The following is a 56,032-nucleotide window of genomic DNA, read 5'->3' as shown; positions in this document are numbered from 1 at the left end:
GTGGGCAACCTCGCGCTGCCGAAGAAGCTGCTCGACGCGGGCGTGCGCGACATGGTCCGTATCTCCGACGCCCGGATGTCCGGGACCGCCTTCGGTACCTGTGTGCTGCATGTGGCGCCCGAGGCCGCCGTCGGCGGGCCGCTCGCGCTCGTACGGACCGGCGACCAGGTGTGCCTCGATGTCCCGGGCCGTCGTCTCGACGTCCTGGTGGACGACGCCGAGCTGGAGCGGCGCAGGAGAGGGTGGGAGGCGCCGAGGCCGCCGGCCGAGCGCGGCTGGACGTATCTCTACACCCAGCATGTGACACAGGCCGACACCGGCGTCGACCTGGACTTCCTGGTCGGCTCGACCGACTCCGCCCCGCCGCGCCGGGCCTTCTGAGGAGCTGAGCCGTCACCATGACCGATACACCCATGACCGGCACACCCGTGACCGGCACACCCGTGAACACCGGGGCCAAGGACACCGAGGCGCTGGTCCGCGGTGTCTCGCCCGTGCTCGAAGTCCCCTTCCACGACAACGGCGATCTGGACCCGGACGGCTTCACGACCGTCGTCGACCGGGTGCTGGCCACCGGGGTCAGCTCGGTGATGTTCCCCGGATTCGCGAGCGAGTTCCACAAACTCGACGGCCCGGAGCGGGAGTTGCTGACCGGGCTGCTGCTCGACCGCACCCGCGGGGAGTCCGGTGTCGCCGCCGTCGTGTCCGTACCCGACCACGCCACCCGGCACGCGGTCGCCCAGGCCGAGGCGGCGGCCGAGCGCGGCGCCGACGCGCTCAATGTGCTGCCGCCGCACTTCCTCGGCCCGTCACGCGAAGCCGTACTGGCGCACGTACGGGCCGTGCTCGCCGCGGTGGACCCGCTGCCCGTCGTCCTGCAGTACGCCCCCGCGCAGACCGGTACCGCGCTGGACGCCCCCACGCTGCACCAGCTCGCCGCCGAGCACCCCAACCTGCGCTGGGTGAAGGTCGAATCGGCGCCGCCGGGCCGGCTCATCGCGGCGCTCGCCGCGGGGCGACGTCCGCTGCCTGCGCTGGTGGGCTACGCCGGGCTCCAGCTGCCCGACGCGCTGCGGCGCGGTGCGGTCGGGGTGCAGCCCGGGTGTTCCTTCACCGAGCTGTACGTCGAGCTGTGGCGCCGCTGGGAGGCGGGCGACGAGAGCGGCTGCGTCGCCCTGCACACCCGGATGACCCCGTACCTCTCGTACTGGATGCAGAGCGTCGAGCTGATCGTCGCCGCGGAGAAGGAGATCTCGGTGCGCCGCGGCTGGTTCGGGTCGGCGCACTGCCGTGCCCCCGGGTACCGCCTCGACCAGGAGGAGCTGCGCATGGTCGACCGCTTCTGCGCGGAGTTCGCCGGTCTGCTGCCGGAGCTCGCGCGATGAGCGGCCCCTCCGTGCTCACCTGCGGCGAGGCGATGCTGCTGATGGTCGCCGAGCCCGGCATCCCGCTGGAGCGGGCCACCGCCTTCCGCCGCTCGGTCGCGGGCGCGGAATCCAATGTCGCGGCGGGTCTGGCCCGGCTCGGGCACCCGGTGCGCTGGCTCGGCCGGGTCGGCGACGATCCCTCGGGGCGGGCCGTGCTGGCCCAGCTGCGGGCCGACGGCATCGACACCTCGTACGCCGTGATCGACCCGGCGGCGCCGACCGGGCTGCTGCTGCGTGACAGTCACCCGGCCAGGGCGATCGATGTGCAGTACCACCGGGCGGGCTCCGCCGCCTCGCTCCTCGCGCCCGGCGCGCTCACCCCTGATGTGCTGGGCGGCGCCGCGATCGTCCATCTCACCGGCATCACCCCGATGCTCTCGGACTCCGCGCGCCTGGCCACGCTGCGGCTGTTCGAACTGGCCCGTGAGGCGGGGGCGACGGTCTCCTTCGACCCCAACGTGCGGCTGAAGCTCGGCAGTCCGCAGCGGTGGCGCGAGGTCGTCGCACCGCTCCTGGAACGGGCGGACCTGGTCCTGGCGGGCGAGGACGAACTGGAGCTGCTCGGCGGGCCCGACCCCCAGCGGCTGCTGGCTGCCGGGGCGCGGGCCGTGGTGGTCAAGCACCGCGACAAGTCGGCCTCCTGCCTTACGGATGAGGGGAGTTGGCGCCGGCCGGCCTTCCGGGTCCCGGTGACCGACCCGGTGGGCGCCGGCGACGCGTTCGCCGCGGGGTTCCTCTCCGGGGTGCTGCGCGGCGAGCCGTACGAGGTGTGTCTGCGCAGGGCGGCCGCTGTCGCCGCGCTGGTCGTGCAGTGCGCCACGGACACCGACGGGCTGCCCGACCGGGCGGGTCTTGACCGGGCACTCGCCGCGTTCACCGGCGGCGCCGAGACCGTGCACCGCTGACGCACCCTTCCCCCCTCTCTCCCGCCCGTCCCTTCTCTCCAGGAGCAACACGTCATGGACCACCTGTACCGCTGGGAGACCGTCAGGGCCGTCACGGCCCAGCGCGTCTTCGGCATCGTCCGCACCCCCGGCCCCCGGGAGGCCGTGGCCGCCTCCGACGCCGTACTGGACGCCGGGCTGCACGCCGTCGAGATCGCCCTCACCACCCCGGGCGCGCTGCGTGCGGTGGCCCAGCTGACCGAGCGGCGTCCCGGGGCCCTGGTCGGGGCGGGCACCGTACTCGACGGGGCCGCCGCGCGGGCCGCCGTGGAGGCGGGCGCCCGCTTCCTGGTCTCGCCCAGCCTCCACCCGGAGGTGATCCGTACCGGCCACCGCTACGGCGTACCCGTCTTCCCCGGTGTGACCACCCCGACCGAGATGGTGCGGGCTCTGGAGGAGGGCGCCGACGCGCTGAAGCTCTTCCCGGCGTCGGCCGTCCCGCCGTCCTGGCTGCGCGATGTGCGGGCCGCACTCCCCCAGGCCCCCGTCATACCCACGGGAGGTGTGACAATCGAGAACGCACCGGAGTGGATCGCGGCCGGCGCCGTCGCCTGCGGCATGGGCTCGGCGCTGACCTCGGGCGGCGCACAGGCGGCGGGCGAGCGGGTCACCGCCCTGCTGGGCCGCCTGGCGGCAGCCCGCTGACCACACCGGACCGGACACATCGGCAGACGGGGAACGACGTGGAGCTTCAGGGCCTGCACGGCCAGGTGGTCGACCGGATCGGCCAGTCGCTCGCGGCGGACGAGATCCGGGCGGGCGAGGTGCTGCGCCTGGAGGACGTACAGGAGCGGTACGGCGTCTCGCGCACCGTGGCCCGCGAGGCCGTACGGGTCCTGGAGTCGAAGCGGGTCGTCACCAGCCGCCCCCGGGTCGGCATCACCGTACGGCCGATGAACGACTGGAATCTGTACGACCCCCAGGTCATCCGCTGGCGCCTGGCGTCACCGCGCCGTGAGACACAGCTGCGCGAACTGGCCGAGCTGCGGGCCGCGGTGGAGCCGTCGGCGGCCGCGCTCGCCGCGACGGGCGCCGGTGACGAGGCCCGGCGCGCCCTGAGCGCCCATGCGCAGGCGATGGCCGGCGCGGCCCACGCGGGCGACAGCCGGGGGTTCATCGCGGCCGACGCCGCCTTCCACCGGGCGCTGCTCACCGCGTCGGGCAACGGCATGTTCGCCCAGCTCTCCGAGGTCACCGAGGAGCTCCTGGTGGCGCGGCGCGAACTGCTGCTGATGCCGGAGCAGGTGGACATGGCGTCGGTGCGCAGGCACCAGGAGGTCGCGGACGCCATCGCCGAGGGCCGCGCCGGCGACGCGGCCCGCGCGGTGAGCACGGTCGTGGAAGCCGCCCGCAGCGAGGTCGAACAGCTCCTGGAGGGCGGCTCGGCCTGCGCCTTGGGCGGCTGACTCAGCTCCCGGGCCGCACGGTCACCGGCGCCGCGTCGGGCCCGTCGGCCCGCGCCGTCTCGGCGGCCAGCCGGCCCGGTGTGGTGAAGCGGCCGGACACGACCGCCACCACCGCGCCCAGCAGCATGGCCCCGGCGATCACGAGCAGCGGTGCGTCGAACGATCCGGTGGCGTCCTTGATGACGCCGATCAGCGGGGTGACGGCGAGCCCCGCGACATTGGCGAAGGCGTTGATGAAGGCCACCCCGGCCGCCGCCGCGACGCCGGTCATGAAGGCCGTCGCGCTCCCCCACAGCGCAGGCACCGCGGCCCAGGCCGCCCCGGTGGAGAGCGCGAGAAGGGCGAACCCCGCCACTCCGGGCCCTGCCGCCACACTCGCGACGAGCAGTACGCCCGATACGGCCATCGGTACGGCCATGTGCAGCGCGTGCTTCCCACGCCGGTCGACCGAGCGCGCGACGATCACCATGGCGACCACGGCCAGGGCATAGGGGACAGCGGTGAGCAGGGTGGTCACGAAGTCGCTCGGGTCCCCGAAGCCGCCCTGGATCACCTGCGGCATCCACAGGGTCAGGCCGATGCTGTCGAACGAGTACAGGAAGAAGAAGAGCGCGAGCAGAAGCACCCCGGGGCTGGTGAGCGCCTGGCGCACGGAGACCGCGCGCTGTCCCGCCATCTCCGCCCGCTCCTGGGCGAGACGGCCGGTGAGCCACCGCCGGTTGCGCTCGGGCAGCCACGCGGCGTCCTCAGGGGCGTCGGTCAGTGACTTCAGGACGATGAACCCGAGCAGTACGGCGGGCACCGCCTCGACGACGAACAGCCACTTCCAGCCGGGGGTGTCGAGCACGCCGTCCATCTTCATGACCAGGCCGCTGAGCGGTGAGCCGATGACCGTGGCGAGCGCGGCGCCCACATAGAAGCGGCCCATCGCCCGGCCCCGGTGGCCGGCCGGGAACCAGCGGGTCAGGTACCAGATGACGCCGGGTGTGAAGCCCGCTTCGGCGGCGCCGAGGAACAGCCGTACCAGGTAGAAGGAGTGCGAACCCCCGACCAGGGCCATACAGCCGGAGACGACGCCCCACGAGATCATGATGCGGGCGATCCAGCGGCGTGCGCCGAGCTTGGCGAGCAGCACATTGCTGGGCACCTCGAAGACGACATAGGTGGCGAAGAACAGGCTGGCTCCCAGGCCGAACTGGGCTGCCGTCAGTCCGATCGCGTCGTTCATCGTCAGTGCGGCGACCGAGAGGTTGGAACGGTCGATGTACGCGACCAGGTAGCAGACGACAATCAGCGGCATCAGCCGCCTGGTCACCCGGCTCATGGTGTCGCGCTCCAGGCCGCCGTCGTCCCTGCCGACCACGCTGTCCTGATCAGGGCTCATCGGTCCCCCTCTGTCCGGTCCGCGGGTGTGCACCGTATGCACACCCTTTCTTAATGGTGCTATGATCGGCTCAATCGTGCGGGTGTGGACCGCCCCTGTCAACGGCCTGGTGCACACGGAGAGAAGAAGACGAAGCCGCAAGGCAGAGACGGAAGGCGGAGACCCTGATGTCCCGGACCGTGCAACGCGCCATGGAGATCCTGGAGTTCACCGGCACGGCACCGCGCACCCTGGCGGACATCTCGGAGCGGCTCGGCGTCCACAGGACCACAGCTCTGCGTCTGCTCCAGACCCTGCGGGACGGCGGCCTCGCCCGCCGGCTGCCCGACGGGCGATGGGGCGCAGGACCGCGGCTGGCCTCGCTCGGCGCTCACTCGTCCGGGCAGTTCGGGCTCGCCGACACCGCCCGCCCCCATCTCGCGGCGCTTCAGGAGCACACCGGCCACACCGTGCATCTGGCCGCGCTCCGTGACGACACGATTCTCTACATCGACAGAATCTCGCCGCCGGGTCCGGTCCGGCTGTACGCCAGGGTCGGCCGGCCCGTACCGCTCCACACCGCGGGCGTGAGCAAGGCGATCCTCGCGCACCTTCCGCCCGCCCGTACCGAACAGCTCATCGACGGCTGGGAGTTCACCCGCCACACCCCCACCACGCTCACCACCAGGGCCGCCTTCGACGATGAGCTGGCGGCCGTTCTGGAGCGCGGGTGGGCCACGGACGACGAGGAGTTCGAGGAGTTCGTGCACTGTGTCGCCGCACCCGTGCGCAACGCCTACGGCGAGGTGATGGCCGCCGTCTCGCTCACCGCGCTGCGCGCCCAGGCCGACCGCCCGGCGCTGCACGGCCTGGTGCCCGATGTGCGGCGCTGCGCCCGGCTGGTGTCGGCGGATCTCGGCTTCCTGCCCTGACGGTTCCCGGCTCCCGGTTCCCCTTCCCTCGGCCGTCCCTCCGCCTGCTCTCCTGCTCTCCTGGCCTTTCCCGCGCTCCTCTCCCAGCACCCTTACGCGACCGACCCCTTGGAGGTTCACCATGACCGCCCCCGCCTACGCCGCGCCCGCCGTTCATGTGGGCCCCGAGCCCGTGCCCGTCCTGCTCGAAGCGGTACGCGCCGGGGGCGGGCGGGTCGTGCCCCTCGCCGAGGCGGAAGCCCTCGTCTACTACGGCAGCGACGACCCGGCCGAACTCGACGGGATGCTCCACGAAGGCATCCGCTGGGTGCAGTTGCCCCACGCCGGGGTGGAGCGCTGGGCGGACGCCGGAGTGATCCGCGCACAGCCGGTCTTCACCGCGGCCACCGGTTCGTACGGAGACGCCGTCGCCGAGCACGCCCTCGCCCTCATGCTGGCAGCCGCGCGCGGTCTGCACCGGCTGGCGAGGTCCCGGGAGTGGAGCGCCAACCTCACCCGGGAGTTCGCGGGCTCGGCCGTCGCCGTCGTCGGCTGCGGTGGCATCGGCCGGTCACTGATCCGGCTGCTGAAGCCGTTCGGCTGCCGGATTCTGGCCGTATCCGACAGCGGCGCGGTCCCGGGCGCGGAGCTGACCGTGCCGCGCGCCGCGTTCCGTGAGGTCCTGCCCGACGCGGACTTCGTGGTGGCCGCGGCACCCGCGACCCCTGACACCCGCGGGATGTTCGGGGCGGCCGAGTTCGCCCTGATGCGCCGGGACGCCTGGCTGGTCAATGTCGCCAGGGGCGGCCTCGTCGTCACCGCCGACCTGGTGGACGCACTGAAGAACGGCACGATCGGCGGAGCGGCGCTGGATGTGACCGATCCCGAACCGCTGCCCGCCGGGCATGACCTGTGGGAGCTGGAGAACGTCCTGATCACACCGCACTGCGCGAACCCCCGCTCCTCGTACTGGCGTGGGCTCGCGGAACGGGTCGAGGCCAACGTGGCCGCCTTCGCCGCGGGCCACCCGCCCACCGGAGTGGTCGCACCCGTCCAGGGCTCCTGACCCCGGGCAGCCAGGGCTCCTGACACCGGGCAGCGAGCTCAGCGCGGGCGGGGCGCGGGGCGTCGGGCGAAGGCCGGGGCGTGCTCCGGGCGCGGGCCGAACGCGACCAGACGGGAGGGCAGTTGGCGGAACCCGGGCAGGTACCGGGTGGCCAGCACCACCGAGGTGGGCGGTCCGACGCGGCGGCCGGTGAGGACCGGGGCGAAGAACCCGTCGTGCAGCATCAGCTGCACGCGCTGCAGGACCGCCGTGGGCAGCCACCGCCGCCGCTGGACCTTCGCCAGGTCGGCGGTGGTCAGCCGGTCCCGGCGCAGCGGTTCGGCCAGCAGCGTGGCCGCCGCGACCGCGTCCTGGACGGCGAGGTTGATCCCCATTCCGCCGGCCGGGGACATCGCGTGGGCGGCGTCGCCGATCACCAGGAGTCCTTCGGTGTACCAGCGCGCAAGCCGGTTGAGCCGGACGTCGAGCAGGTGGACGTCGTCCATGCCGGGCAGTTGGTCGACGCGGTCGTCGTACTGCGGAATCAGGTCGGCGATCCGCGCCCGGAAGTGGTCGATGCCCGCGGTGCGCAGCCGGGCGTCGGATCCCTTCGCGGTGAAGTAGGCGATCTGGAAGTAGTCGTTCCTGGTGAGGCTCAGGGCGAACTCGCCGGTGCGGAACCCGGCAACCTGCCGGGGCTCCTGGGCCTGCTCCGCGGCGTATCTGGGCAGCCGGAACCACCAGGTGTCGAACGGGACCGGGAACTCCCGCGGCACCAGACCGGCGTCCTGGCGCAGCGCGGAGTGGCGGCCGTCGGCCGCGACGGTGAGGGTGGCGCGGATCTCCTCCTCCTCGCCGTCCCGGGTGCGACAGCGGACGCCGACGACCTTGCCGCCCTCCCGGATCAGCCCGGTCGCCACCGTATTCATCCGCAGGGTGAACGACGGTTCGCGCCGGGCCTGTCGCGCCAGCAGGTTGAGCAGGTCCCACTGCGGGATCATCGCGATGTAGTTGTACGGCGCGGGAAGGCCCCCGAAGTCGGTCAGCCGCATACGGCCGCCGTCCGACGTGGGCACCACCAAATCGCTGAGCCTGCTCTGCGGCAGCGAGGCGAACTCCCGGCCCAGCCCCAGCTCGTCCATCAGTCGCACGGTGGACGCGTGGACGGTGTCACCGCGGAAGTCACGCAGGAAGTCGCCGTGCTTCTCCAGCACGGTCACCTCGATTCCGGCCCGCCCCAGCAACAGGCCCAGCATCATGCCGGCCGGTCCACCCCCGGAGATGACGACGTTCATGGCACTCCCCTCCCCTCGTCCGTTCCGTGTGGAACTCTTATATACAGAGTCTGTGGAACGGTCTCATGTGTCAAGACGTATCATGTTCCACATGCAGGAACAGGACCACGAGCAGCTACAGGATCTGGTGGCCGCCGCCCTGACGGCGGCGGAGGAACGCGGCCGGGACGTCGCCGATGTCCCGCTGACGGCGATCGCCACAGCGGCGGGCGTCTCGCGCAGCACACTGCTGCGCCGGCTGGGCGGCTCACGGGGCGCGCTGGACGAGGCGGTCCGGCGGGCGGGCGTCGACCCCGGTGGCCGTCGACCGGTCCGCGAGCGCGCGATCGAGGCGGCGGCGCAGCTCGTCGCCGAACAGGGCCTCGGCGCGATGACCCTGGACGCTGTCGCGGAGCGGGCCGCGTGCTCGCTGCCCAGCCTGCACACGGTCTTCGACGGCCGCGACGGGCTGCTCGGCGCCGTCTACGAACGCTACGGCCCACTGCCCGACCTGGAGGCGCTGACCGCCGACCCGCCGGAGCGCCTGGAGGACACCGTGCTGGTGGTCTACCGGACCGTGATCACGGCGTTCGACCGCGAGCCGCGCGTGCTCCCGACGCTCTTCGCGGACCTCTTCAGCCGGCCTGACGGGCCCGCCGCGCGGGCCATGCGGGCCTACCTCCCGCGCTTCTTCGACGGTCTCGCCCAGCTCCTGCTGCCGCATGTGGAGGCGGGCCGGATACGACCGCTGCCGCTCCCGGTCCTGGTCCAGCTCCTGCTGGGCCCGATGATCACCCACATCCTCACGCGACCGGTCATCGAACCCATCAGGAGCCTTGACCTCCCACCCGTGAACGAACTCTGCGAACTCTTCACCGAGGCATACGTGCGCGCGGTCGGACAGCCGGGACAACGGGCCCGCTGACGCGCCCTACAAGCGGCTCGTGGCATCCGCTCGCCAGGTCCGGGAAGCGGGTCCGTGAGGCAGGTCCGGGAAGCGGGTCCGGGAGGCGGGTCGCGATCATGCTTCCCTCGTGTTACGGAAGTGTCCCGGTCCGGCCCCCGTGCAACCGCCGCCGCTCCCCTCCGCCTCCATGAACGAGAAGGGCCCGCGACCGAGTGGGCCGGTGTCCGATACGGAGAAGCAATGCGCAGCAACAAGAGGCTCTCGGCTCTCGCCCTCGTCGTCGTGGCCGCCGGACTGTCCCTGACGGCCTGCGACCCCGACAACTCCACCGCCTCCGGGCCGGCGTCGTCGTCCGACACCTCCGGTACGGCCGCGTCAGCCGGTTCCTCCAGCGCGACGTCCGCGCCCAGCACCGCGAGCGGCCAGGACGGCTCATCCGGCAGCGGTTCGGGCAACAGCTCCAGCACGAGCGGCGGCTCCGGCAACGCGAGTTCCGGTTCCGGCTCCTCCAATTCCGGCTCCTCCAATTCCGGTTCGGCGTCCGGCAGCACCTGCAAGACCGCGAACCTCGCCATCACGGCCCAGCACGGCATTTCCGGGGAGGGCCAGGAAGTGGTCAACTTCAGGAACAACGCCTCCACCTCCTGCACGATGCAGGGCTACGCGGGCGTCGACCTCAGGGGCAAGGGCGACACCGACGGCGTCAGCGCGACCCGCGGCGGCTCGGATGAGCGGCCCGTCGTCAAGCTGGGTCCCGGCGATTCGACCCAGTTCGTCGTGAACTACCCGGTCAACAAGAGCGGCGGCAGCGGCTACACATTCACCACCATGACCATCACGCCGCCCGACGAGACCCACTCCAAGACGGTGAGCACGTCCATCAACATCGCCGTCGACAACCCCGACGCCAAGTCCAAGACCGGCGGCATCGTCATCTACGCGGTCGGCACCGGCAAGTAGACCCGAGCCCGCCCTCCCGGTCATGGTGGGAGGGCGTACGCACACAGCGCCGACGGCCGAGAACGATCCCCCGCCGGCGCCGAACGAAGAGGGGCGCGAGCAGTGACGCGGGAGAAGGGCCGGGCGACAGCACCGGACGGAACGGACCATCCGGAGGCCCCCGGAAGGCCGGGATCTCCAGGAGGAGCGGCGGGAACCCAGGAGGGGCCTCGGCCCCCACGCGGAATCACCGCAGCCACCCTGGATCTCTTCCGCGGCAACTGGCGCGGCCTGTACGGCTTCTCCTTCGGCGTCGCACTCTTCTCCGCGCTCGTGGGCGCAGCCCTGGTGGCGGCGGCCTTCGCCCTCTCCTGGCACAACTTCGCCGTCACCTGGAAGCAGGCACGCGACGAAATAGCGTACGAGGATCCGCCCTTCGGCTACTTCTCGGAGCAGTACACCTCCATCGTTCTGCGCAGCCTCCCCTTCATGGGGCTGCTGCTGGTCTTCGCCGTCCTCGTGCTCGCCGTGCTGCTCGTCGCGAACGCCGTGGCCGTCCGCGACGCGGCGGCGGGCGGCCCCGCCCTGCGCCCCGGTGGCCTGTGGCGGCGCAGCCGCACGTACATCTGGCGCGGCTTCCGCGTCCAGCTGCTGACGCTCGTGTGCGTGGCGCCGCTGGCACTGCTGGCCTATCTCGTGGCGGCGTTCTTCCGGAGCGGGGGCATGATGGGCATCGAGATCCCGCGACTCGACTACTGGAGCAGTACGCCCTACCGGCTGCTGGGCAACAGCCTGACGTCCCTCGTCATCGCCGCCGGGGTCCTCGTATGGCTCCGTCTGAACCTCGCCACCGCCGCCGCGGTGAACGACGCGCCCACCGCGCGGGCCGCCCTGGCCCGGTCCTGGAAACTGACCCGCGGCACGCGAAGGTGGCGGGCCCTGTCCGTCTGCCTGCTGCTCGCGGCCGTCGTCACCGCCGCGTTCACCCTCCTGTCCGACGCGGCCGGGCCCGTCGCGCATACGGTCGGCCTCGCCGTGCTGTGGCTCACGCACGACAACCCCTACGCCGCGGGCGCCGTGATGGAGGTCGTCCCGACCGCGGTGGGCCTGCTGTTCCTGGCAGCGCTGGTCGTACCCCCGGTCGCCACAGCGCACGCGCTCCTGCGCACGGAGCTGCGACCGGCGGCGGATCCGGCCGGACACTGAGGCCCTGCCGCACTCACGCGTCACGTCCGCCGTCCCCGTCCGGCCCCAGCACGGCCCAGACGACCTTGCCGGGCCCGACGCGCTCGCCGAAGCCCCAGGTGTCGGCCAGCGCATCCACCAGGAACAGGCCGCGGCCGCCGTCCGCGTCCTGATCGGGTGCGGCCATGCGGGGAGGTACGGGCGACGCGTCGTGCACCTCGATACGGAGGCCGCGGCCGTCCCCGTCCAGCAGGAACCGGGTCTCGATCTCGCGCCCCGGCGAGACCACGGCATGCCGCCCGGCGTTGGTCAGCAGCTCCGAGAGAACGACCGCGGCCGGATCCATGAGAGCCGCAAGGCCCCAACTCTCCAGTGCCGTACGGAGTTCCGCACGCGCCCGCGCCACACAGGCGGGGTGGCGGCTCCACCGCCGCACGACGGCGTCCTTGACGATCTGCTCCATCAGCGCACCACCACACCGTGCAGCGGGCAGCGCGGCCCGACGTCGACACCGTGCAGGTCGAACCAGGCGATCCGGCTGTGCTCCAGACGTTCATGGGCCGGCGCCGAGAACGAGCCGAGATGCGGCCGGAGTTGATGCCCGAGCGGCAGGTACGCACGGCATACGAGCAGACGGCGCCGCCGCACCACGAGCGGGGGTGGCGGCCCGGTCCGCCGCCTCGCGGACCGATTCACGCATCGGGCCGCCGGTCCGGCGAAACGGGCAATAAACTTCAGCATGTCGACGCTCCTGGGTAGGCGTTGGCCACGCCCCCGGACTGTTGCTGCGGTCGCGGGGGTCTCGTGCGCTCCTGCCGCACTGTGACGAATAACTCACAGCCTGTGCCTTGCGTCGCTACGCTTCCAGGGGTTTCGACCTGACAACGCGAGGTTCAAGTACAGGAGTTGGTCCCGTGACCGGAACACCCAAGTCGCGCTCGATCCGCCAGAAGTACGGCGAGGAGCTGAGGATCCGGCGCGTCGCCGCCGGCCTGACGCAGGAAGCGGTGAGCGAGGCGGTGGTCTGCTCACCGACCCTGATCAGCCACTGGGAGGCCGGGCGCCGCCTCCCCACCCCGGACGACGCACAGCGACTGGACCGCGCCCTGGGGTCGGACGGGTTCTTCGCCCGCTGGCTGAAGGACCTGGGCTCGAAGTACGCGAGTCACTTCGCTCCGGTAGCGGAATTCGAGCAACAAGCCAAGGAAATCCGGCACTACGGGGCCTCACTGATCCCGGGCCTTCTCCAGACAGCCGCGTACGCCAAGGAGGTACTCAGTGCCCACGCCTCGCTCGACCCCACGACACCGGTCGACGAACACGTGGCCAACCGCCTGGCCCGTGCGCCGATCATCGAGAACCCGTCGGACACAGTCTTCTGGGTCTTGCTGGACGAGGCAGCACTGCGGCGGCAGATCGGCGGGCCGCAGACCATGGCAGAACAACTGCACAAGATCGCCAACCTCGCCGAGGCTCTACGAATCCGCCTGCACGTGCTGCCGTTCGGAGTCGGGGCCCATGCGCTCCTCGCCGGAATGCTGTACCTGATGAGCTTCGATGACGCTCCCCCCATCGCCTACGTGGAAGGCGTCGGCACCGGTCATGTCTTCGACGATCCCATCATGGTGAAGCACTGTCACCTCGCCTACGATCTGGCCTTGGGCGACGCGTTGTCTGCCAAAGAATCACTGGCCCTGGTCAGGGCCGTAGCAAAGGAGTACGAACGTGAACAGTAACGCGCGCATAGACCTCGCGTTCGTGAGCGACTGGCGCAAGTCCAGCTACAGCGGCCCCGGCAACGACGACTGCCTCGAAGTGGCCGACGGGTACGCCGACATCCCCGTCCGCGACTCCAAGAACCCCCACGGCCCCGCCCTGGTCTTCCCGGCCACCGGTTGGGAATCCTTCGTCACCGCCGTGAAGGGCGGACACCTCACCGCGTAACTACTCCTGATCACGCGGGAGGACAGAGCTGTTCGCGCACCCATTCAGGATCGGGGTTGACGTGCGGTCGGCCCGCGATGACAAGAGTCGGCACGGTCTCATTGCCGTCGTTGGCCGACCTCACCACGGCCGCTCCAGCCGGGTCACGCCAGATGTCGACCCAGTGCACGCGGCGGGCGCTACGGCCCAACCGGATGCGCAGTCGCAGGCAGTACGTGCAGCCCGGCCGCCAGAAGACGATCGGCCGGCCGTCGACCGCGCTGCGGCGTTGCGCTTCGACCGCGCCGATCGACCTCGGGAAGATCAGAGGCGAGGTCACACCTGCGAGCAGCAGAAACAGCAGCAGGAGCGCTACTGCCGGGGCCGGGTTCCCTCCGGAGATCAGCTCAGTCGCCACTACTGAGCCGGAGAGCGCCAGCAGTATCGGCGAGACCCACGTGCGCATCATGATGACGCAGGCTACCGGCAATTCAAGCCACCTGGTCCGAGAGATTCGGAATGCCCGGAAAACTCCCTATAGCTGTCATTATCGTCGGGCGGTGACCGCCCCGGAGGGCCAGACAGCCCGGACAGCCTTGAGGAGACACCCCGATGTCAGCGGACCAGCCGGCGGCCGACCAGCAAGCCGCCCTGCTCGCGGACCCGTTCGGGCCGCTGCGGACCAGGGGCTATCTGCTGCTCCTCGTCCTCACCGCGCTCCTCGGCGTCGTGCTCTCGGCCGGTGCCTACGGCTTCCTCCAGGCGGTCGACCACCTCCAGAACGCCCTCTATTCAAGCCTCCCCCACGCCCTCGGCCTTGACAGTGCGCCTGTCTGGTGGCCGCTGCCCCTGCTCGCGGTCGCCGGGCTGCTGGTCGCGCTGACCGTGCGCTGCCTGCCGGGCAACGGCGGTCACCAGCCCGCCGAAGGGCTCAAGACCAAGGGGGCGGCACCGGCCGCCGAGCTGCCGGGCATCCTGCTGGCCGCTGTCGCGTCCCTCGCGTTCGGTGCCGTGGTCGGGCCGGAGGCGCCGCTGATCGCGCTCGGCGGCGGCATCGCCCTGTACGCCTTCCGTCTGCTGCGGCCGGGTGCCACCGCGGCGCAGCAGTCCCTGGTCGCGGCAGCGGGCAGCTTCGCGGCCATCAGCGCGCTGCTGGGTTCGCCGCTGGTGGGTGCGTTTCTGCTGATGGAGGCGTCCGGTCTGGGCGGACCCATGCTCGGGATCGTGCTCGTGCCGGGGCTGCTGGCCGCCGGGATCGGCTCACTGGTCTTCACCGGGCTGGGCACGTGGGCGGGTTTCGGTGTCGGCACCCTGACCATCCCGAGCCTGCCGACCGCGGGGCGCCCCGATCTCGCCCAGTTCGGGTACGCGCTGGTGATCGGGGCCGCAGCCGCGCTCCTCGGTACGGGGGTCCACCGCCTGGCGCTGCGGCTGCAGCCGGGCGTGAACCGGCGCCGGACGGTGTGGACACCGGTGGTCGGCCTGGTCGTGGCGGGTCTTGCCGTCGCGTATGCCGAGGGGACCGGCAAGGGGACATCCGATGTGCTGTTCTCCGGGCAGAGCGCGCTGCCCGGCCTCCTCCTCAGCACCGGCTCGTACTCCGTGGGCGCGCTGGTGCTGCTGATCGCCTGCAAGAGCCTCGCCTACTGCGTGTCGCTCGCGGCCTTCCGCGGCGGCCCGATCTTCCCGGCGCTGTTCCTCGGCGCGGCGGGCGGGATCGCCCTGTCCCATCTGCCGGGCCTGCCGTTCGTCGCGGCCGCCGCGATGGGCATGGGCGCCATGGCGGTGGCGCTGCTCAGGCTGCCGATGACCTCCGTACTGCTGGCCACGCTGCTGCTCGGACATGACGGCGTCACTGTCATGCCGCTGGTGATCGTCGCGGTGGTGGTCTGCCATGTCGCGTCCGCGCGCCTCAACCCGCCGCGCACAACGGCCACGGCCACCCCTGCCACACCCGCCCCGGCACCCGCCTGACCCGGCGGGAGCCCCTGCGCGGCCGGCCGTCACCCCTCCGCGGCGCCCTCCCACACCGTCAGGAACGCCAGGCGCAGGCATCCCGCGAGCGCCGGGTGCTCGATGAACAGGGTCGTGGTGGAGCCCGCGCCCGCCACCGGGTCCGGCATGTCGCACAGCACCAGGGACGAGTCGGCGACGACCAGTTTCAGGGGCAGTTCGGCGGTGAAGCGGGCCTGTTCCCCCGCGTCGGCGAAGCGTTTGATGTGCTCCACCGTCCCGGGGTTGTCCAGGGCGTCGTCAAGGTAGATGGCACGGACCGTGCCGCCCGCCCGGTGCAGCCGGCGGACGACCTTGATGCCTTCGGTGTTCTCCTCGGGAGCGACGAACGGGGGCTTGCAGAAGGTCAACAGCTCGTGCCTGGCCTGCTGCTGGATGTCGGCGAAGCGTTCGGCTATCGCCTTCGGATCGCGCAGGATCTCGATGTAGTCCAGCGGGTCGGTGTGCACGCGCCCGTCGGACCAGACCGGCTGGAGCACGGCTGCGAGCCCCTCCGACACCCGCTCCAGCCGGTCGACGGACTCGCGTTGCAGTGCCATCAGGCGGGCCACGGCCAGCTCCGGGGTGACGGCGGAATAGGTGGCGACCCGCCCGGGGTGGGTGGTGACCAGCCGGCGCCGTACCAGTGCGTCCAGGACGTCGTAGACCCGCTGGCGCGGTACGTCCGTCTCGCGGGCCACCTCGGCGGCCGTGTACGAATCACGCCTGATGAGGCCCAGATAGACACGTGCCTCGTACCGCGCGAGGCCGAGCGCCACCAGATCGCTGATCGGTCCTTCTTCCAACTCCATGGCAAGACAAGGTATATGCCAACGGTCGCGGGTCGAGGGAAAGGCTTTACCAACGCCCGGTAGCTACTTGGGCAAGCGATTGAATAGCTTTCTATTTAGCCACCACTCACCGGGGTGGCAGTAGTCGAGTGAACAGCGCCACCCTCAGGATCCGCGACACTTCGTCCGGTACGTTCCTCGTTGTGCGTTGTCATGCACTTGACAGCGCTTGACATGAATGCCCCCGGATGTCCGTCCCGGACACCCAACCCCCCACGGAGGGCAGCTCCTTGCGATCCCATCGAAACGGTCTGCTGCGCCGCAGCGCACCGGCCCTGCTGTCGGCAGTGGCACTCATATCCGGCGGCCTCCTTGCCGCCTCCCAGACGTCCGCGTTCGCGGCGACGGGCTCCGCGGCACCGGCCGCATCCACGGTGCACACGCACCGGCTCTGCTCAGAGCCGTCCAAGCCCGGCTACATGGCGTGCAACGCGCTGGCCCGCACCGACATCAAGCAGCAGAAGTCGGTCGGCCACAACGCCGCCCCCTCCGGCTTCGGCCCCAGCGACCTGCAGGCCGCCTACAACCTCCCCAAGGACGGCGGCTCGGGTCAGACGGTGGCGATCGTCGACGCCAACGACGACCCCAACGCCGAGAAGGACCTGGGCAGTTACCGCTCCCAGTACGGCCTGCCCGAGTGCACCACGGACAACGGCTGCTTCAAGAAGATCGACCAGGACGGCGGCTCGAACTACCCGGCGCCCGACGCCGGCTGGGCCGGAGAGATCTCCCTCGACGTCGACATGGTCAGCGCGGCCTGCCCGCAGTGCCACATCCTGCTCGTCGAGGCCAAGTCCGCCAGCATGGACGACCTCGGCGCGGCCGTGAACCAGGCCGTCAAGCAGGGCGCCAAGTACGTCTCCAACAGCTACGGCGGCGACGAGGACACCACCGACACGCAGGCGGACGACCAGTACTTCAAGCACCCCGGCGTCGCCATCACCGTGAGCTCGGGTGACAGCGGCTACGGCGTGGAGTACCCGGCCGCCTCGCAGTACGTCACCGCGGTCGGCGGCACCTCGCTCAAGAAGGACAGCAGCACGCGCGGCTGGTCCGAGTCCGTCTGGGGCACCAGCGCGGGCGGCGAGGGAGCGGGCTCGGGCTGCTCCAAGTACGACGCGAAGCCGTCCTGGCAGAAGGACGCCGACTGCGCCAAGCGCGCCGTCGCCGACGTGTCGTCCGTCGCCGACCCGGCCACCGGCCTCGCGGTCTACGACAGCTACCAGGCCGACGGCTGGAACGTCTACGGCGGCACCAGCGCCGCGTCGCCGTTCATCGCGGGCGTCTACGCTCTCGCCGGCGCCCCCGGCTCGGGTGACACCCCCGCCTCGTACCCGTACGCCCACACCGGCTCCCTCAACGACGTCACCAGCGGGGCCAACGGGTCGTGCAGCGACTACCTGTGCAAGGCAGGCAAGGGCTACGACGGTCCGACGGGTCTCGGCACGCCGAACGGCACCGCGGCCTTCACCAAGTAATCCGCACCACCGACAGACGCGCCCACCGGCCCGACGCGGCCACCGGGCGACGCGGTGACCACGACGACGTGAACACCGCACCGTGAACGCAGCGGGCCCGAACCGGCAACCCCGGTCCGGGCCCGCTGTCCTGTCCGGCCCGTCTCAGCCCAGCGCGCCGCGCAGCCCCAGATTGCTGCTCAGCAGGCCGCCGTCCACCGGCAGCGTCACCCCGGTGATCCACGCGGCATCGCGCGACGCCAGGAACGTCACCGCCGCCGCGATGTCGTCCGGGACTCCCACCCGGCCCAACGGGTAGTGCTTCGCGGCCTGTTCGAGCGTCGCCTCCACACCGCGCGACGCCCATACGTCCGTGTGGATCGTGCCCGGCGCCACCAGATTGACCCGGACCCCGCGTGGCGCCGCGTGGCCCGCGAGCGTGCGGGTCAGGCTCGTCAGGCCCGCCTTCGCCGCGCTGTAGGCGTGATTGCCGAAGTCCTGAGCGCCGTTGACCGAGCCGATGCTGACGATCGCTCCCCTGCCGCCCGCCGCCGCGAGGTGCGGCATGGCGGCGCGCGAGACGCGGAAGGCGCCGCTCAGGGTGGCGTCCAGGTCCCGGTGCCAGGACTCGTCGTCCTCGTCCTCGAAGAGCGGGGCGTCCGGCGAGCAGGCGTACGCGTTGTTGACCAGGACGTCCAGTGCGCCGAACTCGGCCACCGCGTACGCCACGGCCGCCTCCACCGCCGACCGGTCGGTGACGTCGCACGGGAACGGCAGCGCGCCCGGCAGCTCCTTCGCCGTCCTCTCCGCACGGGCCCCGTCCAGATCGGTGACCAGGACGCGGGCGCCCTCGTCGGCGAATCTGCGGGCGGTGGCCGCGCCGATTCCCCTGCCAGCTCCGGTGATCAGGACCGCGTAACCCTCGAACCGCCTCGTGTTTCCCATACGGCGATCATGTCGCCGCGCGTACCGCCCTGACCAGGGCCTGAGCGCGCGGATCGGCGGTGACGCCCTTCTGCAGCGCGTTGGTCACGTACCCCAGCGCGATGCCCGCCTCCGGGTCGGCGAACCCGAGCGAGCCGCCCCGGCCGGGGTGGCCGAACGAGCCGGGGCCGAGCAGCGGGGCCGACGGGCCGTGCAGCATGAAGCCGAGGCCGAAGCGGGTGTTGACGACCAGGACGCGGTCCGGGCCCGATGACTCCTCGCTGCGGGCCAGGGCGAGCGTGGCGGGGGCGAAGAGGCGGCTGCCGTTGTCGACGTGGCCGATCATCGCGGCGTACACGCGGGCCAGGGCGCGGGCGGTGGAAATGCCGCCGGAGCCGGGGAGTTCGGCGGCGCGGTAGTCCGGGTCGTTCTCGTCGGGGAACGGCTCGATGGCGCCGAAGGCGCGGCTGGTCAGCGAGGTGGGGTCCTGGTAGGCGTCGCTGACGGACCGCTTCGGCCTGACCTTGAGGCCGCTGCCGACCGGCGGCGCGGCGACGCTGCCGATCCGGCCGACGCGGTGCGCCTCCTCGGCGGGCAGGCCGACCCAGAAGTCGATGTCGAGGGGGCGGGCGATCTCCTCGGCGATCCAGCGGCCGATGGTGCGGCCGGTGACCCGGCGGACGAGTTCGCTCAGCAGCCAGCTGTACGTCTGCGCGTGGTATCCGTGGTCGGTGCCCGGCTCCCAGGCGGCCTGCTGGGCGGCGACCGCGCGCGGGCCCGACACCCCGTCGACGGCCTCGGCGGGGGTGAGGGGGCGGTCGATGAGGGGGACGCCGGTGCGGTGGGCCAGGAAGTGCCGGACGAGGGCGCGTTCCTTGCCGCCCGCCTTGAACTCCGGCCAGTACGTGGAGACGGGGGCGTCGAGGTCGAGCTGGCCGCGCTGGTGCAGGAGCAGCGGGACGGCGGCGGCCACTCCCTTGGTCGCTGACCTGACGATCTGGGCGGTGTCCAGGGCCCAGGGCTCGGCGCCGTCGACGTCCTTCGTACCGGCCCAGATGTCGACGACCTTGTGGCCGTCGCGGTAGACGGTGACGGCGGCGCCGCGCTCCGCACGGTGCGTGAAGTTCCGTACGAAGGCGTCCCGGACCGCCTCGAATCCGTCCGCCACTGTGCCCTGGACGTCCACCACGTCGCGCTCCCACGTCTAGCTGTACGCCCGGACGGCGTACAGGGTCCATGGTGCGGTGCGGGTCTGCCGGGGCATGCCGGGGGGTGGGGTTTCCGGGTGTGCCGGGTGATCGGCGGGGGCCGTGCGCGCCGATCACCCGGCCCGGTTGTCGGCCGGGTGTCGGTGAGCGCGCGTCCGCTGTCGGCGGGCTGTCGGCGGGGGCGGCCAGCATGGGTGGTCCGGCCGCCGGTACGGGTGAGGATCCCGCGCCGGTGGCCCGGCCGGGGACAGCCGGCCGCACCGCCCGTACACAGGAGAGCCCATGCCCGCCACACCGTCCGGATCGCCGTCGGCCACACCGTCCGGATCGCCGTCCGCCACACCGTCCGCGGACCCCTCGGCCCCCTCGGCCCTGGCCGGGTCCCGGACGTGGGACGTGCACCGGCTGCCCCGGGCCGACGGCAGGACGTTCCTGGTCACCGGGGGCAACGCGGGCATCGGGTACTTCACCGCCGAACAGCTCGCCGGGACCGGGGCCACCGTGGTCCTCGGCAGCCGGGACGCGGCGAAGGCCGGAGCCGCCATGGCCTCGATCCGCTCCCGTGTGCCCGGGGCGCGGCTCCGGCATCTGCCGCTCGATCTCACCGACCCGGCATCGGTCCGGGACGCGGCGGCCCGGCTGGGCCCCGGACCGCTCGACGCGGTCGTGCTCAACGCCGGGGTGCTGCTCGACCGGCCGGAGCGCCAGGAGACCGCGCAGGGCCACGAGTTGATGTTCGCGACCAACCATCTGGGCCATTTCGCCCTGGTCCACCGGCTGGCGCCGCTGCTCAGGGCCGCGCCCGGCAGCCGTGTCGTGACCGTGGGCAGCTTCGCGGCCCGGTCGGAGCGGCTCGACCTCGACGATCTTCAGTCCCTGCGGGACTACCGGCCCAAGCGGACGTACGGACGGTCGAAGCTGGCCCAGATGCTGTGCGGCTTCGAGCTGGACCGGCGGCTGCGGGCCGCCGGGAGCGGGACGCTGAGTGTGGTGGTGCATCCGGGCGGCGCGCTCGACTCCCTCACACCGGCCCGCCCGCCGGTCCACGCCCCGACCGGCGGCGAACGGCTGCGGGGCCTGCCCGCGGGCCTGCTGCTCCAGGGCAAGGAGGCCGCGGCCCGGCCCGCCGTCCGGGCCGTCCTCGATCCGGCGGTGGTGGGCGGACGGCTGTGGGGGCCCCGGGTGTTCGGGCTGCGCGGCAGGCCGAAGCCCGAGACGGTCCGTGCGCACCTGGCCGACCCGGTGGTCGCCGGGCGGCTGTGGGAGATCAGCTGCGAACTGACCGGCACCGATCCGGCCTCGGGCCTCCTCCGACAGCGGGGCTGACGGCGGGGCCGACGGGAGGCCCGACAGCCACTCGCACCGCCGCGCCCGGACCGCCTCCCTCGGACAGCCGCGCTCAGACCGCCGTGGTCAGACCGCCGCGCGGGGGTTGAAGCCGAACGGCAGCTCAAGGCGGTGTGCCTGCATCAGTGCCTCGTCCGCCAGGATGTCGCCGGTCGGCCCGTCGCCGACGATCACACCGTCGCTGAGCACCACGGCGCGCGGGCACAGTTCGAGCGCGTACGGCAGGTCATGCGTCACCATCAGCACCGTCACCTCCAACGACCGCAGGATGTCGGCGAGTTCGCGGCGGGACGCCGGGTCCAGGTTGGACGACGGTTCGTCCAGGACCAGGATCTCCGGCTCCATCGCGAGAACGGTGGCGACCGCGACACGGCGGCGCTGGCCGTACGAGAGGTGGTGCGGGGGACGGTCCGCGTACGCCTCCATGCCGACCTGGGTGAGCGCCGCGACGACCCGCGCCTCCAGCTCCGGGCCACGCAGCCCGGCGGCGGCCGGGCCGAACGCCACGTCCTCGCGGACCGTCGGCATGAAGAGCTGGTCGTCCGGGTCCTGGAAGACGATGCCGACGCGGCGGCGGATCTCCGCGAGGTTGGCCTTGGCGACCGGCAGCCCGGCCACCGAGACCGTTCCGGCGCCGCCGGTGAGGATGCCGTTGAGGTGGAGGACGAGGGTGGTCTTGCCCGCGCCGTTGGGTCCGAGCAGAGCGACCCGCTGGCCGCGCTGCACCGCCAGGTCGACCCCGAAGAGCGCCTGGTGGCCGTCCGGGTAGGCGTACGCGAGCCCGGCGACCTCAAGAGACGGAGGGGCGGTGGGGGTCGTGGTCATAGGCACCATCCCAGCAGACAGACGCAGAGCGCGGCGAGCGGGAGTGCGGCGGCGGACCGCCACTGCGCGCCCGACGCCGTCACTTCGTCGATGACCGGCATGGTCCCGGTGTATCCCCGGCTGACCATGGCCAGATGGACGCGCTCGCCCCGTTCGTAGGAGCGGATGAAGAGCGCCCCGGCCGATTTGCCGAGCACTCCCCACTGCCGCACGCCGCGTGCCTCGAACCCGCGCGAGCGGCGGGCGATCGACATCCGGCGCATCTCGTCGGTGATCACGTCGCCGTAGCGGATCATGAAGGACGCGATCTGTACCAGCATCGGCGGGAGCTTCAGCCGCTGGAGCCCGAGGAGCAGCGAGCGCAGTTCGGTGGTGGACGCGAGGAGTACGGAAGCGGCGACGCCGAGTGTGCCCTTGGCCAGGACGTTCCAGGCGCCCCAGAGTCCTGGCTCGCTGAGCGACAGGCCCAGGACGTGGACCCGGTCGCCGGGGACGACGAACGGCATGAGCACCGCGAAGGCCACGAACGGGATCTCGATGAGCAGCCGCTTGAGGAGGAACCCGGCCGGGATACGCGCCACGGCGGTCACCCCCGCGAGCAGCACCGCGTACAGCGCGAACGCCCACATCGCCTCGCGCGGGGTGGAGACCACCACGATCACGAAGGCGAACACGGCGGCGAGCTTGCAGTGCGGCGGCAGGTCGTGGACCGGCGACTGCCCGTGCCGGTAGAGCCTGTGGGCGTGACCGGCGCCCATGTCAGACGGCTTCCGCGCGCGGGCCTGCCGTGGCCTGCGTACGGCGGCGGCGGACGGCCCAGAAGACGCCGCTGCCCACGACCACGGTCGCGCCGACGCCGATCAGCCCGGCGAGGCCGCCGGAGAGCCGGGCGTCCGTGATGTCCTTGACGCCGTAACCGGCGAGCGGGGAGTCGCCCGTGTGGTGCGGCTGCTCCTTGGCGTCGATGCCCTTGTCGTGGGCGACCTTCTCCAGGCCGTCGGGGCTGGCGGACGCGTAGAAGGAGACGAACCCGGCCAGGACGAGAGCGGTGATCAGCCCGATGCCCCAGATCTTGCGGGTGGAGCGCGCCGACCTGGCGGCGGCCGGGACCGGCTCGGCCGCGGGGGCGTCGACCAGCTCGCCGCCCACCCGGAGCTTGAGCGGGGCGGTCAGGCCGCGGGCGCCGTAAACCAGGTCGGGGCGGACGGCGATCACGGCGCCCACGGTGAGCGCGGTGATCGCGGCCTCGCCGATGCCGATGAGGACATGGACGCCGACCATCGCGGTCAGCACCTTGCCGACCGGGACGTCGGTGGTGCCGCCGAGCGCGTACATCGCGGTGAAGGCGAGCGCGGCGCACGGCACGGAGAGCAGCGCGGCGACGAAGGAGGCGGCGGTGATCGAGCTGCGGCGGCGGGGCAGCACCTTGACCAGGCCGCGGAAGACGGCGTACGCGACGACGGTCGTCACGATGGCCATGTCCGTGATGTTCACCCCGAGGGCGGTGAGCCCGCCGTCGGCGAAGAGGATGCCCTGCATCAGCAGGACGACGGAGACACAGAGCACCCCGGTGTACGGGCCGACGAGGATCGCGGCGAGCGCACCGCCCAGCAGATGACCGCTGGTGCCGGCGGCGACGGGGAAGTTCAGCATCTGCACGGAGAAGATGAAGGCGGCGACCAGACCGGCGAGCGGTGCGGTGCGCTCGTCCAGCTCGCGGCGGGCGCCCCGGAGGCTCACCGCGATCGCGCCCGCGGCGATGACACCGGTCACCGCCGATACGGGGGCGTTGATGAATCCGTCGGGGACATGCATGTGGTGACTCTCTCCTCGCGATGGCGCACCGGCGGTGGTGAACCGTTCGATGATAGAGCCCTGTTGCGAACAGCTCGCAAGAGCGCCTTTCTCCCAGCAGCGGCGGTCCGGCAGGGACCGAGCGGTGGCATCACCGCAGAAATATGGGACATTGGAATACAAACAGCCCCAAATGACGCATGTATCCGTACGACCGGATCGCCCGCGCTGCCGGAGCCTCCGCACCGCCGGGTCGGCCGCACCGCCGGATCGCCCGCGTCACAGATCAAGGGAGCGCACATGTCCCCCGCCGTCGAGGTGCCCGTACGAGGCCATGTGGTGACGGATGTCCCCGGCCAGTGGTCGGTGGTCTATGTCGCGCTCCAGTACGACCCGGAGCAGGACCCGGGCGCCGTGCGCCTCGTCTTCCCCGGCGACAACGAATGGGTCTTTCCCAGGGAGCTGCTCGAAGCGGGGCTGCGGACGCCCCGGCGCTCGGGCGACATCGGGGTCTGGCCCTGCGGGCGGGCCCAGGTGGTGCTGGAGTTCTACTCGGCGGACGGGGTCGCTGTGGTGCAGTTCGACAACGCGCCGCTGATCCGCTTCCTGCGCCGCACCCACGCGGCGGCCCCGCAGGAAACCGAACGGGCCGGGAAGGCCGCCCGCAGGGAGGCGCTCCGCGAGGACGCGCCCCTGAAGCAGACCGGAGCCCGGACGGAGGCCCAGACCGAGGCCCCCCATGCCGTGGGGCATGGGGGGCCGCTGCGGACCTGAGCCACCCGGGCTCCGGCTCCCTCAGGCGTCGATCAGCTCGCGCTGCGCCTGGGCCTCGATGTGCTTGTTCAGGCCCTCGCCCTCGACGTCCACGTTCGGCAGCGCCCGGTCGAGCCAGCGCGGCAGCCACCACGCCCGCTTGCCGAGCAGCGCCAGGACGGCGGGCACGATGGCCATCCGTACGACGAAGGCGTCGAAGAAGACCGCGATGGCGAGCCCGAAACCGATCATCTTGATCATCGAGTCGCTGGCGCCGATGAAGCCGGAGAACACCGCGATCATGATGACGGCGGCGGCCGTCACCACACGCGCACCGTGCTTGAAGCCGGTGACGACGGCCTGGCCCGGGCTCTCCCCGTGGACGTACGCCTCCCGCATCCTGGTGACCAGGAAGACCTCGTAGTCCATCGCGAGACCGAAGACCACACCCACCATGAAGATCGGCATCATCGACATGATCGGGCCGGTCTGCTGGACGCCGAAGAGCGAGCCGAGCCAGCCCCACTGGAAGACCGCGACGACCGCGCCCAGGGCGGCGACCACCGAGAGCAGGAAGCCGAGCGCCGCCTTGAGCGGGACCAGCACCGAGCGGAACACCAGCATCAGCAGCAGGAACGCGAGCCCGACGACGAGCGCCAGATACGGGACCAGCGCGTCGTTCATCTTCTGCGAGAAGTCGATGTTCATCGCGGTCGCGCCGGTGACCAGCACCGTGGCACCGGTGTCCGACTTGACCTGCGCACCCGCGTCACGGATGGAGTGGACCAGGTCCTCGGTCTTGACCGACGACGGCCGGTCCTTGGGGACGACGCTGATCGTCGCGGTGTCGTGCGCCTTGTTGTAGAACGGCTGCGCCACCGAGACCACACCGTCCAGCCCGGCGATCTTCTGGTGCACCTCGTCGACCGCCGCCTTGCCGTCGCTGACGCCCTTGACGTCGACGACCGTCGTCAGCGGACCATTGAAGCCGGGGCCGAAGCCGTCGGAGAGCAGGTCGTACGCACGGCGCTGGGTGGTGTTGGTGGGCTGCGCCCCGTCGTCGGGCAGGCCCATCTCCAGGGAGGCCGCCGGGATCGCGATGGCCCCCAGGCCGATCACACCCACGAGCAGCACCAGGACGGGGCGGCGCAGCACGGTGCGCGCCCAGCGGGTGCCGCCGTTGGCCTTGACCTCGGCGCCCGGCACCGGCGGGTTCTTGCGGGCCTTGCGCCCCACCACGCGCTTTCCGGCGAAGCCGAGCAGCGCGGGGATGAGGGTGAGCGCGATGAGGACGGCGATCACGACCGTACCGGCCGCGGCGAAGCCCATCTTGGAGAGCATCGGGATGTTCACGACGGCCAGGCCGACCAGGGCGATGACCACGGTGAGCCCGGCGAAGACCACAGCAGAGCCGGCCGTTCCGACCGCCCGCCCCGCGGCCTCCTGGGGTTCCCTGCCCTCGGCGAGTTCCGCCCGGTAGCGGGAGACGATGAACAGCGCGTAGTCGATACCGACAGCGAGGCCGATCATCATCGCCAGCGTCGATGTGGTGTTGCCCAGGTCCAGCACATTGGCCAGCGCCGTGATCGTCGAGACGCCGATACCGACGCCGATGAGCGCGGTCAGCAGCGGGAGCCCCGCGGCGATCAGCGAGCCGAAGGTCACGATCAGCACGATCGCGGCGAGTACGACACCGATGATCTCGCCGGAGCCGGTCTCCGGCATGGCCTGGAGCGCGTCACCGCCGATCTCCACCGTGTATCCGTTGTGGTCGGCCTTGTCCACGGTGTTCTGGAGCGAGTCCTTGGTCTGGTCGGTCAGCTCCATCGAGCTGACCTTGTAGGAGACCTGGACGTAGACCGTGCTGCCGTCCTTGGAGACGGCCTTCGCGGTGTAGGGGTCGGTCACCGATGAGATCTGGTGCGAGCCGGAGCTCAGCTCCCCCTCGACCTTCTTGACCTCGGCCTTGTTCGCCGCTGATGTCATCTTCTCGCCGGACGGGGCCTTGAAGACGACCCGGGCGGTGGCGCCGTCGGCGCTCGCCCCCGGGAACCGCTGCCCCAGCAGGTCGAAAGCCTTCTGGGCCTCCGTGCCGGGTATGGAGAAGGAGCTTGCGGTCGCGGTGGCGGCGGACGAGGCGCCGAAGCCGGCGAGCGCCAGCAGCGCCACCCACACCAGGGCGACATAACGGCGGCGCCTGAAGGCGAACCGTCCGAGCTTGTAGAGGTACGTGGCCACGAGGGCGTCTCCCGGTCAGGTCGGGTGGAAAAGGGCGTCATGAACCAGCCCGACGACGAGAGCGGCGTGTCAGGTGGAGAGGTGTTCAGCTGTGTCAGGTGGTGGCTCAGGTGGTGATCACAGCGACGATCACGGTGCTGATCGGTCGTGGATCACGGGTTGTCCGATGGCTGGGCGCCGAGAGCGGGGAGTACCACGGAGTCCAGATAACGGGAGAGGAAAGCCTGGTCGGCAGGTTGTTCCTCCAGCAGCTGCCGGGCGACGAAGGCGCCGACCAGCATGTGCGGGACGAAGGCAAGCGCGGGATTGCCGGCACTGACCTCGCCGCGCTCCACTGCGCGCTGCAGCATCTGGTTGAGCCCGGTCACCTCGGGTTCGATCAGAAGCTCGCGCAGCGCTTGGAAGAGATCCGGGTTCTCATGCACGGCATGCATCAGGCCCCGCATCAGGGCGGAGTTCCGCTCCATCTCGCAGTCGTCCTCGCGCGCCACCATGGACCGGAAGTCCCCGCGCAGCGAACCGGTGTCGACGTCTTCGATACGGACGGGCTTGTTGTACCGCAGAGCCCTGGCGACCAGCTCAGGCTTGCTCCCCCACTGGCGGTAGAGGGTGGCCTTGCTCGACCGCGTACGGGCGGCGACGGCATCCATGGTCAGGGCTTCGTAGCCGACTTCACGCAGCAGATCGAGTGTGGCCGCGTACAGCTCACCCTCGCGCTCCGGCGTCAGTCTGCTCGCCATCCCCGGCCTTCCCGAGCGAAACGGATTCGTACACCACGACGGTACGCCGCGCCCGAGCGAAACGACAACGTTTCGCTTGTGGACTCAGTCACGGTTGTCGGACGGGCATAAGGCCGGCCGGCGCACGGGCGGTCCGAGGGGCGCGGGTGACCGCTGGGGCGGCGCCACGAGTTGCCGGGCATCCGAGGCGCGGAAAGCATTGGGGGGTGAGCCAAGCCGATGCGGGAGACACCGCGTACCTCCGCTTCCCGAACCTCCATGGCGACCTGCTGTGTTTCGTGACCGAGGACGACCTCTGGGCCGCGCCCGTCTGCGCCGGGGCCGGCCGCCCCGACCGGGCCTGGCGGCTCACCGCCGACCGGACCCGGGTGGGCCAGCCGCGATTCTCCCCCGACGGCAGGCACATCGCGTACACGTCCTGGCGCAGCCTCGACCCGGAGATCCATCTGGCCCCCGTGCAGGGCGGGCCGTCCCGGCGGTTGACGTACTGGGGCTCGCTCGACACCCGGGTACGCGGCTGGACACCGGAGGGCGACATCCTGGCCGTGGCCTCGCACAACCAGCCGTTCTCGCACTTCAGCTGGGCCTACACGGTGGCCACCGACGGCTCGCCGGGCGCCAAGCTGCCCTGGGGCCCGGTGCACGACATCGCGGTCGGTGACATCGACGGTGAGCGCCGCACGCTGCTGCTCACCGGGAAGCCGCCGCACGAGCCGGCCGCCTGGAAGCGCTACCGCGGCGGCGCCACCGGCCGCCTCTGGCTGCACGGCCGGCGCCTGCTCGACGGCATCGACGGCCATCTGTCCTGCCCGATGCTGGTCGGGGGCCGGGTCGCCTTCCTCTCCGACCACGAGGGCATCGGCAACCTCTACTCGTGTCTGCCGGACGGCACGGATCTGCGCCGCCACACCGACCACGACAGCTGGTACGCACGGAACGCCTCCACCGACGGCCACCGGGTGGTCTATCAGTGCGCGGGCGACATCTGGCTGGCCGACGACCTGTCGCCGGGCGCGGTGCCGCGCAGGCTGGACGTCCGCATCGGGAGCCCGCGCACCGGTCGGCGCGCCTACCAGATCCCGGCGTCCGCCCATGTCGACGGGCTGTCCGTGGACGAGACGGGCCGGGCGAGCGCGGTCGCCGTACGCGGCAGTCTGTACTGGCTCACCCACCGCGACGGCCCCGCCCGCACCATCACCGACACCCCGGGGGTACGGGTCCGGCTGCCCGAGATGCTCGGCAGCGCGGGCCGGATCGCGTACGTCACGGACGCGGGGGGCGAGGACGCCGTCGAGATCGCGTACATGCCGCGCGCCAGCGGCGACCGGCCGCCCCGGCGGTACGCCACCGGTGAGCTGGGCCGTGTCCAGGAGATGGTCTCGGACCCCGCGGGGGAACGGCTGGCCATCGCCTCGCACGACGGGCGGCTGCTGCTGCTCACGGTCACCGACGACGGAACGGACGAGGCCCTGGGCACCGCGACGGACGGGGAGACGGCGGACGGGGAGGCTGCGGGCACCGAAATGGCGGACAGCGAGAAGGCGGCCGAAACGGAGGCGGACGGGGAGGCGGCGGACGGCGAGAAGGCGGCCGGGGCGGCGGCGGGCGGGACGGCGCCAAGCGGTCCCGTGACGGACCAGCAGCTCGCCGGTGAGGTCACCGAGCTGATCCGCTCGCTCAACGGCCCGGTGCGCGATCTGGCCTTCTCACCCGACGGCACCTGGCTGACCTGGTCGCACCCCGGGATCGGCCGCTCCCTGCGGCAGATCAAGATGGCGAAGATCGCCGGACCGATGGCACCCACCGTCGTCGACGTCACCAACGGCCGCTTCGAGGACGAGAACCCGGTCTTCACCAGCGACGGCCGCTATCTGGCCTTCCTCTCCTGGCGCGGCTTCGACCCGGTGTACGACGTCCACACCGGCGACCTGTCGTTCCCGCTGGGCTGCCGCCCGTATCTGGTGCCGCTGACCTCCACGACGCCCTCGCCCTTCGCGCTCTCCCCCGACGGCCGCCCCGCGGCGGGCGGCCTCGACCCGGTGGACGACCTGGGGGACGAGAGCCCGGACGGCAGCAAGGTGCTGGTCGAGATCGAGGGTCTGGAGAGCCGGGTCACACCCTTCCCGGTGCCCGCTTCGAAGTACTCCTCGCTCTGCCCGGTCAGCGGCGGCGGCCTCGTCTGGCTGCGCTGGCCGATCTCGGGCGCCCTCGGCGAGACGTTCGTGAACCCGGCCGACCTCTCGGGCCGCCCCACCCTCGAACACTTCGCCATCGCCAGGGCCCGCAAGGCCGAACTGGTCGACCACCTGGACTGGTTCGAGGTCAGCGGCGACGGCAGCAGGCTGGTCGTCATGGACCTCGGCGAGCTGCGCGCGGTCCCCGCGACCGAACTCGGCGACAACGACACCACGGTCTTCCTCGACCCGCGCCGCATCCTGCACGACGTCGACCCGCCATCGGAGTGGCGTCAGGCGTACGACGAGGCGGGGCGCATCATCCGCGCCTACTTCTGGGAGCCGCGGATGTGCGGCATCGACTGGTCGGCGATCCTGGCGCAGTACCGCCCGCTGGTCGAACGGGTCGCGTCCCCCGACGAGTTCGCCGATCTGCTCCGCGAGGTCCTGGGCGAACTGGGCACCTCGCACGCCTACGTCACGGCCGCCCGCCGCAACGAGGGGCCGCCGCACTACCAGCGGGTGATGGGCCTGCTCGGCGCGAACCTGGTGTGCCGGGACGGCGCGTGGGTGGTCAAGCGGATCCTGCCCGGCGACTCGTCGGACTCCAAGGCGCGCTCCCCGCTGGCCGGTACGGGCATCCGCGAGGGCGCCGTACTGACCCATGTCGACGGCCGCGCGGTCGACCCGCTCACGGGCCCCTACCCGCTGCTCGCGGCGGCGGGCGGCACCACGGTCGAGCTGACGTTCGATCCGGCGGGCCGCACGGGCGGCTCCCGCCGGGTCGCGGTGGTCCCGCTGATCGACGAACGCCCGCTGCGCTACCAGGACTGGGTGGCCAAACGGCGCGCTGTCGTACGGGAGTTGAGCGACGGCCGGTGCGGCTATCTGCACATCCCCGACATGGGCGGCTCGGGCTGGGCCCAGTTCAACCGGGATCTGCGCCTGGAGGTGTCACGCCCGGCGCTGATCGTGGACGTACGGGGGAACGCGGGCGGCCACATCAGCGAGCTGGTGGTCGAGAAGCTCACCCGTACGATCCTCGGCTGGGACCTCACCCGTGACGCCCAGCCCGTCTCGTACGCGTCGAACGCGCCCCGCGGCCCGGTGGTCGCCCTCGCCGACGAGGCCACCTCGTCCGACGGCGACATGATCACGGCGGCGTTCCGGCTGCTCGGGCTGGGCCCGGTGGTGGGCCAGCGGACCTGGGGCGGTGTGGTCGGCATGACCGGCCGGCACCGGCTGGGCGACGGCACGGTGATCACGGTGCCGATGAACGCGGCCTGGTTCGACGGGTACGGCTGGTCGGTCGAGAACCACGGCGTCGAACCGGACATCGAGGCCCTGCGCACGCCGCTGAACTGGGCGGAGGGGCGGCACGGTCAACTCGACGACGCGGTCTGGACGGCGCTCGACCTGCTGGCCGCCAAGCCGGCGGCGGAACCGCCGGACTACTCGGCGGTCCCGGACAAACGACGCCCCGGGCTGCCACCACGGTAGGGGGCCGAGCTTGCCGCCCGCACCTGCGGGGACGCGCTCATCGCCGTCACCGATGTCCTCAATCGCCGGACGGGCTTGAAAGATGGCCTCAAACGCCGGCCGGGCTGGTTCTTGCGGCGGTCGGCGGCAGAACCAAGCCCGTCCGGCGATTGAGGACCGGGGGGTCCGGGGGCAGCGCCCCCGTGCACACCGGCCCGCACAGCGAGAGGGCGCGCCCCCCGCCAGGGGAGACGCGCCCTCTCGCTGGATCCGCTTCAGGAGTCGAACTGGTCGCGGACCCGGTCCGCCGCCCCCTGGCCCCGCTCCTTCGCCTCGTCCTCGGGCCGCGAAGACCGCTCCGGAGCCCGGCCCTTCTCCTTCTCGTCGCCCATCGACTGCTTGCCCTGCTGGGCGAGCTGCTCCGCCTTGTCCTTGAACTGGTCCTTCATACCCATGAGGTTCACTCCCGTGTGAAGTGTGAAGTGTGAGGGCCGGAGAGCTGCGCCCTCCGGCCTCGACCAGACTGACACGGTGGAACATTCAGCGCATTTCGATCAGTAACGCTCCGTACGCGCCTTCTCGTCCGCCGCCCCGCCCGCACCCACGAGCCCCCGCCCGACCCCGGCGAGCCGCGGTTCGAAGCGCCGCATCTCGCGCTGGCCGACCGTGCCGATCAGCGCGGGCAGATACCCGCGTACGGACTGCATCCCGCGCAGCCACCACTGCGCGTACACATGCGAGGACCGGCGCTCGATCCCGGCCACGATCCGGTCGACGGCCGGGCCCAGCGGATAGGTGCGGTTCGCCGGCCACGGCAGCCGCTGCCGCAGCTCCCGCATCACGTCGTCCTCGTCCGCGCCGCGCACCATGTCCGTGTCCGTCCAGGACAGATAACCGACGCCCACCCGTACGCCCTTGTAGCCGACCTCGGCGCGCAGACAGTGCGCGAACGCCTCGACGCCCGACTTGGACGCGCAGTACGCGGACATCATCGGCGCGGGCGTGATCGCGGCCAGCGACGCGATCTGCAGGAAGTACCCGCGGCTCTCCGCCAGCACCGGCAGGAACGCCCGCGCGGTCACCGCACCGCCCACCAGGTTGACCTCGATGACCCGCCGCCACGCCTCGGGGTCCGAGTCGGTGAAGGGCCCGCCGGACGCCACCCCGGCGTTGGCCACGACGATGTCGACCTTGCCGAAGTGCGCCTTGACCTCCTGCGCGACGGCCGCCATCGCCACATGGTCGGTGACGTCGGCGTGCCAGTGCGCGCTCTCGGTGTGCAGCCGCCCCGACACCGCCTTCAGTTCGTCCGGCTCCAGGCCGACGAGCGCCACCTTCGCGCCACGCGCCGAGAGTTTGCGGGCCAGCAGTTCGCCGACCCCGCGTGCGGCCCCGGTGACGACCGCGACCTGGCCCTCCAGGCTGTTCCTGCTCATACGGCCTTCTCCTTGTCCACTCGGGCTGCCGGCTCGACCGGTACGTGTGCGGCGGCCAGTTCACGCAGCAGCGCGCCGACCGCTTCGGGGGCCTCCACCGGTGTCATGTGCCCGATGCCCGTCAGCTCGGTGAGGCCGGTGCAGTGCGGGAGCGCGGCGGCCAGCGCCCTGGCGTGGGCGACCGGGGTGAGCCGGTCGGCCGTCCCCGCGACCACCGTGGTGGGTACGGTCAACTCCCGTACGCCCGCGTCCAGATCGAGCCCGGCGAGCACCCGCGACCAGGCCACCCGGGCCGCCCGGGGGCAGGCGTGCACGATGCGCGCGCACGCGGCCACCCGGTCGGGGGCCGAACCGGGGCCCATCGTCGCGTACTTGAGGATCCGCTTCGACGCGGGTGTGACAGGGCCGAGCGGGGCGCGCGCCCCCAGGACCGCGCCGGTCAGCCGGGTCCGCAGCCGTCCGGGCCGCAGCGGCAGCACCGTCGACTCGGCGATCAGCCGCGAGCTGCCCGTACTGCACAGCAGGACCGCCGCCGCGTGCTCGCGGAACCCGGGCCGTCCCGCGGCGGCCATCATCGTCATCCCGCCCATGGAGTGGCCGGCCAGGACGGCCCGCTCGCCGGGGGCGAGGGCGGCGGCGAGCACCGCCTCCAGATCGTCGGCCAGCAGGTCCGTGGTGTACCCGCGCAAATCGGCCGCCGGTGTGCGCCCGTGCCCGCGCTGGTCGTACACCACCACCCGGTGATCCGCCGAGAGCGCGCCGATCTGGGCGTCCCAGAAGCGGGCCGAGCAGGTCCAGCCGTGCGAGAGCACCACGGCGGGGGCGCCGTCGGGCCCGTGCACCTCGGTGTGGATCCGCGTGCCGTCCGCGGATACGGCGGTCGGTTCGCGTACCGCTCGGGCGCCGCTCACACCGACTCCCGGTCCGCGACGCGGTCGTGGTCGCCGGTGCGCTGGCGCACCAGGGGCCGGCCGGGCCCGGCCCGTACGACGTCGTACTCGCCGAGGTCCACCCCCCGGGTGGCCTTGCGGAACTCGGCGGTGGTGCCGGGCCAGACCGTGGTGTTGCGCCCGTTGGCGTCGAGGTACCAGCTGGTGCAGCCGCCGGTGTTCCAGACGGTCCGCTTCATCCGCTCCTGGACGCGGGTGTTCCAGGCGCCCACCGCCGCCGGCCGCGGGTCGAGCGCGACACGGCCGCCCAGGACGTTCAACTGCCGCAGATAGTCGGCGAGATAGCTCAGCTGGGACTCGATCATCAGGATCATCGACGAGTTCCCGAGGCCGGTGTTCGGGCCGATGATCGTCATCCAGTTGGGGAAGCCGGTCGCCGTGGCGCCGCGCAGCGACTGCATACCGTCCTTCCACGCCTCGGCGAGCGTGGCACCTTCGGCGCCCACCACCCGCTCCGCGATCGGCATGTCCGTCACATGGAAACCGGTGCCGAAGATGATCACGTCCGCCTCGGTCTCGGTGCCGTCGGACGCGACCAGCGTATTTCCCCTGACCTCCTTGAGCCCGGACGCCACGACGTCCACATTGGGCTGCGCGAGCGCCGGGTAGTACGTGCTGGAGAGCAGGATGCGCTTGCACCCGATCCGGTACGAGGGCGTCAGCTTGGCGCGCAGCGCCCGATCCTTGATCGACCGGCCGATGTTGGCCTTGCCTATGGACTCGATCAGGCCGAGTTCGTTGGGGTGCTTGGTGAAGGCGCTGACCTGCAGCTCTCGTATGCTCCACAGCAGCCGCCTGCGGGCGGCCGCGGTGAAGGGCACCTTGCCGTGCAGCCAGCGCTCGGCGCCGCTTATGGCGCGGTCCATACGGGGCATCACCCACGGCGGGGTGCGCTGGAAGAGGGTGAGCCGGCCGGCTTCGGGCTGGATCGCGGGCACGATCTGGATCGCGGAGGCCCCGGTCCCGATCATCGCGACGCGCTTGCCGCGCAGGTCCGCTCCGTGGTCCCACTGCGCGGAGTGGAAGACCTCACCGGAGAACGAGTCGAGCCCGGGGATGTCGGGCATCTTCGGGTCGGAGAGCGGCCCGGTGGCGGAGACGACCACATCGGCGGTCAGCGTCCCCCGCGTGGTCTCGATCTCCCAGCGCAGTTCGCCGGAGTCCCAGCGCATCATCCGCACCTCGTGGTCGAGGCGGATGTGCGGCCGCAGCCCGAAGGTGTCGGCGACGTTCTCCAGATAGGCCCGGATGTGCGGCTGGCCGGAGAAGGTGCGCGGCCAGTCGGGGTTGGGCGCGAAGGAGAACGAGTAGAGGTGGGACGGCACGTCGCAGGCGCACCCCGGATAGCTGTTGTCGCGCCAGGTCCCGCCGACGGAACCGGCCCGCTCCAGGACGACGAAGTCGGTCACCCCCTCGCGGCGCAGCCGGACGGCGGCCCCCAGGCCACCGAATCCGGATCCGATCACCGCCACGCGTACATGCTCGTGCTCGGCCATGCTGCCGCCTCCCGAGTGCCCCGACTCTGCCAGTAATCACTGGCACTGTTGGAGAGTAGAGCAGCTTCGTACTCATGGGTAGGGGGCAGAGCAAGGAAAGTTCGCGCCGGTACGGCATAGGCTTCCGGCGTGGCAGAGGAAACAACGGGGCGCGAGTACCGCATGGAGGAGCTGGCCGAAGCGGCCGGGATCACCGTGCGCACCCTGCGCTTCTACCGCGAACGCAAGCTGATCCCGCCACCGCGCCGCGAGGGCCGCATCGCCTGGTACGACGAGCACCACCTGGCCCGGCTGCGGACGATCTCGGCCCTGCTGGAGCGCGGCCACACCCTCAGCGGCATCGCGGATCTCGCCACGGCCTTCGAGAGCGGCAGGGACGTGGGGCGGCTGCTGGGCCTGGCCGGCACCGAGCAGCCGGCCTGGACGGAGGAGGAGCCGGTCCGGCTCACCCCTGAGCAGCTCGCCGACTACTTCGAGGGCGAGGTGACGGCCGAGAACCTCGCGGCGGCCCTCGACCTCGGCTATCTCGCCACGGACGGCGACGACATCATCCACATCAGCCGCCGCCTGCTGGACGTGTCGGCCGCCCTGGTCCGCCAGGGGGTCCCGCTCGCGTCGGTCCTCGCGGCGGGCCACGAGGTCCGCAAGCACACGGAGGCCCTCACGGAGCTGTTCTCCGCCCTGGTCCACACCCATCTGCCGGACGAGGGCTTCGCGAGCGCGATGGAGCGGGTGCGGCCGCTGGCGAAGGACGTGGTGGAGGCGGAGCTGTCGATGTCACTGGACCGCCGGATACGGGCGGAGAAGAGCGGCACGGACGCGGAGTAGCACCGGCCGCCGCCCCCGCCCCGGCGCGCACGGCCCCGGCCGCCCCGCCCCGGCCGGTCAGCGCCGGCCGGGGCCGTTCCTACAGGTCGTAAGCCGCCGTCACCGGCGCGTGGTCGCTCCACCGCTCGTCGTGCGTGGCGGCGCGCTCGACCCACGCCTTGACCGCCTTCGCGGCGAGACCGGGGGTCGCCATCTGGTAATCGATGCGCCACCCCGCGTCATTGTCAAAAGCCCGCCCCCGGTAGGACCACCACGAGTAGGGGCCCGCCACATCCGGGTGCAGCTCCCGCACCACATCGACGTAGGCCCCGCCGTCCCCGGCGAGTACGCGCGTCAGCCACTCGCGCTCCTCGGGCAGGAAGCCCGAGTTCTTCTTGTTGCCCTTCCAGTTCTTGAGGTCGGCCTCCTGGTGGGCGATGTTCCAGTCGCCGCAGACCACGACCTCGCGGCCGTCGGCCGCCGCCCGCTCCCTGAGCCCCTGGAGATACGGCAGGAACTCCGCCATGAACCGCAGCTTCTCGTCCTGCCGCTCGGTGCCGACCTCGCCCGACGGCAGATAGAGGCTCGCGACCGTCACCCCGGGCAGGTCGATCTCGGCGTACCGCCCACTGCCGTCGAACTCCGCGCTGCCGAATCCGATCTGCACCCGCTCCGGCTCACGCCGGGCGTACAGCGAGACGCCCGCGCGCCCCTTGGCCGCCGCCGGGGCGTGCACGGTGAACCAGCCGTCCGGCTCGCGGACCTCCGGGGTCAGCTGTCCGGGCTCGGCCCGTACCTCCTGGAGGCAGATCACATCGGCGTCGGTCTGCGCCAGCCACTCCACGAAGCCCTTCTTGGCGGCGGCGCGCAGCCCGTTCACGTTTACGGTTGTCACAGTGAGCATCAAGGCACTTTACCGACCCCGGCCCGGAGCACACTCCAGCCGCATAGATGTACCATCTTTCGCATGAATATCCGGCCGGTCCGTTACGACCATCCCGACGCGGTCAAGCTCAACGACCAGGTCCAGCTCGAATACATCGAGCGCTACGGCGACGAGGGCGACATCACCCCGCTCGACGCCACCATGTTCGACCCGCCCTCCGGGCTCTATCTGCTGGCGTACGACGAGGACGGCAGCCCGGTGGCCACCGGCGGCTGGCGCAACCAGGACGGGGCCGGCGCCGAGGGGTACGCGACGGGGGACGCCGAGCTGAAGCGGATGTACGTGGTGCGCGAGGCGCGCGGCCTGGGTCTTGCCCGCCGGATCCTGGCCGCCCTGGAGGAGAGCGCCCGCGCGGCGGGCCGGACCCGCATGGTGCTGGAGACCGGGGACCAGCAGCCCGAGGCGATCGCGCTGTACACGTCGAGCGGCTACACACCCTGCGCCAAATTCGGCCACTACCGGGAGTACGAGAGCAGCCGCTGCTTCGCCAAGCCGCTCGCTCAGGGCTTCCTGGCCACCCCCACGTAGAACCCGCTCCGCTCCTGCTCCGGCGCGGGCCCGTCCTGGTACCACTCGGTCGCGGGCACCAGCCCCGGCGGGACGAGATCGAGCCCGGCGAAGAACGGCTCCACCTCCGCCAGGGTGCGCATCCGCAGCGAGATGGCGCCGTTGCGGTACGCCGTCCTGGTCTCGTCCTCCAGCTCCGGATGCTGGTCGGCCGTGCCGTGCGAGAGCACCAGCCAGCTGCCGGACGGCAGCGCGTCGACGAGGGCGCGGGTGATGCCGTACGGGTCCTGGTCGTCGGGCAGGAAGTGCATCAGCGCGATGAGCGACAGGGCGACGGGCCGCTCGAAGTCGAGCAGTTCCCGGGCGCGGGCGAGAATCGACTCCGGATCCCGCACATCGGCGTCGATGTAGTCGGTCGCGCCCTCCGGGCTGCTGATCAGCAGGGCCTCCGCGTGGCGCAGCACGATCGGGTCGTTGTCCGCGTAGACGACCCGGGCGGCGGGCGTGACCGCCTGGACCACCTGGTGCAGATTGGGCGCGGTGGGAATGCCCGTACCGATGTCGAGGAACTGGTCGACCCCGTTGCGCGCCAGCCACCCGGCCGCACGGTGCATGAAGGCCCGGTTGCGCGCCGCGTTGCCGCGCGCCTCCAACGGCAGCTTCTCGCCGACCTGTTGATCGACGGGGTAGTTGTCCTTGCCGCCCAGGAGCCAGTCGTAGACGCGCGCCGGATGGGGTCTGCTGGTGTCGATCAGAGGCTTGTCACTGCCGGCCGTCACGGAACGCTCCTCGAATGTTCGAATCACTGAGCCTCCACGGTAGTCGGGGCCGCCGGTCGCGGCCCGACGACGGCGCCATCCCACTGACGGGAGGGGCGTACCGGCACCGGAGGGAGAGGCGACGCGGGGCCGCACACCCCGCGCCCCTCTCACACACCGCACCCTCAGGGCCGGTGGCCGAACCGCACCCCCTCCCACGGCACTTCCGCCGGGAACGGCTCCGCTCGGCGCTGGCCCGCCGGGCGGGGCGCGGCCCGTTCGATCACGGGTTTCGCGTCCTCGATCCGGTCGAGCCACCCCAGCAGGGTGTCCCGGAGCCCGTCCGCGACCGACCGGTGCGAGTCGAGCCCCGCGAGGTTGTCCAGCTCGTACGGATCGGCCGCCAGGTCGTACAGCTCGGTCTCCGTGTAGCGGTCGGCGCCCGGGTCGTTCCAGGCGTCGGCGCCGGGTGCGTCGACCGCGTACTTCCAGCGGGACGTACGCACCGCACGGCCCACCCGGTCCTCGCTGATCTGCACGAACACGGAGCCGGGGCGGCCGGGGTCACGGCCGCCACCGGTCAGCGGCTGCAGCGAGCGCCCCTGCACACCGTCCGGCACCGGGATGCCGGCGGCGGCCAGCAGCGTCGGCATCAGGTCCACCGTGCCGACCGGTTCCCTGACCCGTCCGCCGCCGCTGAACCCGGGGCCGGTCAGCGCGAGCGGCACCCGGACCGACGCCTCGTGGGCCGAGCGCTTGTACTCGCTGTTGCGGGTGCGGAAGTGGGAGCCGTGGTCGGCGGTCCACGCCAGCACCGTGTTCTCCTCGGTCCCGAGGCTGCGCAGGGCGTCGCGCAGCCGCCCCACCCCCTCGTCGACCCGTTTGATCTGGCCGAGATACCCGGCGATGTGCCGGTGGGCGCCGCCCTGCGGGGCGCCGGGCCCGAGGGCGGCCAGGTCGGGCGGCAGCCAGGCGCCCTCGTAACGCTCACGGAAGCCGGTGGGCGCGGGGTAGTCGTCGGTCGGGTTCTGGTGGTGCGGTTCCAGCAGGGAGAGGAACAGCAGATACGGGCGGTCGTGGTGGTCGGCGACGAACCGGATGGCCGCGTCGACCAGCGCGTCCGAGCGGTAGCCGGGCAGCCGGACCGGCTCGCCGTCCTCGTCGTACACCACCGTGCGGTAGGCGTCCGAGGTGAATTCGAGCCGGTCCGAAGCGAGCCATTCCCCGTAGCCACCACGGCGGCCGGGCGGCACCGGGCCCGCCGGGCAGTCGTCGCCCGCCAGATGCCACTTGCCGATGTACCCGGTCGTGTAACCGGCCCCCGCGAACTCACCGGCGAGCGTGGGGATGTCCCGCGGGAGCGGAAGCCCGTTGCGGAACACCCCCGTCGCGGTGGGGTAGCGGCCGGTCTGCAGCGCCGAACGGGCCGGTGCGCAGACCGGGTTGGGGGTGATCGCCTGCTCGAAGAGCGTCCCCTCGCGGGCGATGCGGTCGAATTCGGGTGTCACCCCCGCCGGGTTGCCGTGCACGCCGGTGGTGTCCCAGCGCTGCTGGTCGGTGAGGACCACGATCACCTGCGGGGGCGCCCCGGCGGGGGCACTCATGCGCCGGCCGTCTCCGGCACCCGGGCGCCGGCTGCGCCGGATGCCCCGGACACGCCTGATGCGCCTGATGCTCCTGATGCGATGCCGAAGGCCGGGTCGGGCACCTCCTCGGGGCTGATGAGGGTGGACGGGCGGCCGTCGACACCGACCGGGACGTCCCCGTCGATGGTGACGCGGCGGAGCTTGCGCGTGTGCTCGTCGGAGTCGTCGACCCCGTAGTGCTGGGTGGCGCGGTTGTCCCAGATGGCGACGTCACCGGTCTGCCACTGCCAGCGCACGGTGTTCTCCGGACGCTCGATGTGCGACTGGAACAGGTCGACGAGGGCGCGCGAGTCCCGGCCGGTCAGACCGCTGACGCGCTGCACGAAGTTGCCGAGGAGCAGGACGCGTTCGCCGGTCTCGGGGTGGACGCGCACCACCGGGTGCTCGGTGAGGAACTTCGTCGACGTGAACACCTTCTGGTACTGCGCGAGTGCCTCGGGCCGGGCGTTGGGGCGTACGGCCACATAGTCGTAGTCGTTGGAGTGGACGGCGCGCAGCGTGTCGGCGAGGGCGCGCAGCGGCTCGGGCAGCCCGGCGTAGGCGGCTGCGGTGTTGGCCCACAGGGTGTTGCCGCCGTACGGCGGGATGACGACGGCGCGCAGGATCGAGAAGGCCGGGTAGGCGGGGACGAAGGTGACGTCGGTGTGCCACTGGTTGGCCCGGCCGCCGTGGTCGGAGTCGATGCCGAGCGAGTAACGGCCGTCGGCGGACGGGACGGTGGGGTGTGCGACCGGGGTGCCGAGGAGGCGGCCGAACGCCTCGTGGCTGTCCTCGTCCAGGTGGTCCTGGCCACGGAAGAAGACGACCTTGTTGGCCAGCAGCGCGTCCCGGACGGCGGTGACGGTCGCCGGGTCGAGGTCGCCTCCGAGGCGTACCCCGGAAATGACGGCGCCGATACGGCCGCCGAGCTTCTGGACGGTGACCTCGTCCGCGCCGGACTTTCCGGTGGCGGACTTTCCGGTGGCGGAGGCGGATGCGGCTGCGGTGGTTGCCGAGGACGTGGTTGCCGAGGACATGGCGGGATTCCCTTCGGAGGCCAAGATCATCCGGGGATTAATCTTGGAGAGGAATTAATAAGGCCGAGCGGCGGAGCCAGGGGCGGCACAGAAGAGAGAGCCGTACGTGGTCAGTGACGACGAGGGATGACGAGCCTTCGGGGGCCACGTTGATCACGGGCCTTCGGGCCTGCGTGTTACGGGCCCCGTGGTGACGGTGCGACTGGTTACGGTGCGGCGCGGCCGGGACGGCCGGGCCGTCCGGTCAGGCGGCGGTACAGCGACAGCCGCCCGGACACGCCACCCGCACAGCGGGGCGGGTGGCGTGGGCGGGCCACGCGTCGGGAACGGCCGTCGCGAACATGCCCCGGAGATTTCCAGCGCCCTTCCGTCCGCGTCAAGGGCCCTTCGCCTGCCGGACGGTGCGCGGGAGTGGTTGAATCGGCGTCTGCGCGGGGCCTCGGGCCGCACCGCCCCCGCACCCTGAAAGCGCTTCTGAGCAGCGGCTTTTCAGCCAGCCGTACGAGGTGCGCACACCCCGTCGCGAACCGGGCCCCAAACAGCGGCGCGATTTCATGCCGCCGTAACGTTGCGACCGCCCCGGCGGCGCCGGACGAAGGAAGTCCCATGACAGCCGCCCCCCGGATCTCCCGGGCGACCGGTGACGGCCGCCGCGAGGCCAATGCCGCATCGGTGCTGCGCGCCGTGCTCGATCACGGCCCCGTCGCCCGCCGCACCATCACCGAGCTGTCCGGCCTCAGCCCGGCCGCCGTGTCCCGCCAGTGCACCGACCTCGTCCGCCTGGGCCTGGTAAGGGAGTTGCCCGATCTCACGGAGAGCACCGGTGTCGGCAGACCGCAGATCCCGGTCGACCTGCACACCGGGGAGCCGGGCGGCCCGGTGGCGGGCGGTGTCCACATCGGCGTACCCGGTTCGACGTTCGGCCTGCTGGACCTGCGCGGACAGTTGCTGGCCCGGCGGGCGTTCCCGCACGACGGCATCGATCCAGGAGAGCTGCCGCGCCGGATCCGCCAGGGGCTGCGGGCGTTCCTCGACGACACCGCCGGGGGCCGCCGTCTGCTGGGGGTGGGCGCGGCCATCGGCGGGTGGGTGGATCCCGGGCCGGGGACCGTCGTACGGCACCAGGCGCTGGGCTGGCACCAGCGGCCGCTCGCCGCTGAACTCGCCCGTGACCTGGGCGGACTTCACGTACGGATCGACAATCACGCGCGTGCCATCGCCCAGTCCGAGATCCTCTTCGGGCGGCCGGCGGCGCGCCGCAGCCTGGTGCATCTCTTCGTCGGCAATGTGGTCGACGCGGCCCTCGGCATCGCCGGAGTGGTGCACCAGGGGCCCGGGTCGGGCGCGGGTGATGTCGCCCATCTGCCCGTGCCCGATTCCACGGTCGTCTGCCCCTGCGGGCGGTCCGGCTGTCTGGGCGCGACGGCCTCCAACACGGCTGTCGGGCTGACCGCCGTACGGCGCGGGATCGTCCCGGAGCCTGATGTGTTCCTGGTGGTGGACGCGGCGGCGGCCGGTGACCGGCGCGCGGACCGGCTGCTGCGCGAAAGGGCCCGCGCGGTCGGCCGGGCCGCGGCCCTGCTGCTCGATGTCCTCAACCCCGATCTGGTCGTGATCACCGAGAACTCCAGCCTGGTCAACCCCGAGTACCTGGAGGAGATCCGGGGCGCGGCGGTCGACCTGTCCCATGTCTGCGCCGACCCCGAACGGATCGTGATTCCACATGCCGAAACGGCGGTTCTGCCCGTGGCGGCCGGCACGATTCTGCTGAACCCGCTGTTCAGAAGCCCTCTGGCGGCTTTCGGCGCGTAGCCGCGCAGCCGGGTCCTGAGCCGGTCCCGGTATCAGGATCCGGACGGACCGTGTTGACCGCCCGGCGAAGCCACTGCCATATTGCTCCCGTGAACCCGGACATGCGCCTCATCTCCCGCAGGCACGTCGACCTCTGTCGGCAGGCCAGCGCGGTCTGTGCCCCGCGCGGCTGACCCGGACGCTCTCTCCACGGGCCCGTACCGGCTGCCCGTGACCCACCGCTGACCCGGCCCGGCCCGGTCACGCTCCCGGCCGTCCCGGCACCGGGCCAGGACCTCCCGTACCACCGCACCCCCGTACCTCCGCACCCCCGTACCCGTGTGCGCAACTCCCTTCATTCCCGAACCCGTTCGCGCCAGAGCCTCATGACGTACGGCTTACGCCTCACGGCTCGCGGCTCACGCGTCACGGCTCACGGCGTACGGGCCCTGCAAGCGCGCCTGGAACCACTTCGTACCGCTGCGGAAGCAATGCCGCAGCGCGCCCCGCCCCTCACTGTCTCTCACCGCCACAGGCAGGTTTCGATGACCGAGCTCCACCCCTCCATGCCCACCGGGCCGTCCCGCCGCACCGCCCTGCGGGCCGCGGGCGGCGCCACCCTGCTGACGGGGCTGGGTCTTTCGGGCTGCCGCTCCGCGGTCTCGGACGCCTCGTCCGGGACGCAGGGCGCCAGTGCCGCGCCCCGGCGCGGCGGCACCCTCGATGTCGCCATCAACAGCGACTTCACCCCCGGCCTGCTCTTCTCGCAGAGCAACCAGGCCCTCCAGCACCGGCTGATCTACAACACCCTGACCCGGTACGACGACCACCTCACGCCCCAGCCCGAACTCGCCACCTCCTGGACGTACGCCAAGGACGGCCGCAGCATCACGGTCAAGCTGCGCGAAGGCGTCACGTTCCACAACGGCCGGACGTTCACCGCCGACGACGTGATCTTCGCGGTGAAGAATCTGCAGAACCCGGTGCGCGCCGCCCAGTTGCGCAGCACCGCCGCCACCATCACCGGCTTCGAGAAGCGCGGTGACCACGAACTCGTACTGAAGCTCGCGCACCGCGTGAACAACCTCTTCGACCTCTTCGAGTTCATGATCATCACTGATCCCGGCACGGTCGACGACGCCGTCACCGGCAAGAGGCTGATCGGCACCGGCCCGTTCGAGCTGACGAAGTGGAGCCCGGGATCCGGCCTGAGCCTGACCCGGTACGACGGCTACTGGCTGCCGGGACGGCCCTATCTCGACCGGGTGGAAGTGCGGGTGATACCCCAGGCCGACGCGCTGAGTTCGTCCCTGCGCTCCGGCCAGTCCCAGCTCTCCTTCGACGTCCCCGGCAAGAGCCTGGGCACCGTCAAGGCCGACCCGAAGCTCGGCATCACCGACTACGACACCGGCGCCGGCGCGGTCTACCTCGGCGTCAACACCAAGGTCTCCCCGCTGGACGACCGTACGGTCCGGCAGGCCATCGCCTGGGCCGTCGACCGCGACCGCCTCCTCGACCAGGCGCTCGGCGGGTACGGTCTCGCCTCCGCCGCCCCCTGGCCCAAGTCGTCGCCCGCCTTCACCGAGGCACACCGCACCCACTACACCCACAACCCCGGCAAGGCCCGCGAACTGCTCAAGTCCGCGGGACACAAGAGGCTCGAACTGCCGCTGCTGCACATCGCGCTGCCCAGCGACACGGCGATCGCCGAAGCCGTCCAGTACGACCTGAAGCAGGTGGGCGTCGACGTCACGCTGCAGCCCACCGACTCGGCGACCGCACAGAAGAAGCTGATCTCCCAGGGCATGCCGGCCCTGTGGACCATGAACCACGGCTTCGCCCAGGTCCAGCCCTCCACGCTGGCCGTGAGCGCCTATCCGTTCAACGAGGCCAAGAACACCTCCAAGTACCACTCCGCGCACTACACCCGCGTGGTGCGGGAGGCATGGACACAACCGGAGTCGAGCGCGGCGCGGGCGAACGCCCTGCACGACGAGATCTCCGGCATCCTCCTCGACGAGGCGTTCATCATCGACCTCGTCGTCCGCGGACAGATCCAGGTCGCCGCCCGCCGACTGCACGGCGTCGCCCTGAACAAGTTCTCGTACCTGAACCTCGACCACGCCTACCTGGTGTGACATGCGCAGCTATCTGATCCGGCGGCTGCCGTCCGCCCTCCTCGTCCTGGTCACCGCCTCCTTCCTGATCTTCACCATCCTGCGGCTCGTCCCCGGCGACCCCGCGACCACGCTCGCCGGACCCGACGCGGACGCGGCGACCGTCGCCGCGATCCGGGACCGGCTCGGCCTCGACGCGCCGCTGCTCTCCCAGTACGCGCACTGGATCGGCTCCCTGCTCACCGGGGACCTCGGCCCTTCGTACGCGGTCGGCGGCCGGACCGCCGACCTGATCGGCCACGGCCTCGGCGCCACCACCGAACTCACCCTGGGCGCCCTGCTGTTCGTGATCGTGCTCGGTACGGCCTTCGGCATGCTCGGTGCCACGGCGCGCAGCCGGTGGATCCGCAGCGCGGTGCGGGTGACGACGACCGCGGCGCTCGCCGTGCCGCCGTTCGTCAGCGGGGTGCTGCTCGTGTGGCTCTTCGCGGTGAGCCTCCGCGTGCTGCCCCCGGGCGGCCGGGTCGCCTTCCTCACCGCCCCCGACCTCGCCGTGCAGTATCTCGTGCTGCCCGCGCTCTGCCTGGCGCTGCCGAGCGCCGCCGTACTCGGCCGCTACCTCGAGGACGGCATCGAGCGCGCGCTCGCCGAGGACTTCATCCGTACCGCAAGGGCGGCCGGGGTCGCACCGCGCCGGCTGCTGTGGCGGCACGCGCTGCCGAACGCCCTGCCGCCCGTGGTCACCCTGCTCGGCATGCAGACCGGCCAACTGCTCGGCGGAGCCGTACTCGTCGAGGCGATCTTCGCCTGGCCGGGCCTCGGCCAGCTCGCCGAACAGGGCCTCACCCTCCGCGACTACCCGGTCGTCCAGGACCTCCTGCTGCTCCTGGTCGCCGTCTTCGTCCTCGTCCAGCTGCTCACCGACCTCGTGTACGCCTGGGTCGACCCCCGGATCAGGTGGGAGTAACCGCCATGAGCTCAACCGCCGACCTCCACCCGACCGGCCCCAACGGCCCGCGTCTCCCGCCTGACCCGGACCTCTCCGCCGGGCCGGCCACCGGCCACTCCGCCACCGGCCCCGCGGGCCACTCCCCCGCAGGCCACTCCCCCGCGAGCCCGCGCCGTCCGGCCCGCAGCCGTCATCCGTACCGCGGCGCGCTGTCCACCGTCCGCGGCCGCACCGGTCTCGTCCTGGTCGGCGCCGTCGTCCTGGCCGGGCTGCTCGCCCCGCTCATCGCCGGGCACGGGCCCACCGACCAGAGCGGCCAGAGCCTCGCCGGGCTCGGCACACCCGGCCACCCGCTGGGCACCGACGACCTGGGGCGCGACCTGCTCAGCAGGGTCCTGTACGGGATCCGGGCCGATCTCGGCATCATCGCGATCGCGGTCCCCGGGGGCGCGGTGCTCGGCTGCCTGTTCGCCCTCGCCGCCGCGGCGCACCCGGCCGCCGACACCGTCGTCCAGCGCGTCTTCGACCTCGTCCTCGCCTTCCCCGGCCTGATCCTGGCCCTCGCGATCACCGCGATCCTCGGCCCGGGCAGGCTCCCCGTCATCCTCGTCATCGCGCTCGCCGAGGTCCCGGCCTTCGGGCGGCTGCTGCGCGGCAGCATCCTCGTCCAGCGGGAGCAGGAGTACGTCACGGCCGCCCGGGTCGGCGGCAGTTCGGGCCGCCGGGTGCTGGTCCGGCACATCCTGCCCAACGCCGCCGACCCGCTCATCGTCCAGATCGCGGTGTCGCTGAGCGTCGCCGTCTTCATCGAGGGAGCGATGAGCTTCCTCGGGGTGGGCGTACGGCCGCCCGCGCCCACGCTCGGAGCCGTACTGAGCCAGGCCATGCCCTATCTCGCCCAGGCCCCCACCTTCGCGGCAGGTCCGCTGATCACCGTGACCGCTCTCGTCCTCGGGCTCTCACTCATCGCCGAGGCGCTCAACAGGGAGATACGCCGATGACGGCCCAGGAAGCCCAAGCAGCCCAAGAAAATCAAGAAGTTCAGGCAGCCCAGGCAGCTCGGCCGGCTCAGGCAACTCAGGAAGCCCAGACAGCTCAGACAGCCCAGGACCTGCTCCAAGTCCGCGATCTCGGCGTCGAGTTCACCTCGCCCGAAGGACCGGCCCTGCGCGCCGTGCGGCATGTCTCCTTCGACCTGCGCCGCGGCGAGACACTCGCGGTCGTCGGCGAGTCGGGCTCCGGGAAGTCCACCACCGCGCTCGCCCTGACCCGGATGCTGCCGGGCACCGGCCGCATCACCACCGGCTCGGTCCGGCTGGCCGGGCAGGACCTGGTCACCGCGACCCAGCGGGAACTGCGCGCGGTGCGCGGCGCCCGGATCGGCATGATCTTCCAGGACCCGATGACGGCGCTGAACCCCGTCCTGACGGCCGGCCGCCACCTCGACGAGGTGCTCCGCGCCCACGGCAACCGCGACCGGGCCGCCCGCAGGGCCCGCACCGTCGAACTCCTCGACCGGGTCGGCATCCCCGAACCGCACCGCCGCGCGGACGACCACCCGCACCAGTTCTCCGGCGGCCAGCGCCAGCGCATCCTCATCGCGATGGCCCTGGCGGGCGAGCCCGACATCCTGCTCGCCGACGAACCGACGACCGCCCTCGACGCCACCGTCCAGGACCAGATCCTGACCCTGCTGGCCGACCTCAACCGGGAGACCGGCACCGCCCTGGTCCTCATCACGCACAACATGGGCGTCGTCGCCCGCGCCTGCGCCCGCGTCCTCGTCATGTACGGCGGCACCGTCGTCGAGGACGGCCCCACCGCCGAGGTGCTCGCCCGCCCCCGCCACCCGTACACCGCAGGTCTCCTCGCCGCGGTGCCCCGGCTCTCCGCCCCGTCCGGCACCCGGCTCACCGGCATCCCCGGCAGCCCGCCCGACCTCACCCTGCTCGGGGACGGCTGCGCCTTCGCCGACCGCTGCGCCTTCGCCGAGGCCGGCTGCCGTACGCAGACACCGGCGCTCACCCCGCTCCCGGGCGGGGTACGGGCCGCCTGCCCGCCCGCCGCCCGTCGCACCGAACCCCTGACCACCCCCGCCGCGCCCGCCCGCATCGACCGCCCCGCGCCGGGGGCGACCGTCCTGGAGGCCGAGGGACTGCGCAAGACGTACCAGGGGCGCGGGGTCCGTGGGCGCCGCTTCACCGCGCTCGACGGGGTGTCCCTGACGCTCGCCGCCGGCGAGACCCTCGGCATCGTCGGCGAATCCGGCTCAGGGAAGTCCACGCTGGCCCGCGTCCTGGCCCACGCCCACCCGGCGGACGGCGGCACCCTGCGGCTGCGCGGTGCGGACGTCACCCGGCCGTCGCGCCGCGAGCTGCACGCGGTGCGCCGGCAGGTCCAGATGGTCTTCCAGGACCCGTACGCCTCGCTCAACCCCCGGATGACGGTCGGGCAGATCGTGGCCGAGCCACTCGTCGCCTTCGGCATCGGCGACCGGGAGGAACGGGAGCGGCGGGTCGCGGGACTGCTGCGCAGGGCGGGACTCGACCCGGCGGTGGCCGACCGCTATCCCCGCGCGTTCTCCGGCGGGCAGCGCCAGCGCATCGGCATCGCCCGTGCGCTCGCCCCCGAACCGTCCGTCCTCATCTGCGACGAACCCGTCTCCGCGCTCGACGTGTCCGTACAGGCGCAGATCGTCGGCCTCCTCACCGACCTCCAGCGCGACCTCGGCCTCGCCCTGGTCTTCATCGCGCACGACCTCGGAGTGGTCAGGCAGGTCAGCCACCGCATCGCGGTGATGCACCAGGGGCGGATCGTGGAGAGCGGCAGCGCCGACGAGATCTGCGAGCGCCCCCGCGACCCGTACACCCGGGCGCTGCTGGCGGCGGCGCCCGATCCCGTACCCCTGGGGGAGCACGCGCGGCGCAGCGAGGTCCCGGCATGACCGCGCCACCACCCCGCGCCCCGGACCGCACCACTGCCACTGCCCGGCCGAGCACCCCTGCCCGGCCGCATTCCTCTCCCCGGCCCCACGCCTCTCCCCGACCCACGACGACGGAGTCCACACGCCCATGAGCACCACGACCCGACGCGACCCGTACGACGGCTTCCCCGGCCGGATCGGCCGTACCTTCGCCGCATCGGAGCCGGCCTGGCCCCCGCGCGCCACCCCGCCGGAGAAGGCCCCGAACATCGTGGTCGTCCTCGTCGACGACATGGGCTACAGCGACATCGCCCCCTTCGGCTCCGAGATCGCCACGCCCACCCTCACGTCCCTGGCCGACGAGGGCGTACAGCTGACCAACTACCACACCATGCCGCTGTGTTCACCGGCCCGCGCCGCGCTGCTCACCGGCCTCAACCCGCACCGGGTCGGCTATGCGATGGTCGCCAACTCCGACCCCGGCTTCCCCGGCTACGGCATGGAGATCGCCGACGACATCCCCACCCTCGCCGAACTGCTCCACGACTCCGGCTACGCCACGTACGCCGTCGGCAAATGGCATCTGGTCCGCGACTCGGCGTCCAACGCGGCGGACGACCGGAACAACTGGCCGCTGCGCAAGGGCTTCGACCAGTACTACGGCGTGCTGGAGGGCCTCACCAGCCTCTTCCACCCGCACCAACTGGTCCGCGACAACAGCCCGCTGGACATCGACGAGTTCCCCGACGGCTACTACTACACCGACGACATCACCGACCAGGCCATCTCCATGGTGAAGTCGCTGCGGGCCCACGACCCCGACAAACCGTTCCTCCTCTATCTGGCGCACAACGCCGTCCACGGCCCGCTCCAGGCCAAGGAGGAGGACATCGCCCGCCACCGGGGCCGCTACGACGAGGGCTGGGACGTCCTGCGCGAGCGGCGCTTCGCCGCACAGCTCGCCGCCGGTCTCTTCCCGCCCGGCACCGAACTGCCCGAGCGCAACAGCGAGGCCGGACTCGACGTCCCCGCCTGGTCCGACCTCACCGACGAGCAACAGAAGCTCTACGCCCGCTATATGGAGGTGTACGCGGCGCTCGTCGACAACATCGACCAGAACCTGGGCCGGCTCACCGACACCCTCGAAGCCCTCGGCGAACTCGACAACACCATCATCGTCTTCACCTCCGACAACGGCGGCACCGGCGAGGGCGGCGCCGAGGGCACCCGCTCCTACTTCAGCCGCTTCGTCCACCACCCCGCGCTGCCCGGCGACTGGACCCCGGACGTCGACCGCGACCCCGGCCTGATCGGCGGCCCGCGCAGCCTGGTGCACTACCCGCGCGGCTGGGGCATGGCGTCCAACACCCCGTTCCGCCTGTACAAGGGGCACACCTACGCCGGCGGGGTGCGGGTGCCGTTCCTGCTGTCGTGGCCGCGGGGCGCCCGCGAGGGCCGGCTCACCCCCGGGCTGCGCACCCAGTACCAGTACGTCACCGACGTCGCCCCGACCCTGCTGCGGCTGGCCGGCGTCGAGCGGCCGGCCGAGCGCCGCGGCGCCCCGGTCCAGGAGGAGGACGGGGTCGGCTTCACCCCCGTACTCGCCGACGCGGAGCACCGGTCCACCCACCCCGAGCAGTACTGCGAGATGACGGGCAACCGCAGCTACTACCGCGACGGCCACAAACTCGTCACCCTGCACCGCCCCGGCACGCCCTACGACGACAGCGAGTGGGCACTGTACGACATCAGGACCGACCCGACCGAGATCCACGACCTGGCCGCGGACCGGCCCGCCCTCGTCAAGGAACTGTCGGCGGCCTGGGAGACCGCGGCCCGGCGCAACGGAGTCTTCCCGCTGCCCGACGGCAGCGGCGCACTCGCCCGCCGCAACCCGGCGGAGCGCCGGCTCTCGCGCCCGCTGACCCTGCTGCCCGGCACCCCGGAACTGGAGCGCTACCGGTCGTCGCGGCTGACCGCGCTGCGCTCCTTCGAGATCACCGTGGCGGTCGACGAGGCGGGCGACGGGGTGCTGGTCTCGCACGGCGACCAGGGCGGCGGCTACAGCCTGTACGTGGAGGACGGCCGGCTCCACTTCGCGTACAACGAGTACGGCGTGCTGCACGAGACCGACGCCGGCCCCACGGGCCCGGGCGAGCACCTGATCGTGCTGGCGGCACGGGCCGAGCCGGGCCTGCGCTGGGCGTTCACGGTGAGCGTCGACGGCGAACGACGGGCCGCACCGCCCAGCGTCCACCAGCTCATCGGCATGGCCCCGTTCCAGGGCATCAGCGTGGGCCTGGACCGCAAGTCCCCGGTCTCCTGGCCGCTGTACGAACGCCACGGCGCCTTCCGCCACCGCGGCCGGCTCCGCTCGGTGACCTACCACCCGGGAGAACCGGGACCGGACTCCCCGGAGGCGGTGGCCGCGGCACTGAAGGAGGCGGCGGCCGCATTCGAGTAGGACCACGGGCGTCCGTGACGGCGCCGCAGACGTCTGCGGCGCCCCCGGAACGACGAAATCCCGGTCGGACGGAAACCGTCTGACCGGGATTTCATGAACCGCTCCGGGACGAACCCGGAACCGGTCCTTGCGGTGGACCTGTGGGGATTTGAACCCCAGACCCCCTCGATGCGAACGAGGTGCGCTACCAGACTGCGCCACAGGCCCTTGCAACGAGTGAAACTCTAGCACCCCGTCCGGGGTGCTCGGAAATCCGCTCCCTCGCTGGTCACCGGTGCCCGCCCCGGCCGGTCACTCATTGGCCGCGCGCGGCCGGTCCTCGTCCTCGTACTGGTCGAAGAGCGGTGTGCGGCCGCGCTCGCGGGAGCGGCGGGACGACGGGCTCTGCCGGTCCTGCGCGGGGGCGGGATCCGGGGCCTCGTCCGACGTCGGCTCGGGCACGCTGGACGAGCGGGCCGAGCTCCAGGTGTCCGGGGCACCGAGATCGATGCTGCCCGGCGCGCGGGGCGCGACCGGCGCAGTGACGTACGTCGGCAGCGGCACCGGGACGGGCTCCCAGCTGTCGCCGTGGTCACGGCCGCGCTCGCGCTGCTGGTCGACCCACTCCGCGTGGTCGGTCTGCTCGACCAGGGCGCGGCGCCCGGCCTCCTGCGCGGAGACGGCAGGTGCGGGCTCCGGCTCGGGGTGGCGTGCGTCGGCGTCCGCGCGCTGCTCGGCCGCGCCCGCGCCGGGGCGGCGGGGGCGGTTCTCGCGCAGCCGCTGCGCGGCGGCCTCGGCCCTGCGCCGGTCCATCGTGAAGGCGAAGCGGCGCCGCTCCTGGGTCCGCAGATACACGATGTACGTGCTCAGCAGCAGCGCGGGCGCGGCGGGCGCCCAGAGGAAGCCCAGGCCGCCGACCGCGGCGACGACCGCACCGACGGTGAACGCCACGAAGAGCAGCACGGTGGTGCGTCTGCGGCGTGCGAGCACTTTCAGGCGCCGGGCACGCTCGGCGGCCGGACTGCTGACGGGCCCGGCACGGCGCGCCTTCGGGGCGGACCGCCCCCGGCGGGCCGCCTGCTCCGCCCTGCCATCGGGACGCGCCGCATCGGGCGAATCAGCCGGGTCCGCCGAATCAGCCGGAGACACGGCGAAGGACCGGACGTCGACGGAACTCGGGGAATCCGTCGCACTGTCCGGCACCGCATCGTCGGGAACACCCTCACCGGCTGCGCGCTCCTGAAGCTCCCTGGCGTACCGGCGCTCCATTCCCGCCCGTCCGGACAGCAGCCGGATGGCGGTGCTGAAGCGTTCCGTCGGACGGGCCTCGTTCAGCTCGTCCTGCCTGCGGAGCCACATCGGCACCAAGTAGGCGGCCCAGGCCCCGACGATGACTGCGTAGATGAGGCCACTGCTGCTCACCCTCACACCGTAGAGGGGTCCGCATGGGGCCATCTGCCAATTGGCCCGGTGTGTCGCACGATCCGGCTGATATCTCGAACTTTTTTTGTGATTGTTCGGATCAACAGTCTCCGAATGTGGGCGTGTTCACTTCGGATGAGGTCCGATTGGGCAGCAATTTCGAACACTTATTTTATTTACGGGGTCTTCCCGCGCCTTCCGAGCAGCTCACGCTCTGCTCACGGTCAGTCCACGAACAGCCTCATGGCAGCTTCGGTGTCGTGCCGGGACGCGCCCGGCGCCATCTGTTGAGCAGCCCGTCCGGGACTTCCTCGGCGGTCAGCGCGAAGACCAGATGGTCGCGCCAGCCCCCGTCGATGTGCAGATAACGCGGCCGCAGCCCCTCCTCGCGGAATCCGAGTTTCTGCACCACCCGCCGGCTCGGTTCGTTCTCCGGGCGAATGCAGACCTCGATGCGGTGCATACCGACCGTACGGAAACAGTGGTCGACGGCGAGCGCCACCGCGGTCGGCATGACGCCGCGCCCGGCGACCTCCCGGTCGACCCAGTAGCCGACATGGCCCGAGCACATCGAGCCCCAGGTGATCCCGGCCACGGTCAACTGGCCGACCAGCCGCCCCTGGTACTCGATCACGAACGGCAGCATCCGCCCGGCGTGTGCCTCCGAGCGCAGGTGGCGGACCATCTGACGGTAGGTGGGGCGCTGTGCGACCGGGCCGCCGGGGGCGGGCGGCGGAACGGTCGCCTCCCAGGGGCGCAGCCAGTCGCGGTTGCGCCGGTTCACCTCGCGCCAGATCTTCTGGTCCCGCAGTTTTATGGGGCGGAGGGCGATGGGGCCTTCTGCCAGTTCCACGGGCCACGGTGAGAGGTTCAGCTCATGCTCCCGGCGGGTCTGGGGTGGTCGCCGCCCCGGATCTGGTCCACGGCGTGCACCAGCAGCCGTCCGAGTACGGCGAGTCCGTCGCGGACCCCGCCGGTCGAGCCGGGGAGGTTGACGACGAGGGTCGTGCCGGCCAGGCCGGCGACGCCCCGTGAGAGTGCGGCGGTCGGGACCTTGGCCAGCCCTTCGGCGCGGATCGCCTCGGGGATGCCCGGGATCTCGCGGTCGAGGACGCGCAAGGTCGCGTCGGGGGTGCGGTCGGTGGGTGAGATGCCCGTACCACCGGTGGTGACGATGACGTCGTACGCCGCCGCGACCCCGGCGCGCAGCGCCTGTTCGACCGGGTCGCCGTCCGGGACGACCTGCGGTCCTTCGACCGTGAAGCCGAGTCCGGTGAGCGCATCGGCGATGAGCGGGCCGCCCCGGTCGGCGTACACCCCGGCCGACGCGCGGTTCGACGCCGTCACCACGAGCGCGGTGTACGGCCGGGCCGCAGGAGCCTGAGCGGACGGCGTGGACGGCGTGGACGGCGTGGACGATGTGGACGGCGTGGCCCGGCCGGACGAGGTCGCCCGAGTGGCCTGAGTGTGCGGGGTGGCGTCGGGGGTGTGCGGGGTGTTCATGCTCCCGATCCCTCCGGGGCCGGGCGGCGGTAGGTGCCGGACTTGCCGCCGGTCTTCTCCTCGACCCGGACGTCGGTGATGACCGCCCCCTTGTCGACCGCCTTCACCATGTCGATCACGGTGAGCGCGGCGACCGTGACGGCCGTCAGCGCCTCCATCTCGACACCGGTGCGGTCCGTGGTCTTCACCGTGGCGGTGATCTCGACCGCCTCGTCCGTGACGCTCAGGTCGAGCTTCACCCCGGAGACCGCCAGGGGGTGGCAGAGCGGGATCAGGTCCGGGGTCCGCTTGGCCCCCATGATGCCCGCGATCCGGGCGGTGGCGAGGGCGTCTCCCTTGGGGACGCCCTCGCCCCTGAGCAGTTCGACGACGTACGGCGAGACAAGGACCCGTCCGCCCGCTCGTGCGGTGCGCGCGGTGACGTCCTTCTCCGAGACGTCGACCATACGGGCCGCGCCCGCCTCGTCGATGTGCGTGAGCCCTTGCTGCGTACTCATTGCTGTGGTGCTCCCGGTCCGGCCTGTGTGGTCAGACACGGTACCGCCACAGCGCCGCCCTCAGCCCAGGAGGACCACTTCCAGCTCCGTGCCGGGCTCGGCCAGGGCGGTGTCCTCGGGGATCACGATCAGGCAGTCGGCGTGCGCGAGAGCCGCGATCAGATGCGATCCGGAGCCCCCGACCGTGCTGACGGTGCGCTTCTCCGCGTCGTACCTGCCGCGCAGGAACTGGCGCCGGCCGACGGGCGAGCTGATCGCCGCACCGGTCTCCAGGGTGGCGCGGACCGTCGGACGGCGCACTTCCCTCATGCCCATCAGGGCGCGGATCGCCGGGCGCACGAACAACTCGAACGAGACATAGCTGGATACCGGATTGCCGGGCAGCGCGAGCAGCGGGGTGTGGTCGGGGCCGATCGAGCCGAAGCCCTGGGGCTTGCCCGGCTGCATCGCCAGCTTGCGGAAGTCGATGCCGCTGCCGTGCACGTCCTGGTCCCCGACGGACGACAGCGCCTCCTTCACCACGTCGTACGCGCCGACGCTGACGCCGCCCGTGGTGACCAGGATGTCGGCCCTGATCAGCTGGTCCTCGATGGTGGCGCGCAGCGCGTCGGCGTCGTCGGTGATCGCTCCGACGCGGTACGAGATGGCGCCCGCGTCCCGCGCGGCCGCGGCCAGGGCGAAGCTGTTGGAGTCGTAGATCTGGCCCTCGGCGAGCACCTCGCCCGGCTGGGTCAGCTCGCTGCCGGTGGACATGACGACGACGCGCGGGCGCGGGCGGACCCGCACCGAGCCCCGGCCGATCGCGGCCAGCAGCCCGATCTGCGGCGGGCCGAGCACCGTACCGGCTTCGAGTGCGAGGTCGCCGGTGTGGACGTCGCTGCCGCGCTCGCGTACATGCGCGCCCGGCTCGGCCGAGCGGTACACACGGACCTCGCCGCTCGCGCCCTCCGGCGCTCCGCTGGCGGCCCGCATGGTGGTGGCGGTTCCCCCGCCGGTGCCGCCGTCGGTCCACTCGACCGGTACGACGGCCTGGGCTCCGGGCGGCAGCGGGGCGCCCGTCATGATGCGGGCGGCCTGCCCCGGCCCCACCGTGGGCAGTTCGGCCAGGCCGGCCGCCACGTCCCCGATGACCGTCAGCACGGCGGGGAACTCCTGGCTCGCGCCCTCGACATCGACCGTACGGACCGCGTACCCGTCCATCGAGCTGTTGTCGAAGGGCGGCAGCGAGACCTCGACCATGACGTCCTCGACGAGGACGCAGCCCTGCGCGTCAGGCAGTTGCAGCTCGATCGGTTCGAGTGGACGTACTGCCGCGAGGATGTCGTCCAGATGCTCGTCCACCGACCAGATCGGGGTGTTGCTCACGTGCTACATCTCCTCGGTGACATAACGGCGAAGCCAGGCCCTGAAGTCCGGGCCCAGGTCTTCACGTTCGCACGCGAGTCTGACAATGGCACGCAGATAGTCGCCCCGGTCGCCGGTGTCATAGCGGCGGCCCTTGAAGACGACGCCGTGCACCGGACCCCCGGCCTTCTCGTCGTGGGCGAGCTGCTGGAGGGCGTCGGTGAGCTGGATCTCGTTGCCGCGGCCCGGCTCGGTCTTGCGCAGTATCTCGAAGACCGCGGGGTCCAGGACATAGCGGCCGATGATCGCGAGGTTGCTGGGGGCGTCGGCCACGGCGGGCTTCTCGACCAGGTCGGTGACCTTGACCACGTCGGA

The 56,032-nt window shown here is 72.0% G+C and carries 53 protein-coding genes and 1 tRNA gene (2 of these 54 only partly in view); 26 read left to right on the top strand and 28 right to left on the bottom strand.

The window, feature by feature from the left end:
• From OG510_RS22995 to OG510_RS22975, 5 genes are all read left to right on the top strand, one after another.
• Positions 1-381: the end of an IlvD/Edd family dehydratase gene (locus OG510_RS22995; RefSeq protein WP_406139222.1), read on the top strand. Its footprint begins 1,338 nt before the window's first position; 381 of the gene's 1,719 nt are visible here — the last part of the coding sequence; its start codon lies off the left edge, out of view; its stop codon occupies positions 379-381.
• A gap of 17 nt (positions 382-398) precedes the next feature.
• Positions 399-1,385, top strand: a complete 987-nt coding sequence (locus OG510_RS22990) for a dihydrodipicolinate synthase family protein (protein WP_406139221.1) — start codon at positions 399-401, stop codon at positions 1,383-1,385.
• Entirely contained in the window at positions 1,382-2,332 is a 951-nt protein-coding gene (locus OG510_RS22985; protein ID WP_406139219.1) for a sugar kinase, read from the top strand. The genes OG510_RS22990 and OG510_RS22985 overlap by 4 nt, the downstream gene beginning before the upstream one ends.
• Positions 2,333-2,395: 63 nt before the next feature.
• Positions 2,396-3,016 carry a bifunctional 4-hydroxy-2-oxoglutarate aldolase/2-dehydro-3-deoxy-phosphogluconate aldolase gene (locus OG510_RS22980; protein WP_406142493.1) on the top strand — a complete coding sequence of 207 codons (621 nt, stop codon included), beginning with the start codon at positions 2,396-2,398 and terminating at the stop codon, positions 3,014-3,016.
• A gap of 38 nt (positions 3,017-3,054) precedes the next feature.
• Positions 3,055-3,777 carry an FCD domain-containing protein gene (locus OG510_RS22975; RefSeq protein ID WP_343235300.1) on the top strand — a complete coding sequence of 241 codons (723 nt, stop codon included), beginning with the start codon at positions 3,055-3,057 and terminating at the stop codon, positions 3,775-3,777.
• Position 3,778: 1 nt separating this feature from the next.
• Here OG510_RS22975 and OG510_RS22970 read toward each other — a convergent pair whose 3' ends face one another.
• Positions 3,779-5,161 (bottom strand): MFS transporter, encoded by a 1,383-nt coding sequence (locus OG510_RS22970; RefSeq protein ID WP_406139218.1) that lies wholly within the window; start codon positions 5,159-5,161, stop codon positions 3,779-3,781.
• Positions 5,162-5,328: 167 nt separating this feature from the next.
• Between OG510_RS22970 and OG510_RS22965 the strand changes: the two genes are divergently transcribed.
• Positions 5,329-6,072, top strand: a complete 744-nt coding sequence (locus OG510_RS22965; protein WP_406139216.1) for an IclR family transcriptional regulator — start codon at positions 5,329-5,331, stop codon at positions 6,070-6,072.
• 121 nt (positions 6,073-6,193) lie between these two features.
• The gene (locus OG510_RS22960) at positions 6,194-7,117 is read left to right on the top strand and encodes a D-isomer specific 2-hydroxyacid dehydrogenase family protein (RefSeq protein WP_406139214.1); all 924 of its coding nucleotides are present in this window, start codon (positions 6,194-6,196) and stop codon (positions 7,115-7,117) included.
• Positions 7,118-7,155: 38 nt separating this feature from the next.
• Here OG510_RS22960 and OG510_RS22955 read toward each other — a convergent pair whose 3' ends face one another.
• Positions 7,156-8,391: an FAD-dependent oxidoreductase gene (locus tag OG510_RS22955; protein WP_406139212.1), complete on the bottom strand. Its 1,236-nt coding sequence runs from the start codon at positions 8,389-8,391 to the stop codon at positions 7,156-7,158.
• 91 nt (positions 8,392-8,482) lie between these two features.
• Here OG510_RS22955 and OG510_RS22950 point away from each other — a divergent pair, with 91 nt between their 5' ends.
• From OG510_RS22950 to OG510_RS22940, 3 genes are all read left to right on the top strand, one after another.
• Positions 8,483-9,295, top strand: coding sequence for a TetR/AcrR family transcriptional regulator (locus OG510_RS22950; RefSeq protein WP_406139211.1), 813 nt, complete (start codon positions 8,483-8,485; stop codon positions 9,293-9,295).
• A 222-nt stretch (positions 9,296-9,517) separates the two neighbouring features.
• Positions 9,518-10,237 (top strand): DUF4232 domain-containing protein, encoded by a 720-nt coding sequence (locus OG510_RS22945; RefSeq protein WP_406139209.1) that lies wholly within the window; start codon positions 9,518-9,520, stop codon positions 10,235-10,237.
• A 102-nt stretch (positions 10,238-10,339) separates the two neighbouring features.
• On the top strand, positions 10,340-11,422 hold the full coding sequence (locus tag OG510_RS22940) for a hypothetical protein (RefSeq protein WP_406139207.1): 1,083 nt from the start codon (positions 10,340-10,342) through the stop codon (positions 11,420-11,422).
• Positions 11,423-11,435: 13 nt separating this feature from the next.
• Here OG510_RS22940 and OG510_RS22935 read toward each other — a convergent pair whose 3' ends face one another.
• Both OG510_RS22935 and OG510_RS22930 read right to left on the bottom strand, forming a co-directional pair.
• Positions 11,436-11,864 carry an ATP-binding protein gene (locus OG510_RS22935; RefSeq protein WP_406139206.1) on the bottom strand — a complete coding sequence of 143 codons (429 nt, stop codon included), beginning with the start codon at positions 11,862-11,864 and terminating at the stop codon, positions 11,436-11,438.
• Positions 11,864-12,142 carry a hypothetical protein gene (locus tag OG510_RS22930; protein ID WP_406139205.1) on the bottom strand — a complete coding sequence of 93 codons (279 nt, stop codon included), beginning with the start codon at positions 12,140-12,142 and terminating at the stop codon, positions 11,864-11,866. The genes OG510_RS22935 and OG510_RS22930 overlap by 1 nt, the downstream gene beginning before the upstream one ends.
• 173 nt (positions 12,143-12,315) lie before the next feature.
• Between OG510_RS22930 and OG510_RS22925 the strand changes: the two genes are divergently transcribed.
• Complete coding sequence (locus tag OG510_RS22925; RefSeq protein ID WP_406139203.1) at positions 12,316-13,137, top strand: Scr1 family TA system antitoxin-like transcriptional regulator; 822 nt, start codon at positions 12,316-12,318, stop codon at positions 13,135-13,137.
• On the top strand, positions 13,127-13,345 hold the full coding sequence (locus OG510_RS22920; protein WP_406139201.1) for a DUF397 domain-containing protein: 219 nt from the start codon (positions 13,127-13,129) through the stop codon (positions 13,343-13,345). The genes OG510_RS22925 and OG510_RS22920 overlap by 11 nt, the downstream gene beginning before the upstream one ends.
• 10 nt (positions 13,346-13,355) lie before the next feature.
• Here the strand turns inward: OG510_RS22920 and OG510_RS22915 are convergent, their stop codons facing one another.
• A complete protein-coding gene (locus tag OG510_RS22915) occupies positions 13,356-13,793 on the bottom strand; it encodes a glutaredoxin domain-containing protein (protein ID WP_406139200.1) in 438 nt (145 codons plus the stop codon).
• A 143-nt stretch (positions 13,794-13,936) separates the two neighbouring features.
• On the opposite strand from OG510_RS22915, the gene OG510_RS22910 reads away from it, so the two are divergent.
• Positions 13,937-15,298 (top strand): chloride channel protein, encoded by a 1,362-nt coding sequence (locus OG510_RS22910; RefSeq protein ID WP_406139198.1) that lies wholly within the window; start codon positions 13,937-13,939, stop codon positions 15,296-15,298.
• A gap of 29 nt (positions 15,299-15,327) precedes the next feature.
• On the opposite strand, the gene OG510_RS22905 is transcribed toward OG510_RS22910, so the two are convergent.
• Positions 15,328-16,128: a TrmB family transcriptional regulator gene (locus tag OG510_RS22905; protein WP_406139196.1), complete on the bottom strand. Its 801-nt coding sequence runs from the start codon at positions 16,126-16,128 to the stop codon at positions 15,328-15,330.
• Between the two features lie 269 nt (positions 16,129-16,397).
• Between OG510_RS22905 and OG510_RS22900 the strand changes: the two genes are divergently transcribed.
• Positions 16,398-17,645: a peptidase S8 gene (locus OG510_RS22900; RefSeq protein ID WP_406139194.1), complete on the top strand. Its 1,248-nt coding sequence runs from the start codon at positions 16,398-16,400 to the stop codon at positions 17,643-17,645.
• Between the two features lie 144 nt (positions 17,646-17,789).
• Here OG510_RS22900 and OG510_RS22895 read toward each other — a convergent pair whose 3' ends face one another.
• Entirely contained in the window at positions 17,790-18,569 is a 780-nt protein-coding gene (locus OG510_RS22895; protein ID WP_406139193.1) for an SDR family NAD(P)-dependent oxidoreductase, read from the bottom strand.
• Between the two features lie 7 nt (positions 18,570-18,576).
• On the bottom strand, positions 18,577-19,734 hold the full coding sequence (locus OG510_RS22890; RefSeq protein WP_406142492.1) for a serine hydrolase domain-containing protein: 1,158 nt from the start codon (positions 19,732-19,734) through the stop codon (positions 18,577-18,579).
• Between the two features lie 304 nt (positions 19,735-20,038).
• On the opposite strand from OG510_RS22890, the gene OG510_RS22885 reads away from it, so the two are divergent.
• Positions 20,039-21,082: an SDR family NAD(P)-dependent oxidoreductase gene (locus OG510_RS22885; protein ID WP_406139191.1), complete on the top strand. Its 1,044-nt coding sequence runs from the start codon at positions 20,039-20,041 to the stop codon at positions 21,080-21,082.
• A gap of 87 nt (positions 21,083-21,169) precedes the next feature.
• Here OG510_RS22885 and OG510_RS22880 read toward each other — a convergent pair whose 3' ends face one another.
• From OG510_RS22880 to OG510_RS22870, 3 genes are read right to left on the bottom strand one after another with little or no spacing between them, the layout of a single operon-like run.
• Positions 21,170-21,928: an energy-coupling factor ABC transporter ATP-binding protein gene (locus tag OG510_RS22880; RefSeq protein ID WP_406139189.1), complete on the bottom strand. Its 759-nt coding sequence runs from the start codon at positions 21,926-21,928 to the stop codon at positions 21,170-21,172.
• Positions 21,925-22,686, bottom strand: coding sequence for a cobalt ECF transporter T component CbiQ (gene cbiQ, locus OG510_RS22875; protein ID WP_406139187.1), 762 nt, complete (start codon positions 22,684-22,686; stop codon positions 21,925-21,927). Before cbiQ ends, OG510_RS22880 begins: the two co-directional genes overlap by 4 nt.
• Before the next feature lies 1 nt (position 22,687).
• Positions 22,688-23,743 (bottom strand): energy-coupling factor ABC transporter permease, encoded by a 1,056-nt coding sequence (locus OG510_RS22870; protein ID WP_406139185.1) that lies wholly within the window; start codon positions 23,741-23,743, stop codon positions 22,688-22,690.
• A 279-nt stretch (positions 23,744-24,022) separates the two neighbouring features.
• Here OG510_RS22870 and OG510_RS22865 point away from each other — a divergent pair, with 279 nt between their 5' ends.
• Positions 24,023-24,496: an SsgA family sporulation/cell division regulator gene (locus tag OG510_RS22865; protein ID WP_406139183.1), complete on the top strand. Its 474-nt coding sequence runs from the start codon at positions 24,023-24,025 to the stop codon at positions 24,494-24,496.
• 21 nt (positions 24,497-24,517) lie between these two features.
• Here the strand turns inward: OG510_RS22865 and OG510_RS22860 are convergent, their stop codons facing one another.
• Both OG510_RS22860 and OG510_RS22855 read right to left on the bottom strand, forming a co-directional pair.
• A complete protein-coding gene (locus OG510_RS22860) occupies positions 24,518-26,713 on the bottom strand; it encodes an MMPL family transporter (RefSeq protein WP_406139182.1) in 2,196 nt (731 codons plus the stop codon).
• A 152-nt stretch (positions 26,714-26,865) separates the two neighbouring features.
• A complete protein-coding gene (locus OG510_RS22855) occupies positions 26,866-27,453 on the bottom strand; it encodes a TetR/AcrR family transcriptional regulator (RefSeq protein ID WP_406139181.1) in 588 nt (195 codons plus the stop codon).
• A gap of 206 nt (positions 27,454-27,659) precedes the next feature.
• On the opposite strand from OG510_RS22855, the gene OG510_RS22850 reads away from it, so the two are divergent.
• The gene (locus OG510_RS22850; protein ID WP_406139179.1) at positions 27,660-31,127 is read left to right on the top strand and encodes a S41 family peptidase; all 3,468 of its coding nucleotides are present in this window, start codon (positions 27,660-27,662) and stop codon (positions 31,125-31,127) included.
• Between the two features lie 254 nt (positions 31,128-31,381).
• Here OG510_RS22850 and OG510_RS22845 read toward each other — a convergent pair whose 3' ends face one another.
• From OG510_RS22845 to OG510_RS22830, 4 genes are all read right to left on the bottom strand, one after another.
• The gene (locus OG510_RS22845) at positions 31,382-31,561 is read right to left on the bottom strand and encodes a hypothetical protein (RefSeq protein ID WP_406139178.1); all 180 of its coding nucleotides are present in this window, start codon (positions 31,559-31,561) and stop codon (positions 31,382-31,384) included.
• 99 nt (positions 31,562-31,660) lie between these two features.
• Positions 31,661-32,542: an SDR family oxidoreductase gene (locus tag OG510_RS22840; protein ID WP_406139177.1), complete on the bottom strand. Its 882-nt coding sequence runs from the start codon at positions 32,540-32,542 to the stop codon at positions 31,661-31,663.
• Entirely contained in the window at positions 32,539-33,453 is a 915-nt protein-coding gene (locus OG510_RS22835) for an alpha/beta fold hydrolase (RefSeq protein ID WP_406139175.1), read from the bottom strand. Before OG510_RS22835 ends, OG510_RS22840 begins: the two co-directional genes overlap by 4 nt.
• Positions 33,450-34,988, bottom strand: coding sequence for a flavin-containing monooxygenase (locus tag OG510_RS22830; protein WP_406139174.1), 1,539 nt, complete (start codon positions 34,986-34,988; stop codon positions 33,450-33,452). Before OG510_RS22830 ends, OG510_RS22835 begins: the two co-directional genes overlap by 4 nt.
• Positions 34,989-35,117: 129 nt before the next feature.
• Here OG510_RS22830 and OG510_RS22825 point away from each other — a divergent pair, with 129 nt between their 5' ends.
• On the top strand, positions 35,118-35,816 hold the full coding sequence (locus OG510_RS22825) for a MerR family transcriptional regulator (protein ID WP_406139172.1): 699 nt from the start codon (positions 35,118-35,120) through the stop codon (positions 35,814-35,816).
• A 79-nt stretch (positions 35,817-35,895) separates the two neighbouring features.
• Here the strand turns inward: OG510_RS22825 and OG510_RS22820 are convergent, their stop codons facing one another.
• Complete coding sequence (locus OG510_RS22820; protein WP_406139170.1) at positions 35,896-36,699, bottom strand: exodeoxyribonuclease III; 804 nt, start codon at positions 36,697-36,699, stop codon at positions 35,896-35,898.
• A gap of 63 nt (positions 36,700-36,762) precedes the next feature.
• On the opposite strand from OG510_RS22820, the gene OG510_RS22815 reads away from it, so the two are divergent.
• Positions 36,763-37,269, top strand: a complete 507-nt coding sequence (locus OG510_RS22815; protein WP_406139168.1) for a GNAT family N-acetyltransferase — start codon at positions 36,763-36,765, stop codon at positions 37,267-37,269.
• Here the strand turns inward: OG510_RS22815 and OG510_RS22810 are convergent.
• From OG510_RS22810 to OG510_RS22800, 3 genes are all read right to left on the bottom strand, one after another.
• A complete protein-coding gene (locus OG510_RS22810) occupies positions 37,242-38,027 on the bottom strand; it encodes an SAM-dependent methyltransferase (protein WP_406139167.1) in 786 nt (261 codons plus the stop codon). The genes OG510_RS22815 and OG510_RS22810 overlap by 28 nt on opposite strands.
• Before the next feature lie 164 nt (positions 38,028-38,191).
• Positions 38,192-39,610 (bottom strand): sulfatase-like hydrolase/transferase, encoded by a 1,419-nt coding sequence (locus OG510_RS22805; RefSeq protein ID WP_406139165.1) that lies wholly within the window; start codon positions 39,608-39,610, stop codon positions 38,192-38,194.
• Positions 39,607-40,668 (bottom strand): TauD/TfdA dioxygenase family protein, encoded by a 1,062-nt coding sequence (locus OG510_RS22800; RefSeq protein ID WP_406139164.1) that lies wholly within the window; start codon positions 40,666-40,668, stop codon positions 39,607-39,609. The genes OG510_RS22805 and OG510_RS22800 overlap by 4 nt, the downstream gene beginning before the upstream one ends.
• 606 nt (positions 40,669-41,274) lie before the next feature.
• Here OG510_RS22800 and OG510_RS22795 point away from each other — a divergent pair.
• The 7 genes from OG510_RS22795 (at position 41,275) to OG510_RS22765 (ending at position 50,912) form a co-directional block, all read left to right on the top strand.
• On the top strand, positions 41,275-42,480 hold the full coding sequence (locus OG510_RS22795; RefSeq protein WP_406139163.1) for an ROK family protein: 1,206 nt from the start codon (positions 41,275-41,277) through the stop codon (positions 42,478-42,480).
• Positions 42,481-42,581: 101 nt separating this feature from the next.
• Entirely contained in the window at positions 42,582-42,653 is a 72-nt protein-coding gene (locus tag OG510_RS22790; RefSeq protein ID WP_401970791.1) for a putative leader peptide, read from the top strand.
• Positions 42,654-43,004: 351 nt separating this feature from the next.
• Positions 43,005-44,597 carry an ABC transporter substrate-binding protein gene (locus OG510_RS22785; protein ID WP_406139161.1) on the top strand — a complete coding sequence of 531 codons (1,593 nt, stop codon included), beginning with the start codon at positions 43,005-43,007 and terminating at the stop codon, positions 44,595-44,597.
• 1 nt (position 44,598) lies between these two features.
• Positions 44,599-45,543 (top strand): ABC transporter permease, encoded by a 945-nt coding sequence (locus OG510_RS22780; RefSeq protein WP_406139160.1) that lies wholly within the window; start codon positions 44,599-44,601, stop codon positions 45,541-45,543.
• Between the two features lie 5 nt (positions 45,544-45,548).
• Complete coding sequence (locus tag OG510_RS22775; RefSeq protein ID WP_406139159.1) at positions 45,549-46,526, top strand: ABC transporter permease; 978 nt, start codon at positions 45,549-45,551, stop codon at positions 46,524-46,526.
• The gene (locus tag OG510_RS22770) at positions 46,523-48,469 is read left to right on the top strand and encodes a dipeptide ABC transporter ATP-binding protein (protein ID WP_406139157.1); all 1,947 of its coding nucleotides are present in this window, start codon (positions 46,523-46,525) and stop codon (positions 48,467-48,469) included. Before OG510_RS22775 ends, OG510_RS22770 begins: the two co-directional genes overlap by 4 nt.
• A 127-nt stretch (positions 48,470-48,596) precedes the next feature.
• Complete coding sequence (locus OG510_RS22765; protein ID WP_406139155.1) at positions 48,597-50,912, top strand: arylsulfatase; 2,316 nt, start codon at positions 48,597-48,599, stop codon at positions 50,910-50,912.
• Positions 50,913-51,045: 133 nt separating this feature from the next.
• On the opposite strand, the gene OG510_RS22760 is transcribed toward OG510_RS22765, so the two are convergent.
• From OG510_RS22760 to galU, 7 genes are all read right to left on the bottom strand, one after another.
• A tRNA-Ala gene (locus OG510_RS22760) sits at positions 51,046-51,119 on the bottom strand.
• An 84-nt stretch (positions 51,120-51,203) separates the two neighbouring features.
• On the bottom strand, positions 51,204-52,313 hold the full coding sequence (glpR, locus tag OG510_RS22755; RefSeq protein WP_406139153.1) for a gephyrin-like molybdotransferase receptor GlpR: 1,110 nt from the start codon (positions 52,311-52,313) through the stop codon (positions 51,204-51,206).
• 241 nt (positions 52,314-52,554) lie between these two features.
• The gene (locus OG510_RS22750) at positions 52,555-53,166 is read right to left on the bottom strand and encodes a GNAT family N-acetyltransferase (RefSeq protein WP_406139152.1); all 612 of its coding nucleotides are present in this window, start codon (positions 53,164-53,166) and stop codon (positions 52,555-52,557) included.
• 17 nt (positions 53,167-53,183) lie between these two features.
• Positions 53,184-53,663 carry a molybdenum cofactor biosynthesis protein B gene (locus OG510_RS22745; protein WP_406142491.1) on the bottom strand — a complete coding sequence of 160 codons (480 nt, stop codon included), beginning with the start codon at positions 53,661-53,663 and terminating at the stop codon, positions 53,184-53,186.
• Positions 53,664-53,812: 149 nt separating this feature from the next.
• Positions 53,813-54,313, bottom strand: a complete 501-nt coding sequence (moaC, locus tag OG510_RS22740) for a cyclic pyranopterin monophosphate synthase MoaC (protein ID WP_406139150.1) — start codon at positions 54,311-54,313, stop codon at positions 53,813-53,815.
• Positions 54,314-54,373: 60 nt separating this feature from the next.
• Positions 54,374-55,678, bottom strand: a complete 1,305-nt coding sequence (glp, locus tag OG510_RS22735; protein WP_406139148.1) for a gephyrin-like molybdotransferase Glp — start codon at positions 55,676-55,678, stop codon at positions 54,374-54,376.
• Positions 55,679-55,681: 3 nt separating this feature from the next.
• Positions 55,682-56,032: the 3' end of a UTP--glucose-1-phosphate uridylyltransferase GalU gene (galU, locus tag OG510_RS22730; protein ID WP_406139146.1), read on the bottom strand. It continues 552 nt past the right edge of the window; only the last 351 of its 903 coding nucleotides appear in the window; its start codon lies off the right edge, out of view — the gene reads right to left on this strand; the stop codon is at positions 55,682-55,684.

The sequence above is a fragment of the Streptomyces sp. NBC_01089 genome (assembly GCF_045162975.1).
Lineage (GTDB): Bacteria > Actinomycetota > Actinomycetes > Streptomycetales > Streptomycetaceae > Streptomyces.
This window is presented reverse-complemented; position numbering and strand designations above follow the sequence as displayed.

What these genes read in the sequence shown, in the direction of transcription:
- OG510_RS22990 (WP_406139221.1), top strand. Translation starts at nt 399, where the DNA reads ATGACCGATACACCCATGACCGGCACACCCGTGACCGGCACACCCGTG.
- OG510_RS22985 (WP_406139219.1), top strand. Translation starts at nt 1,382, where the DNA reads ATGAGCGGCCCCTCCGTGCTCACCTGCGGCGAGGCGATGCTGCTGATG.
- OG510_RS22970 (WP_406139218.1), bottom strand. Translation starts at nt 5,161, where the DNA reads ATGAGCCCTGATCAGGACAGCGTGGTCGGCAGGGACGACGGCGGCCTG.
- OG510_RS22965 (WP_406139216.1), top strand. Translation starts at nt 5,329, where the DNA reads ATGTCCCGGACCGTGCAACGCGCCATGGAGATCCTGGAGTTCACCGGC.
- OG510_RS22960 (WP_406139214.1), top strand. Translation starts at nt 6,194, where the DNA reads ATGACCGCCCCCGCCTACGCCGCGCCCGCCGTTCATGTGGGCCCCGAG.
- OG510_RS22955 (WP_406139212.1), bottom strand. Translation starts at nt 8,391, where the DNA reads ATGAACGTCGTCATCTCCGGGGGTGGACCGGCCGGCATGATGCTGGGC.
- OG510_RS22950 (WP_406139211.1), top strand. Translation starts at nt 8,483, where the DNA reads ATGCAGGAACAGGACCACGAGCAGCTACAGGATCTGGTGGCCGCCGCC.
- OG510_RS22945 (WP_406139209.1), top strand. Translation starts at nt 9,518, where the DNA reads ATGCGCAGCAACAAGAGGCTCTCGGCTCTCGCCCTCGTCGTCGTGGCC.
- OG510_RS22935 (WP_406139206.1), bottom strand. Translation starts at nt 11,864, where the DNA reads ATGGAGCAGATCGTCAAGGACGCCGTCGTGCGGCGGTGGAGCCGCCAC.
- OG510_RS22930 (WP_406139205.1), bottom strand. Translation starts at nt 12,142, where the DNA reads ATGCTGAAGTTTATTGCCCGTTTCGCCGGACCGGCGGCCCGATGCGTG.
- OG510_RS22915 (WP_406139200.1), bottom strand. Translation starts at nt 13,793, where the DNA reads ATGATGCGCACGTGGGTCTCGCCGATACTGCTGGCGCTCTCCGGCTCA.
- OG510_RS22910 (WP_406139198.1), top strand. Translation starts at nt 13,937, where the DNA reads ATGTCAGCGGACCAGCCGGCGGCCGACCAGCAAGCCGCCCTGCTCGCG.
- OG510_RS22905 (WP_406139196.1), bottom strand. Translation starts at nt 16,128, where the DNA reads ATGGAGTTGGAAGAAGGACCGATCAGCGATCTGGTGGCGCTCGGCCTC.
- OG510_RS22895 (WP_406139193.1), bottom strand. Translation starts at nt 18,569, where the DNA reads ATGGGAAACACGAGGCGGTTCGAGGGTTACGCGGTCCTGATCACCGGA.
- OG510_RS22885 (WP_406139191.1), top strand. Translation starts at nt 20,039, where the DNA reads ATGCCCGCCACACCGTCCGGATCGCCGTCGGCCACACCGTCCGGATCG.
- OG510_RS22880 (WP_406139189.1), bottom strand. Translation starts at nt 21,928, where the DNA reads ATGACCACGACCCCCACCGCCCCTCCGTCTCTTGAGGTCGCCGGGCTC.
- cbiQ (WP_406139187.1), bottom strand. Translation starts at nt 22,686, where the DNA reads ATGGGCGCCGGTCACGCCCACAGGCTCTACCGGCACGGGCAGTCGCCG.
- OG510_RS22870 (WP_406139185.1), bottom strand. Translation starts at nt 23,743, where the DNA reads ATGCATGTCCCCGACGGATTCATCAACGCCCCCGTATCGGCGGTGACC.
- OG510_RS22865 (WP_406139183.1), top strand. Translation starts at nt 24,023, where the DNA reads ATGTCCCCCGCCGTCGAGGTGCCCGTACGAGGCCATGTGGTGACGGAT.
- OG510_RS22855 (WP_406139181.1), bottom strand. Translation starts at nt 27,453, where the DNA reads ATGGCGAGCAGACTGACGCCGGAGCGCGAGGGTGAGCTGTACGCGGCC.
- OG510_RS22845 (WP_406139178.1), bottom strand. Translation starts at nt 31,561, where the DNA reads ATGGGTATGAAGGACCAGTTCAAGGACAAGGCGGAGCAGCTCGCCCAG.
- OG510_RS22840 (WP_406139177.1), bottom strand. Translation starts at nt 32,542, where the DNA reads ATGAGCAGGAACAGCCTGGAGGGCCAGGTCGCGGTCGTCACCGGGGCC.
- OG510_RS22830 (WP_406139174.1), bottom strand. Translation starts at nt 34,988, where the DNA reads ATGGCCGAGCACGAGCATGTACGCGTGGCGGTGATCGGATCCGGATTC.
- OG510_RS22820 (WP_406139170.1), bottom strand. Translation starts at nt 36,699, where the DNA reads ATGCTCACTGTGACAACCGTAAACGTGAACGGGCTGCGCGCCGCCGCC.
- OG510_RS22815 (WP_406139168.1), top strand. Translation starts at nt 36,763, where the DNA reads ATGAATATCCGGCCGGTCCGTTACGACCATCCCGACGCGGTCAAGCTC.
- OG510_RS22805 (WP_406139165.1), bottom strand. Translation starts at nt 39,610, where the DNA reads ATGAGTGCCCCCGCCGGGGCGCCCCCGCAGGTGATCGTGGTCCTCACC.
- OG510_RS22800 (WP_406139164.1), bottom strand. Translation starts at nt 40,668, where the DNA reads ATGTCCTCGGCAACCACGTCCTCGGCAACCACCGCAGCCGCATCCGCC.
- OG510_RS22795 (WP_406139163.1), top strand. Translation starts at nt 41,275, where the DNA reads ATGACAGCCGCCCCCCGGATCTCCCGGGCGACCGGTGACGGCCGCCGC.
- OG510_RS22785 (WP_406139161.1), top strand. Translation starts at nt 43,005, where the DNA reads ATGACCGAGCTCCACCCCTCCATGCCCACCGGGCCGTCCCGCCGCACC.
- OG510_RS22780 (WP_406139160.1), top strand. Translation starts at nt 44,599, where the DNA reads ATGCGCAGCTATCTGATCCGGCGGCTGCCGTCCGCCCTCCTCGTCCTG.
- OG510_RS22775 (WP_406139159.1), top strand. Translation starts at nt 45,549, where the DNA reads ATGAGCTCAACCGCCGACCTCCACCCGACCGGCCCCAACGGCCCGCGT.
- OG510_RS22770 (WP_406139157.1), top strand. Translation starts at nt 46,523, where the DNA reads ATGACGGCCCAGGAAGCCCAAGCAGCCCAAGAAAATCAAGAAGTTCAG.
- OG510_RS22765 (WP_406139155.1), top strand. Translation starts at nt 48,597, where the DNA reads ATGAGCACCACGACCCGACGCGACCCGTACGACGGCTTCCCCGGCCGG.
- moaC (WP_406139150.1), bottom strand. Translation starts at nt 54,313, where the DNA reads ATGAGTACGCAGCAAGGGCTCACGCACATCGACGAGGCGGGCGCGGCC.